Source organism: Rhodococcus sp. NPDC060090 (genome assembly GCF_042729855.1).
In the GTDB taxonomy this organism is placed as follows: domain Bacteria; phylum Actinomycetota; class Actinomycetes; order Mycobacteriales; family Mycobacteriaceae; genus Rhodococcus.
This window is the reverse complement of record NZ_JBHWXB010000008.1, coordinates 1-57,671: the sequence shown is the minus strand read 5'-3', so window position 1 is coordinate 57,671 and position 57,671 is coordinate 1. Positions and strand designations below refer to the sequence as shown.

The 57,671-nt window shown below is 62.7% G+C and carries 44 protein-coding genes and 3 pseudogenes; 23 read left to right on the top strand and 24 right to left on the bottom strand.

The window, feature by feature from the left end; all coding sequences use genetic code 11:
• Nucleotides 1-97 precede the first annotated feature (97 nt).
• The 3 genes from ACFWCF_RS12710 to ACFWCF_RS12700 all read right to left on the bottom strand — a co-directional run bounded on the left by ACFWCF_RS12710 (nt 98) and on the right by ACFWCF_RS12700 (nt 3,484).
• Nucleotides 98-1,504, bottom strand: a complete 1,407-nt coding sequence (locus ACFWCF_RS12710; protein WP_378561629.1) for a carotenoid oxygenase family protein — start codon at nt 1,502-1,504, stop codon at nt 98-100.
• A gap of 204 nt (nt 1,505-1,708) precedes the next feature.
• Complete coding sequence (locus ACFWCF_RS12705; protein ID WP_378561626.1) at nt 1,709-2,839, bottom strand: hypothetical protein; 1,131 nt, start codon at nt 2,837-2,839, stop codon at nt 1,709-1,711.
• A 12-nt stretch (nt 2,840-2,851) separates the two neighbouring features.
• Complete coding sequence (locus ACFWCF_RS12700; RefSeq protein ID WP_378561623.1) at nt 2,852-3,484, bottom strand: HAD family hydrolase; 633 nt, start codon at nt 3,482-3,484, stop codon at nt 2,852-2,854.
• Between the two features lie 204 nt (nt 3,485-3,688).
• On the opposite strand from ACFWCF_RS12700, the gene ACFWCF_RS12695 reads away from it, so the two are divergent.
• From ACFWCF_RS12695 to ACFWCF_RS12635, 13 genes and pseudogenes are all read left to right on the top strand, one after another.
• Entirely contained in the window at nt 3,689-4,555 is an 867-nt protein-coding gene (locus ACFWCF_RS12695) for a MurR/RpiR family transcriptional regulator (protein ID WP_378561620.1), read from the top strand.
• A gap of 34 nt (nt 4,556-4,589) precedes the next feature.
• A complete protein-coding gene (locus ACFWCF_RS12690) occupies nt 4,590-6,725 on the top strand; it encodes a PQQ-binding-like beta-propeller repeat protein (protein ID WP_378561617.1) in 2,136 nt (711 codons plus the stop codon).
• Complete coding sequence (locus ACFWCF_RS12685; protein ID WP_378561614.1) at nt 6,722-7,675, top strand: carbohydrate ABC transporter permease; 954 nt, start codon at nt 6,722-6,724, stop codon at nt 7,673-7,675. Before ACFWCF_RS12690 ends, ACFWCF_RS12685 begins: the two co-directional genes overlap by 4 nt.
• A complete protein-coding gene (locus tag ACFWCF_RS12680) occupies nt 7,672-8,493 on the top strand; it encodes a carbohydrate ABC transporter permease (RefSeq protein ID WP_378561611.1) in 822 nt (273 codons plus the stop codon). The genes ACFWCF_RS12685 and ACFWCF_RS12680 overlap by 4 nt, the downstream gene beginning before the upstream one ends.
• Nucleotides 8,494-8,522: 29 nt before the next feature.
• Nucleotides 8,523-9,854: an ABC transporter substrate-binding protein gene (locus ACFWCF_RS12675; protein WP_378561608.1), complete on the top strand. Its 1,332-nt coding sequence runs from the start codon at nt 8,523-8,525 to the stop codon at nt 9,852-9,854.
• Nucleotides 9,851-10,960, top strand: coding sequence for an ABC transporter ATP-binding protein (locus ACFWCF_RS12670; protein ID WP_378561605.1), 1,110 nt, complete (start codon nt 9,851-9,853; stop codon nt 10,958-10,960). Before ACFWCF_RS12675 ends, ACFWCF_RS12670 begins: the two co-directional genes overlap by 4 nt.
• A 131-nt stretch (nt 10,961-11,091) precedes the next feature.
• A complete protein-coding gene (locus tag ACFWCF_RS12665) occupies nt 11,092-11,499 on the top strand; it encodes a YybH family protein (protein WP_378561602.1) in 408 nt (135 codons plus the stop codon).
• A 228-nt stretch (nt 11,500-11,727) separates the two neighbouring features.
• Nucleotides 11,728-12,498, top strand: coding sequence for a helix-turn-helix domain-containing protein (locus tag ACFWCF_RS12660; RefSeq protein WP_378561599.1), 771 nt, complete (start codon nt 11,728-11,730; stop codon nt 12,496-12,498).
• A gap of 365 nt (nt 12,499-12,863) precedes the next feature.
• Nucleotides 12,864-13,221 (top strand): annotated as a pseudogene (locus tag ACFWCF_RS12655) (type II toxin-antitoxin system RelE/ParE family toxin).
• Nucleotides 13,218-13,532, top strand: coding sequence for a helix-turn-helix domain-containing protein (locus ACFWCF_RS12650; RefSeq protein ID WP_378561596.1), 315 nt, complete (start codon nt 13,218-13,220; stop codon nt 13,530-13,532). The pseudogene ACFWCF_RS12655 and the gene ACFWCF_RS12650 overlap by 4 nt, the downstream one beginning before the upstream one ends.
• 170 nt (nt 13,533-13,702) lie before the next feature.
• Entirely contained in the window at nt 13,703-14,800 is a 1,098-nt protein-coding gene (locus ACFWCF_RS12645) for an ABC-three component system protein (protein WP_378561593.1), read from the top strand.
• Nucleotides 14,797-15,273: an ABC-three component system middle component 2 gene (locus ACFWCF_RS12640; protein WP_378561590.1), complete on the top strand. Its 477-nt coding sequence runs from the start codon at nt 14,797-14,799 to the stop codon at nt 15,271-15,273. The genes ACFWCF_RS12645 and ACFWCF_RS12640 overlap by 4 nt, the downstream gene beginning before the upstream one ends.
• A gap of 25 nt (nt 15,274-15,298) precedes the next feature.
• The gene (locus ACFWCF_RS12635; protein ID WP_378561587.1) at nt 15,299-17,131 is read left to right on the top strand and encodes a hypothetical protein; all 1,833 of its coding nucleotides are present in this window, start codon (nt 15,299-15,301) and stop codon (nt 17,129-17,131) included.
• A 39-nt stretch (nt 17,132-17,170) separates the two neighbouring features.
• On the opposite strand, the gene ACFWCF_RS12630 is transcribed toward ACFWCF_RS12635, so the two are convergent.
• Nucleotides 17,171-17,410: a hypothetical protein gene (locus ACFWCF_RS12630; RefSeq protein WP_378561584.1), complete on the bottom strand. Its 240-nt coding sequence runs from the start codon at nt 17,408-17,410 to the stop codon at nt 17,171-17,173.
• 47 nt (nt 17,411-17,457) lie between these two features.
• A complete protein-coding gene (locus ACFWCF_RS12625; protein ID WP_378561581.1) occupies nt 17,458-19,086 on the bottom strand; it encodes an IS1634 family transposase in 1,629 nt (542 codons plus the stop codon).
• A 317-nt stretch (nt 19,087-19,403) separates the two neighbouring features.
• On the opposite strand from ACFWCF_RS12625, the gene ACFWCF_RS12620 reads away from it, so the two are divergent.
• Nucleotides 19,404-19,955: a recombinase family protein gene (locus ACFWCF_RS12620; RefSeq protein ID WP_378561578.1), complete on the top strand. Its 552-nt coding sequence runs from the start codon at nt 19,404-19,406 to the stop codon at nt 19,953-19,955.
• Nucleotides 19,956-20,018: 63 nt separating this feature from the next.
• On the opposite strand, the gene ACFWCF_RS12615 is transcribed toward ACFWCF_RS12620, so the two are convergent.
• A complete protein-coding gene (locus ACFWCF_RS12615) occupies nt 20,019-22,766 on the bottom strand; it encodes a class I SAM-dependent DNA methyltransferase (protein WP_378561575.1) in 2,748 nt (915 codons plus the stop codon).
• A complete protein-coding gene (locus ACFWCF_RS12610; protein WP_378561572.1) occupies nt 22,763-26,038 on the bottom strand; it encodes a helicase-related protein in 3,276 nt (1,091 codons plus the stop codon). The genes ACFWCF_RS12615 and ACFWCF_RS12610 overlap by 4 nt, the downstream gene beginning before the upstream one ends.
• 174 nt (nt 26,039-26,212) lie before the next feature.
• Between ACFWCF_RS12610 and ACFWCF_RS12605 the strand changes: the two genes are divergently transcribed.
• A complete protein-coding gene (locus ACFWCF_RS12605; RefSeq protein WP_378561569.1) occupies nt 26,213-27,517 on the top strand; it encodes a hypothetical protein in 1,305 nt (434 codons plus the stop codon).
• On the opposite strand, the gene ACFWCF_RS12600 is transcribed toward ACFWCF_RS12605, so the two are convergent.
• From ACFWCF_RS12600 to ACFWCF_RS12590, 3 genes are all read right to left on the bottom strand, one after another.
• Entirely contained in the window at nt 27,518-28,525 is a 1,008-nt protein-coding gene (locus tag ACFWCF_RS12600; protein ID WP_378561566.1) for a DUF3039 domain-containing protein, read from the bottom strand. It lies immediately after the preceding gene.
• Between the two features lie 59 nt (nt 28,526-28,584).
• Nucleotides 28,585-28,995: an excisionase family DNA-binding protein gene (locus ACFWCF_RS12595; protein ID WP_378561563.1), complete on the bottom strand. Its 411-nt coding sequence runs from the start codon at nt 28,993-28,995 to the stop codon at nt 28,585-28,587.
• Between the two features lie 185 nt (nt 28,996-29,180).
• Nucleotides 29,181-29,579 (bottom strand): hypothetical protein, encoded by a 399-nt coding sequence (locus tag ACFWCF_RS12590; RefSeq protein WP_378561560.1) that lies wholly within the window; start codon nt 29,577-29,579, stop codon nt 29,181-29,183.
• Between the two features lie 680 nt (nt 29,580-30,259).
• On the opposite strand from ACFWCF_RS12590, the gene ACFWCF_RS12585 reads away from it, so the two are divergent.
• Nucleotides 30,260-32,101, top strand: coding sequence for a DUF262 domain-containing protein (locus tag ACFWCF_RS12585; RefSeq protein ID WP_378561557.1), 1,842 nt, complete (start codon nt 30,260-30,262; stop codon nt 32,099-32,101).
• Nucleotides 32,102-32,297: 196 nt separating this feature from the next.
• Here the strand turns inward: ACFWCF_RS12585 and ACFWCF_RS12580 are convergent.
• Nucleotides 32,298-32,480: pseudogene (locus ACFWCF_RS12580) on the bottom strand (type ISP restriction/modification enzyme); the annotation flags it as partial.
• 148 nt (nt 32,481-32,628) lie between these two features.
• Complete coding sequence (locus tag ACFWCF_RS12575; RefSeq protein ID WP_378561554.1) at nt 32,629-32,811, bottom strand: hypothetical protein; 183 nt, start codon at nt 32,809-32,811, stop codon at nt 32,629-32,631.
• A gap of 172 nt (nt 32,812-32,983) precedes the next feature.
• On the opposite strand from ACFWCF_RS12575, the gene ACFWCF_RS12570 reads away from it, so the two are divergent.
• From ACFWCF_RS12570 to ACFWCF_RS12555, 4 genes are read left to right on the top strand one after another with little or no spacing between them, the layout of a single operon-like run.
• Nucleotides 32,984-33,325, top strand: coding sequence for a PadR family transcriptional regulator (locus ACFWCF_RS12570; protein ID WP_378561551.1), 342 nt, complete (start codon nt 32,984-32,986; stop codon nt 33,323-33,325).
• Nucleotides 33,325-33,666, top strand: coding sequence for a hypothetical protein (locus ACFWCF_RS12565; protein ID WP_378561548.1), 342 nt, complete (start codon nt 33,325-33,327; stop codon nt 33,664-33,666). Before ACFWCF_RS12570 ends, ACFWCF_RS12565 begins: the two co-directional genes overlap by 1 nt.
• Nucleotides 33,615-33,980: a hypothetical protein gene (locus ACFWCF_RS12560; protein ID WP_378561545.1), complete on the top strand. Its 366-nt coding sequence runs from the start codon at nt 33,615-33,617 to the stop codon at nt 33,978-33,980. Before ACFWCF_RS12565 ends, ACFWCF_RS12560 begins: the two co-directional genes overlap by 52 nt.
• Before the next feature lie 53 nt (nt 33,981-34,033).
• Nucleotides 34,034-34,285 carry a hypothetical protein gene (locus tag ACFWCF_RS12555; RefSeq protein ID WP_378561542.1) on the top strand — a complete coding sequence of 84 codons (252 nt, stop codon included), beginning with the start codon at nt 34,034-34,036 and terminating at the stop codon, nt 34,283-34,285.
• 495 nt (nt 34,286-34,780) lie between these two features.
• On the opposite strand, the gene ACFWCF_RS12550 is transcribed toward ACFWCF_RS12555, so the two are convergent.
• The 4 genes from ACFWCF_RS12550 to ACFWCF_RS12535 all read right to left on the bottom strand — a co-directional run bounded on the left by ACFWCF_RS12550 (nt 34,781) and on the right by ACFWCF_RS12535 (nt 37,672).
• Nucleotides 34,781-35,728 carry an HNH endonuclease gene (locus tag ACFWCF_RS12550; protein ID WP_378561539.1) on the bottom strand — a complete coding sequence of 316 codons (948 nt, stop codon included), beginning with the start codon at nt 35,726-35,728 and terminating at the stop codon, nt 34,781-34,783.
• Nucleotides 35,729-36,108: 380 nt separating this feature from the next.
• Nucleotides 36,109-36,729, bottom strand: coding sequence for a TOPRIM nucleotidyl transferase/hydrolase domain-containing protein (locus tag ACFWCF_RS12545; RefSeq protein WP_378562046.1), 621 nt, complete (start codon nt 36,727-36,729; stop codon nt 36,109-36,111).
• Between the two features lie 55 nt (nt 36,730-36,784).
• Entirely contained in the window at nt 36,785-37,318 is a 534-nt protein-coding gene (locus ACFWCF_RS12540) for an IS630 family transposase (RefSeq protein ID WP_378562044.1), read from the bottom strand.
• 27 nt (nt 37,319-37,345) lie between these two features.
• Complete coding sequence (locus tag ACFWCF_RS12535) at nt 37,346-37,672, bottom strand: winged helix-turn-helix domain-containing protein (protein WP_378561537.1); 327 nt, start codon at nt 37,670-37,672, stop codon at nt 37,346-37,348.
• Nucleotides 37,673-37,715: 43 nt separating this feature from the next.
• On the opposite strand from ACFWCF_RS12535, the gene ACFWCF_RS12530 reads away from it, so the two are divergent.
• Nucleotides 37,716-38,983 (top strand): IS3 family transposase gene (locus ACFWCF_RS12530; protein ID WP_378561534.1). Its coding sequence is split into 2 segments (ribosomal slippage): nt 37,716-37,989 and nt 37,989-38,983, totalling 1,269 coding nucleotides; the frame shifts between segments, so codons are not numbered across the junction.
• A gap of 25 nt (nt 38,984-39,008) precedes the next feature.
• A pseudogene (locus tag ACFWCF_RS12525) lies at nt 39,009-39,344 on the top strand (transposase); the annotation flags it as partial.
• Nucleotides 39,345-39,693: 349 nt separating this feature from the next.
• Here the strand turns inward: ACFWCF_RS12525 and ACFWCF_RS12520 are convergent.
• The 8 genes from ACFWCF_RS12520 to ACFWCF_RS12485 are packed head-to-tail and all read right to left on the bottom strand — an operon-like array spanning nt 39,694 to nt 56,198.
• A complete protein-coding gene (locus tag ACFWCF_RS12520) occupies nt 39,694-40,857 on the bottom strand; it encodes a hypothetical protein (protein WP_378561531.1) in 1,164 nt (387 codons plus the stop codon).
• The gene (locus ACFWCF_RS12515; protein WP_378561528.1) at nt 40,854-41,807 is read right to left on the bottom strand and encodes a hypothetical protein; all 954 of its coding nucleotides are present in this window, start codon (nt 41,805-41,807) and stop codon (nt 40,854-40,856) included. Before ACFWCF_RS12515 ends, ACFWCF_RS12520 begins: the two co-directional genes overlap by 4 nt.
• Nucleotides 41,807-44,539 (bottom strand): hypothetical protein, encoded by a 2,733-nt coding sequence (locus tag ACFWCF_RS12510; protein WP_378561525.1) that lies wholly within the window; start codon nt 44,537-44,539, stop codon nt 41,807-41,809. Before ACFWCF_RS12510 ends, ACFWCF_RS12515 begins: the two co-directional genes overlap by 1 nt.
• 1 nt (nt 44,540) lies before the next feature.
• Nucleotides 44,541-46,565 carry a hypothetical protein gene (locus ACFWCF_RS12505; protein WP_378561522.1) on the bottom strand — a complete coding sequence of 675 codons (2,025 nt, stop codon included), beginning with the start codon at nt 46,563-46,565 and terminating at the stop codon, nt 44,541-44,543.
• Between the two features lie 14 nt (nt 46,566-46,579).
• Nucleotides 46,580-49,309: a magnesium transporter gene (locus tag ACFWCF_RS12500; RefSeq protein ID WP_378561519.1), complete on the bottom strand. Its 2,730-nt coding sequence runs from the start codon at nt 49,307-49,309 to the stop codon at nt 46,580-46,582.
• Nucleotides 49,309-52,884, bottom strand: a complete 3,576-nt coding sequence (locus tag ACFWCF_RS12495; RefSeq protein WP_378561516.1) for a tubulin-like doman-containing protein — start codon at nt 52,882-52,884, stop codon at nt 49,309-49,311. The genes ACFWCF_RS12500 and ACFWCF_RS12495 overlap by 1 nt, the downstream gene beginning before the upstream one ends.
• 42 nt (nt 52,885-52,926) lie before the next feature.
• Nucleotides 52,927-55,650, bottom strand: a complete 2,724-nt coding sequence (locus ACFWCF_RS12490) for a hypothetical protein (protein ID WP_378561513.1) — start codon at nt 55,648-55,650, stop codon at nt 52,927-52,929.
• On the bottom strand, nt 55,647-56,198 hold the full coding sequence (locus tag ACFWCF_RS12485) for a hypothetical protein (RefSeq protein ID WP_378561510.1): 552 nt from the start codon (nt 56,196-56,198) through the stop codon (nt 55,647-55,649). Before ACFWCF_RS12485 ends, ACFWCF_RS12490 begins: the two co-directional genes overlap by 4 nt.
• A gap of 256 nt (nt 56,199-56,454) precedes the next feature.
• On the opposite strand from ACFWCF_RS12485, the gene ACFWCF_RS12480 reads away from it, so the two are divergent.
• Complete coding sequence (locus ACFWCF_RS12480; protein WP_378561507.1) at nt 56,455-57,579, top strand: restriction endonuclease; 1,125 nt, start codon at nt 56,455-56,457, stop codon at nt 57,577-57,579.
• Nucleotides 57,580-57,671: the final 92 nt, after the last annotated feature.

Here is a 57,671-nt window from a genome sequence, read left to right as displayed (position 1 = left end):
AGCAATGATGCGATGCGGAACAAGATCACCGATGCTCATTGGCGGAAGCAGCCGCACACCGAGCATGATCGCGTCGCAAGCCGATGCGTGACGGTGATCAGCGTGCCGTCGGATCCCAGAAGCCGTGGAGCCCGGCCGGTACGCGAATAGGCAGCTCGATCGTGGCCAGGGGCCCGTCTGCCGGGGTGTCCGCGTCGAGCAGATAGAAGCGTGAGTGCATGTCGTCGGGATCGGTGCCGATTGCGCCCCAATAGTCGTGGTGCGGGCCGGGAATGTAGATCGGTTCACCGATCGCGACAGACGGAGTCCAGCACACCTCGGTTCCGGATTCGAGATCGTGAAACCAGAGACTGTCGAGGTCGGCCTGGTCGGTGTCGGATTTGCCCACGGTCGCGACCCGGCGGTGGTCGAGGGTGAGCAGCCGATCGTCGACCCGGGGGAATTCGAGGTTTGCACGAGCGCTGACAGATGTGCGGCCGAAGGTGCCGGTGGCGGGATTACATTGCGCTCGTATCAGTCCAGAGGTGCTGGGGGACGCAATGTCGGCGAATCCGCTCGGGTAGGTCCATTCGACGTAGTCGACCGTGACGGTGCCGTCGGGATTGTCGAATGCGTTGGCGAAATGCCACACCCAGAACGCGTCGGTGTCGATCCATCGCACCGTCCCGCCGTCGCGGGGGATGAACGCGATACGGGTGCCGTTATCGGGACGCCAGGACAGCAGCGACCCACCGGTCATCGCTGCGGCGAGATCGAAAATCAATGGGCATACGAACAGGACGACGTAGCGTTCGGTGAGCGCCATGTCGTGGATCATCACCGGGTCGTCGAGTCCGTCCACCGCCGTTGGTTCGCGTACGGCTTGCCCTTCTGCGCCCACCACCGACCAGGTGAGGTACGGCGCTTCGAGGGTGTAGTTGAACAACACCATCTCGCCGGTACGCGGGTCGATCTTCGGGTGGGCCGTGCTGCCCACACGCATGGCGCCGGAGCAGTCCTCTTCGCCCAATGTTCGCAGGTCGGCCGGGTCGAGACGGTACGGCTTGTCCGCTTCGGCCATGGCCATGAGCCGGCCCGCGTGGTGTACGACATTGATGTCGGGTAATTGCCGAACGGTTCCGGCGAGCTTGTCTCCGACGACCTCGGCGGGAGGCGTGTAGCCGTCGGTGATCCCCGACCACAGGGCGCGCCCGGCTGCCTCCTCCGTCACGACCATGGGCGTACGGACGAACCGGTTGCTGTAGGACGCATGCCCGTGGTCGAAGCTGATGCGGTGGACCATGCCGTCGCCGTCGAGTGGATAGACGAACGAGCCGATCGGGTCGAATCGAGGGTTCGGGCCATTGCGCAGATAGCTGCCGCTGAGATCCGACGGAAGATCACCGGTGACGTGGAGATCGTCGACGTCGACTTCGGAGCGTTGAGGTGCGTAGACACCGGTCAGAAACGGGTGGTCGGCAAGTGATACCGGAGCGGGGCTGTGGGGGTCGCTGATTGCGGTCATAGCTTCGTCCTTGCGGAAGAGGGCTGATTCTCGAAATGCTGTCTTCGGTCGAGTGTCGTGGCAATAAGACGAGTGTGCGCCTTGCCGGCGGTGCATTACCTCTGGTCGGTGGCAGAGATTTCACTGCCATCGACCCAACCGGACGTCGAAATCGCTCCGAGTGGCTGCATACGGATTCCATATCGTTGGGACGGTTCGACGAAATCAGGATGTAGGCGCGATCTTCCGAAGCCAGTTTTCGCGGTTGCCGTCGAGCATCCACTCGACGACGTCTCCGTCGGGGCGAACGGCGTCGGTGAGCCAGTGGGTCTCGTCCGGCGCCCAACCGGCGATCACACTCGCGGCATCGTCGTCGACGTCGATCGCTGTTCCCGCCGCGGCGAGATACCCCCTCACTGTCAGGTGCACTCCCGCGTACGCGTCGGCGACGCGACTCCAGTCAGGCATCACCCAGCGTCCGTCGCGGCCGGTGGTCCGGTACCAGTCGTGACGTTTCTGCGCCGTCACCTCCAATGGGTATCGACGGCACAGATCTGCCCACGCGTCGGCGCCGTCGATCTCGAACACATCGATTCCCACCGGCACTGGCAGGCGCCGAGCGAAGGCCCGCTTCCAGCCCATACTGTCCTCGACGAACAGGACGCCCGCCGGCAACCCGTCATCGAGGGACCGCGCCGAACAGCGCGCCTCCCACGGAAAAGACCACCACTCACCCGAGTAGTTCGCCTTCGGGTCTCGCGGGCGATCACGTTCCGCTTTGATTTCCTGCTCGACGACGCGGTCACGCCACTTCGCCAGGCGCTCGGTGAGTCGAGTTTGCTCGCGGGGCTCCTGCGGCGTGGTTTCGGCACCGTCGGCCCAGCCCACCGACCATTGGTCGCCGCGAGCCACCTCGGTCGACCACCAGTCGACGTGAGGTGACCGCGCGATGTGGTCGGCGATGCGCCGCAATTCTCGTCGCATGGGGATGGTGGCGGCGAGGACATCCTCACCGTCGGGTTCCTGCCAGTAGCGGGCCATGTCCACCGCCATCCCGAGCGCCGACCGCAGAGCAGCTGCCGTCACCTCCGGAAGCGGCACAGTCGCGAGCCGGCGAGCAACCTCCTCCGGCGGAATGTCCGGCAGCGGCTCGTCGGCGCCGGGACCGAAGAGGACACCCGGGTTGGGGTCGAGGGCGTGTGCGGCGTAGAACACGGCGGAGTGGAACGAACTCTGGTCGTAGTTCTGCTGGACGGCGCGTTCGGCTTCCTCTACGAACGCCAACAACATCCTGCGGCCGCGGGGGCCTGCCAACAATGCGTCTGCCGTGCTCGCCGAGGAATTCCACACCGCCATGGACTCAGTAGATCACCTGCTTCCGGCGACAGGCAGGCCGAGAAGACTCAGCAGGTCCACGAGATCCTCGAGGTGGTGGTCGCTCCCTGCCGCCGCGAGAATGCTCGGATGCTGGTATCCCCCACCGATCGAGATCGGGGTGTAGCCGGCTCGCCGGGCACACGTCATGTCATAGGCGGTATCGCCGATGTAGAACGCGTCGTCCCCAAGGGCCCGGAGCGAAGCCAGACATTCCGCCTTGTCGGCTACCGACGCACGCACGTGGTCGAACACCCCGGCCAGGCCGTTGCGCTCGAGGTCGTTGTGGACAACTGCAGCGTCCGCAGCGGTCACCACGCCCGTGACGACGCCGTGTCGCCGAAGCTCTGCGAGCAATTCGGCCGCACCATCGCGGACCGGTGCGGGCGACTCCATCACCGTATTCCACCGCGCCTCGACGCCATCGACCTCCGAGTCTGCGATGCCCATCCCGCGCAGCCAGTTCTTCATCGGCAGTGTGAACGAGTTCTGGAAGGTGGCGCGGTCCATCGTCTGGACCCCCCGGCCCGCGACGGCGTCGTTCGTCGCGGTGACAGCTCGGTCGAGGTCGTCCATGACCGTCCCGTTCCAGTCGAACAGGACGAGTAGGCGAGCACGCACGGTCATGGAGTTTCTCCTGGAAGTCGAGGGATACGCCGGCGAACCACGCCGGATATGAGAGGTCTCTGCACGGAGGTATCTCTCCGCCGACCGTCACATTGCCATGCCTTCCTGAAAATTTTGTTCAGAATCATCACGCTTGTGAAAACTTCATTCGTCGTTCACCTGTGGTGGCACTCCGGTTCACAGGGAGCCCATACGTTCACTGCCATGACCGAAAAGGCCGTGAGGTCGGCTCCGGTATCGCACAGCGATATTCGGCAGCTGATCAGGTCCCACCTCCTCACCTTCTCACCCGCCGAGCGGCGCGTGGCCGACGTGGTCCTGTCGGACTCATTGGAACTGCTCGATATCTCCGTCACCGAACTTGCGGAGCGCGCCAACACATCTGCGGCAAGCGTGGTACGGATGTGCACGAGCATCGGTCTCCGCGGCTATCAGGAACTGAAGACGCGCCTCGCCCTCGAACATGTCCCCGTCACACACCTCAACTCCGATGCCGACGGCGATGGCGACAATCTGACGACAACGATTCTGCGCGATTTCGCCGCTGCACTGAGAGATACCGCGAGCACTCTCGATATGGCATCGGTGAATGAGGTTGTGACAGAGTTGCTTTCCGCACAGCGCATTCAGCTCGCCGCTGTGGGCACGTCGGCGATGCTGGCCTCCGACTGCGCCTACCGGCTCAGCACACTCGGCCTCAACGTCACCTACGTCGCCGACGTCCACGCACAACACATCCAGGCACGGATGCTCCGCGAGACCGATCTCCTGTTCGCCATCAGCCACACGGGTTCGACGTTCGAAACATTGGCCGCAGCACGTGCAGCGAAGGCTTCTGGAGCAAAAGTCGTGGCGCTCACCAGCTTCACCCGATCACCACTGACCGAACTGTGTGACAGGACCATCATCGCCGGCAGCGCAGAAACGAGAATTCGCGTCGAAGCCGTCACCAGCAGGCTCGTTCACCTCGCTGTCCTGGACGCGCTCCACATCATGCTCAAACAACAGGTACCGGACGTCGAGAGGTATCTGCAGGCAACTGCAGACGTCCTGGCCGAACACCGCTTCTGACCAATCCGCTCCCTCAATGCAAGGTGCAACAAACATGCATGGAACAGTCCGTGGCGCCGACGGAATCGGCCTTCCCGGAGTGATCGTCTCCAATGGACAGGACACCACCCGCACCGACGACGACGGCACATACACGCTCCCGGAACGAGGACGATTCGTCTTCGTCTCCCGCCCTGAAGGGTTCACCGCTACCCGCTGGTGGTTTCCCGCCACGCCCGGACCCGTCGATTTCGACCTCGTCGAACAGCAGCAGAGCTTGCCGTTCGAAATTGTGCATCTGACCGACACTCACCTGAGTGTTCCCGGTGGCGTGGCGGAAGGTACGGAACGTAAGCAGCGCTCGATGTACCCGGAAGGTGGTCTGTCGGACCAGTTCACGGCACTCCTGCGCTCGCTCCCGTCGACGTTGCCCGACGCGCAGGCGATCTTCCTCACCGGCGACCTCGTGGACACCGGAGTCTCCGATGAGTACGAAGCTCTGGTCGAGGTGCTCGCAGCGAGCCCCCTTCCTGTTCATGCGATTCCCGGAAACCACGATCACATGAACGGCCGCAGCGAGACGGCGATCTCCCCGAACAACTACCTCACGAACGCGGCCGACCCCTCCGCCTACGAAAATCATCTCGGTCCTCGGTGGTACAGCTTCGACATTCCGGGGCTGCACGTCGTCGCCATGGACTGGCACACCCACGAGTTGGGACTGGACGACGTTGTTCAGGAAGAGTGGCTCCGCAATGACCTGGCACTGGTGTCTCCGGACACTCCGTGGGCATTGCTGTTCCACGACCAGCCGAACGACACCCTGCTCACGAATGTTCCTCGCCCGCCCGTGGCCACGTTCTCAGGACACTGGCACACCTCGCGGGTGGTACGGGTGGGCGGCACGCTGCACGTCAACACTGCGCCCACGTTCTTCGCAGGACTGGACTACAGTCCGCCATCGCTGCGCCGTGCAGTCTGGGACGGCACGGAGTTCACCCTCGACACCGTGGCACTCCACTTGTGGGACGATGCCCGGCTCGCACCCGTTCTGAGCAAGTCCACCATCGCCTCTGCACCGAATGCATCGACAGTGGAGGCTGTCCGCTGGCGTACCTTCCTCACCGGCGCCGGTCATCGGCAAGGTGTGTCGATCAGCGAGGGCCAGGTCTTCATCGGCTCCCAGATCGAGGACTCGCCGGGAGGAGCCGTCGAGGCACTCGAACTCGACACGGGCCGCGTCCTGTGGACCGCGCACACAGCGTCGTCCGTCAAGGTTGCCCCGACGGTCGTCGGGGATGTCGTGGTCGGCGTCGAGGTCACCGGCGACGTGTCGGGCTACGACCGGACCGACGGCACGCTGCTCTGGACCTGTCCGTCACCCGACCCTCTGCGGCGTTTCGCGTGGGGAGCAGCGTCGGAGGCCGACGGCAGTGTGGTGGTCGGAGATCAGGCCGACCTGCGGCGTATCGACGTCAACGACGGGCGTGTCCTCTGGCGGCGGACCGATCTGGCGCCCCATCACAATCTCGTGAGTCATACGGCTCCCCTGATCGTCGACGACCTGGTAGTGGCAGGTTTCTGGCCCAGCCCCGAACATCCCATCGGGTTGAGTCTGGCCACCGGCGACAACCTGTGGACGCAGGCTGCCGCAGAATCGTCGGCGGACTTCCGGAAGACCAAGCGACTGCTGGTGATGGGCACCGCCACGTACGACGCCTCGACCGAGACTGTTCTTCTGCCCGGATACTCCGCGACCGTGGCGGTGGACGCCGCATCCGGAACTTTGACGTGGGTGGCGGAGCACGCGGGCAACTACAGTGCCACATCACCGGTGGTCACCGATCGAGGAATCCTCGTGACCGTCGTGGGACGCGGGCTCACGATGCTCGATCGAACCGACGGGCACATCCTCTGGGACCTCGAAATCGACTCGGCCGCCCCGTTCCCCATGCAGCCCTACTCCAAGCAGGCAGGCTCCGTCCTCGCACCGCCGCTGGTGCTCGACGACACGATCATCCTTCCCTGCCTGGACGGAACGATCCGGACGTACTCCCTCGACGGCGTACCGCTCACCACCGTTTCTGTCGGTGTGCCCACTGCGGCGCCGCTGGTCGATGCAGGGCACCTCCTCATCGGGGTCGGTTTGGACGGCGGCGTCTACGCCATGGACCGAGAGGCGCTGCTGTGACCGCCACGCTCAACTCCCGGGCCGATGAGAAGAAGCCGCCGGGCTCCTCGTCCACCGACGCAAAGCAATCCGACTACCGTCCCTCGCCATGGCGTCGGTGGGCCCCGGTGATCATGGTGTCGCCCATGGCGATACTCGCGTCCATCTTCATCTTCCTCCCCGCGGTCCTCACGTTCATCGGAAGTTGGTTCACGATTCCGCTGGCCGGCGGCGAATGGGGATTCGTCGGGTTCGCCAACTACCAGCGGATCTTCAGCGATGCCCGTGTCATCCAGGCGATCATCAATACGATCGTGTATTCGGTGGGAACGATTGTGCCGAGTCTGGTCATCGGACTTCTGTTGGCGTTGGCCGCCGATTCCCTCACTCGCGGCAGAGCACTGGTTCGCACCCTGTTGTTCCTGCCGATGACCGCGAATCTGGTCGCGATGGCCGTGGTCTTCACGTTCATGTTCGATTTCCGTAGTGGGGTCGCGAACAGCCTGTTGGGGATGGTTGGTGTCGCACCGATCAATTGGCTCGGCAGCACCGACTATTCCCTGCTCACCGTCGCACTCGTCGGTATCTGGCGAACCGCCTCCTTCACGATGATGATCTTCTTCGCCGGGCTGGCAACCGTGCCGGACACCATGCACGAGGCTGCGCGCATGGAGGGCATCAACGGGTGGACACGGCTGGTGAAGATCACACTGCCCGTGATGAAACCGTCCGTGGTGTTCGCCGTGGTCATGGCGGTACTCCAATCCGTCCAGGCATTCGACACAGTTCGGGTGATGACCGACGGCGGCCCGCAGCATTCGTCCGAGCTGATCCTGACCATGGCGTGGCGGATGGGCTTCCAGTACTTCGATCTGGGTGCTGCGTCGGCGTTGTCGTTCCTCATGGTCCTGGCGTTGCTCGCCGTCGGCCTCTGGCAGCGGAAAGTGCTCTCTGGAAAGGACGAACGATGAACGCCGCTCTACGGGTCGGCAGGTGGATCTTCCTCGCCGGTGCACTGCTCGTCTCCCTCTTTCCCTTCTACTGGATGCTCCGCACCTCGGTTGCAGACCACGACCAGGTGTTCGGCGACGGGTTCTCCCTGCTGCCCGACACCCTCACGTTCGACGGGTACGCGCGTGCCTGGAACGACGCGTCCTTGGGCAATGCCATGCTGGTCGGCCTGGCCGTCACCTTCGGCATTCTCGCTCTGCAACTGCTCACCTGTATCCCCGCCGCATATGTGCTGACGGTGCACCGAAAGCGGTGGACAGGCCGAGTGTTCGGTTTCGTCATGCTCTGCCTGCTCATTCCGGCACAGGTGACGATGATTCCGTTGTTCATCGGCCTCAATCAGGTCGGACTCGGTGACACCCTTGCCGCACTGATACTGCCGTTCGCGACGTCGGTGCTCGGCACGTTCATGATCCGCAATCAGATGATGTCCATTCCGGTTGCGCTGTTCGAGGCCTGCGAGATGGACGGCCTCGGACCGATCCGCACTATGCTCAGCGTTGTCACACCGATCGCGTTGCCCGGCATCGCAGCCTTCAGCGTGTACTCGATTTTCGTTCACTGGAACGACTACATGTGGCCCCTTCTCGTGGCACGGAGCCCCGAGATCCAAACTCCCCCACTGGCGCTGGCAATCTTCCAGGATGCCAGTACCGGATTCGACTATCCGGCGCTCGCGGCAGGCGCTGCGATCGTCACCGTACCCATCGTCGCCGTATTCCTCTTCGCCCAGAAGCATTTCGTCCGGGGCATGAGCGGCACCGAAATCACCGGCTGAATTCCCCTCACTACAGGAGCAACAGAAGAATGCGTCCTCACACACGTGTCCTCGTCGGCACCACCGCCACCGTACTCACCTTCGGTCTCGCCGCATGCGGCAGCGCCGGCACCACCACCACGAATCAGCCTGCAGACGGAGCGTCGGTCGCCGCCGCCGTCGATGTCGCCCAGTGCACCACTGAAGGAACCGTCATCGATGTCGCATTCAACTCGGTGGCGACCGAATCCATGGCAGCCGCAGTCGAAGCGATGGAAAAGCGATACCCCGGACTGGAATTCGACGCCCAGGCTGCGCCGTCGACGTCCTACGACGATCTCACCCAACAGATCGTCGCCGACATCGCCGTAGGCAACCGCCCCGACCTCATCATGACCGGACTCGGACAGATGCAGTTCTGGGTCGACGCCTACGACCCCGTCCCCTTCGACTCCTCGGTTCTGGCCGACACCTACCAGAAGCAGTTCCTCGGCGCCGGCACCGCACGCGACGGTGTCACATACGTGGCGCCCGCGCAGATCTCCGCACCTGTCATGGTCGTCAACCAGGACCTGCTCGACGAAGCCGACGCCGGCAGCGCCGAAGACATCAAGACCTACGACGATCTTCTGCGCGTCGCGGAGAAGGTTACCGCTCACACCGGGACACCCTCCGTCTCCATCGCTCCTACGGGCCTACCCGAATGGTTTGCGCAAGGACTCATCCAGGCTTCCGGCGGCACACTGGTCGATTCCGACGGCGCAGCAGCATTCGGTGACGCTGCCGGTGTCGACGCACTGCGCATCTCGTCCGACCTCGGCAGCAACGGGTTAGAGGCCGGCATCCCCGACGCCACCCAGGCCATGGACATCTTCACCTCGGGCACCTTGCCCATCTCGATGATCACCACCTCCAACATCGCGGCGATCAGCCAGGGTATCGGCGACAAGTTCGACTGGATGCCCATCAAACTGCCGACCGTCGACGGCAACCAGGATCGCGCGTTGCCCGCAGGCGGCAACGGCTACATGGTCCTCTCGGAAGATCCCTGCCGCGCAGCGTTCGCCAATGAACTCATCGGGCAGATCCTGACCCCGGAGAGCGTGCTGCAGGCGTCGGGTACCCAGCGCAGCTACATCCCCGTGGACACCACCGCTCGCGACGAACTGCTGGCATCCGACCAGGCGACCCCGCAGATGACCTTCGCGTGGACCTTCGACAACGAACTCACCCAGTGGGGTGGGTTCCCGGGCGCACACACTGCCGAGATCTACGACTTCATCGAAGTGATGAACCAGCAGCTCCAGACCGGCGCCGACGCCGAAACCACCGTTCTGGACACAGTCGAGTCCATCAATGCAATCGTAGGAGCCGTATCGTGACCGCCGTCCAGATCTCGGGTGTCACCAAGACTTTCGGCGACGTCACGGCACTCGCAGACATCGACCTCGACGTCGAGACCGGTGAGAACATCGCCATCCTCGGACCGTCCGGTTCCGGCAAATCCACCCTCTTGCGGATCATCGCGGGCCTCGAACCCGTCGACACAGGTGAGATCCGGTTCGGAGGTGAGCCGCAGAACGGGATCCCGCCCGAGAAGCGTGATGTGGCCATTGTTTTCCAGAGCTACGCCCTCTATCCACATCTGAGCAGTCGCGAGAACATCACGTTGGGCCTGCGGCACGGAAAGAAACTCAGCCGCGCGGAAGCAGACGCCCGCGCCACCGACATCGCCACCCGGATGCAGGTCGAGCACCTCCTCGATCGCAAACCACGACAGATGTCCGGTGGTCAACGTCAACGCATCGCCCTGGCCAGAGCACTCGCCCGACGCAGCAACATCGTGTTGCTCGACGAACCGCTCTCCGGCCTCGACGCCCAGCTTCACGCCACCCTCCGCGTGGAGATCGCGGGACTGCTGCAGTCGGTGGGCGCCACCGGCATCAACGTCACCCACGATCAAGCCGACGCGATGGCAATGGCGTCTCGTATCGCCGTCATCAACAAGGGGCGCATCGAACAACTCGGCACTCCCGACGAGCTGTACCGACAGCCGAAGACCCTCTTCGTGGCAGGTTTCGTCGGGACACCTCCGATGAACCTGTTTCCGGTCGACACCGATACTCACGCGTCGCGGTTCGGTACCCACACAGGCGGCGACGAGAGCATCACACTCGGTGTGCGGCCCGAACGGTTCTACTTGGGCGAGGGAGCGCTCCACTCGTCCGAGATCTGGAGGGTCGAGGGCAGGGTCGTGCTCATCGAACCCACCGGGCGCGAACGGATCGTGCACGTGCAGTGCGGGGACTCGGTCGAGTCCTTCGCCATCCTGGTGAGTAGTGAGAACGTGCCCGCGATCGGTGAGCACGTGACCGCATGGTGCGAACGCAGCCACGTCCACGTGTACTCGAACCTCACTGAACAGAGGCTCGGCAACGCACAAGAGTGCGGAATCGGACTTCGCGATCTGGCACTCGTTGCGGGTTGAGTCCCGACTGTCGATTACTGGCTGTTGTTGACGGTGCCGTGGGTGTGTGTGGGTTCGTCGTCCGCACACACCCACGGCTTCCTGCCCCAACCCTTGACCTCGAGCTCGCTCGAGGTTCTACTGTCGCCCACATGACAACTACTCCGGACCCCCACGACCTCGAACAGATCCACACGATCGTCCGCGACGTACAGGAGGGCTTCAACACCAACGATGCATCACTGATGAACGCCCATCTCGCCGAGGACGCGATCGTCGTGAATGCACGAGGTGCTGTCCTCTCCGGACGCGCAGCCATCCAGAAGGCTTCGGAGGACGCACTCGCCGCCGGTTACCTGAAGGAATCGACGGCGTACTACGAACTGAGCGACGTCGCCGCCCCCTCCCCCGACGTCATCGTCGCCCGGAAGAACGCGTGGTCGACGAAGCAGGACGCCGACGACGGTAATCCGCCGGAGATGAACGCGCTGTACATCTTCGTGAAGCGGGACGGCCGCTGGCTTATCTGGAGGCGGCAGAACACCATCGTCTCGAGTTAGGCCTGATGCCGCGTTCAGCGAGAGCTACCACTATCGACAATGAACACACGAGTGGCTCCCGTAATCTCCTGCACCCACGCGATTTTCGCCCAAACTCTTGCATTCGCTGTACGAACGGTGCCAAGATTCCAAGATCGCCGCCACTCCGAGCGGCGTCACAAGTGAAGAAGGCCCGCCAGGAGTTGCAGCTCCCGACGGGCCGGTTGTCCGACTAAACAGGAGTCGAACATGCGCCAGAATACCCTGGCTGGTGGTGTGCGTCGTGGGCCGCGCCTGGCCAGCAACTTCACCATCCTCAGTAACGCCGTCCTCAACGACGACCGACTCTCCTTCCGCGCACGCGGTGTCCTGATCTGGCTACTGTCGAAGCCTGACGACTGGCGCACCCGATCGGATTCGATCGCCGCGCAGTCCCCGAAGGAAGGCCGCGATGCCATCCGCTCCGCGCTACGTGAGCTCGCCGAACTCGGCTACCTCGTGCGAGAGAGATTTCAGAACGAGCTCGGCCAGTGGTGCACCGTCCAGACCATCTACGAAGAGCCTGTCATCAACCCGGGGCCTGAGAATCCGACCCGCGGCGATGCGGACGACGGAGAACCAGGCGCTCTTATCAGTACTGAAATACCAAGGACTGAAACCAACCGCCCGTCACGGGCTTTGAACGTCCCGCTCAGTCTCGACATCGCCGGCCTCGCTGCAGCGTGCAGGCATGCAGGATTGACGGCGACGTTCGCATATCTCAAACCCGAGGCGGCTGCAGCGATCGACGAGTTGATCGAGGCGCATGGGGTGTCGAAGTTGGTTGCGGCGGCGAAATCGGTGCATCGTCCGGCAGATCCCATGAGGTTCGCGCAGGCTTGGGTGCCGTTGTGGCAGGGGTTGGCTGCACCTCGGGTCGTGCCGGACAAGTGCGGGAGGTGCGATGAGTATGGGTGGTTGCCGGATGACGATCATGGACGAGCGGTGCGGTGTGGGTGTCGCACGGCGGTCGCGGCATAACCGCTCGACCGCCCCCAAGCGGGCTGTGGTCTCGGCCGCACCACGAGCTCGACCTGGCCCGATCTGACTCACGTGACGTCTTGAACCAAGACAGACGACATCGTCCCAAAACTCACCGACAAGGCCTACTTTTGAAACACCGGTTGTGGACACGAAATTTGAAACACCGTTGTCAATTTCAGAAGACGACTGCACGGTGTCCTGCGATTTCTGTCTTGCGTGCAGTTGTCTTCTGACATTCTGTGTTCAGAAGTGCAGTGCCCTCTGTATCTGCGCTCGATGCCATGCTGCGGAGGCGTGTGGTGGATGTGGAGAGAAATAGCATTCCCGCACCGCCTCTTCCGTAACCCCAGTTCAGCACAGGAGTGTCGATCTGGAGTGTCGACGTCGAGTTGGTCGAAGAATGGCTCGCACAGCTGGATCAGTCGTCCTACGAACAGATCGTCGCTGCACTCGAACTGCTCCAAGCACACGGACCACAGCTCGGTGGGCCCCTGGTCGACACGGTGACTGCGTCCCGCCATAAGAACATGAAGGAATTGCGGCCGGGATCGAGCGGGCGCTCGGAGTTGTGTGTCCTGTTCCCATTCGTCTCTCACCGAAAGGGCGATCCTGCTGATCGCTGGAGACAAATCAGGTCAATGGACCAAGTGGTACAAGACGAACATTCCGATTGCCGACGACCACTTCGACACCCACATCGAAAATCTGGAAGGGAAGTGAACGTGGTGGCGAAAAGTCTCGACGACATGCTCAACACACGGCCCGTCGACAGGGCCGCCGTGGGTGCGCACAAAGGCCGACTGCTCGAGGAGGTACGGGCCTACCGACTCAAGGAACTCCGCAAGAATGCCGCTTTGACTCAAGGCGAGGTCGCAGACCGTCTCGGCGTCGGCCAAAACCGCATCTCCAACATCGAGCGCGGTGACCTCGCGCGAGTCCAAATCGATACCCTGCGCCGATACGTCGAGGCCATCGGCGGCTCCCTACGCGTCGAAGTCGAACTTTGGGACGACCGCTTCCATATCGCCTGACCGAATCGGCGAATCCCCCCGACGCTTCATGCACGCAGGTCTGACCTGATCTGCCTTCGCACGGCCGCGACTACAAATGGCGGAGGCAGCTCGGCAGGTCCCCCCGCTGTGGATCGTGAATGCCCATATTAGGATTGCAACGTTGTGACACTCGATGACGAGGAGGCTGCGTGTCAACGACGCACATGATCGAGATGCGCGACTTGCAACCCTCGCACTCGACCGGCGCCCTCAGCGCCGAGCGCGTCAAGCACGGACCCCGCCTCGCCCCGCGAAAGGTGATCCAGACCTACGATCCGGACGAGTGGGAGATCTTTATTGAGGAGTGGGCTTTGGGCCTGTCACCTCAATACGTCCGCGTCCAACGTTTTGGGGGATCAGGCGATCGAGGTGTCGACGTCGCCGGGTTCAAGACGGACCGTGGCTTCGAAGACCAGTGGGACTGTTTCCAGGGCAAGCACTACGACAAGAGCCTGACGCCCTCGATCGCCTGGCCAGAGATGCTCAAGGTCTTTCTCCTCCCGGTACGAAACTCCCTCTACAAGTTGCCGACTAGCTACAGCTTCATCGCTCCACGCGGACTAGGCACGTCGCTGGCTCATCTCGTCTCCACGCCAACGGAATTGAAGGCAAAGTTCCTAGAGCAGATCGATTCAGGCGAATCGAAACCGTTCAAGGACCTCGACCAGACCCTCAGGGAAGCTGTACGGGTGCTGGCAAGCGCTACCGATTTCTCCATGTTCGGATCGATCGAAGTCCTAGCTCTCATCCAACAGCATGGGGCGACACCCCATCATGCCGCCCGCTTCGGCGGCGGGCTTCCGGACCGACCAGCATTTGAGCCTCCACCAGGAAAAGTTCTGCCAGACGAATTGGTTTACGTACACAAACTGATCGACGCCTACCAAGAGCGCTATGCCGTCGTGGACAGCATCTCCTCAATCGAAGTGCATAAGCAGGCTGGCACGCACCTACGGCGGCAGCGAGAGAGCTTCTACCGAGCGGAAGCGCTTCGCAACTTCGCTCGCGACAGCGTTCCGTCGGGGACCTTCGAAGGGCTACAGAACGAGTTGTACGACGCCGTCATCGAGACCACCGAGGCCGATCACTCTGATGGATTGGAGCGGCTCCGGCAGACTCTCGAACAAGCAATCAACGCCCAACTCAGCGCGAACGCACTTATCCATGTCACGGAGCCGGCTGATCGTCGCGGAATCTGCCACCAACTTGCCAACGAGAACCGCCTGACTTGGGTAAGTCAGATATGACGCAACTACTGAACAGCTCATTCGAAGTCGGTGTACGAGTGGTCGCGATGCTGACGGCCTTATATCCGACGCAAGCTGACCTCGCTCGAATCGTGCTACTCGATCACGTCGTGCTCCACAGTGAAGACTTCGAGGGCGGCACCAGTCTTCACCCCGCGACCCCTGGTCGCGTGGGTGAACTCGGCGTCAAACGCGAACTCGTCCGCGAAGGCATTCACCTCATGGGCGCACGCGGACTGCTCGTTCGCAACGCCACCCTCGACGGGATCTACTACGTGGCGAGCGACGACGCCCGCCCCTTCCTCGATTCCATGGACGCTCCATACCTTGCTCGCTTGAGGGAACGATGCTCATGGGCAGCCAGCGAATTTGGGTTGCTAAGCGACGACGCCATCCGCACGCGGCTTAGCGAAGTGTTCGGACGGTGGGCCGAGGAATTCGAGTATCTGGACAGGCAAGAACTCAATGACTAGTCGACTTCGTCTCGTTCACCTCACCGTGGTAGGCAACGACCGGACTCCGGCCACCGTCGAATTCGGTGAGCGCCTCACGGTCATTCATGGTGCTTCAGACACCGGAAAGTCCCATGTTTTCGACCTCATTCGCTACTCGTTCGGACTTGCCAAGAAGATTGAGGTCCCAGACGAAGGAAAGGGGTACCAATACGTCCACCTCGGGCTCCACGTCGCAGGTGTCGGCACGGTAACGCTCGTCCGTGACTTGACGGGCGGCTCTATCGGCCTCTTCGACGGGGACATTCGTGAACTATCTACAGAACCTGCGCCGGAATATCTGAAAGCGCAACACGTATCCAAAGATCCGCGGAGCGTTTCTCGGTATCTCCTTTCATGTATTGGACTCGACGAGCAATTGGTTCGAAGGAGCCAGTACAACGAAACACGCATGCTGGAGTGGCGAGACGTCATCCGGCTTGCCACCGTAGATGAAGAGACCATTCTCGCCAAGCAATCGCCCGTCGAGTTTGGTCAGTACGGGGACCGCCCCGTCGAGGCGGCCATCTTCAGGCTGTTCATCGAAGGCGATGACGATGCTGGTCTGACTCCCATTCCGAAGCCTGCAGATCTGAAGAAGATATCTGCAAACAAACTCGAGCTTGTAGATCAGGTCATCGCGAGACTCGAAGACGAACTCGCTGACTCCGCGCCGCCAGATCAGCTCCGCGACCAACTCGCTCGCCTCAACATCTCTCTGCGCGAAACAAGCACATCTATCAACGGCGTCAGTTCCAGGCGCAACGGACTAGTACTTCAACGCTCCGCCAACACAAGCACGTTGGCGGAACTACGCGAGCGACACAACGAACTAATGAGCCTTAGCTCACGGTTCGGCCTCCTACGCACGCAATACGACTCAGACCTCTCGCGACTAGAAATGCTTGCACAAGCTACCGACCTGTTTGCGGTGGACGACGAAGGAAGTTGTCCTTTCTGCGGAGCCGAGCCCGACCATCAGCACTGGCCAGACGCCCCAACCGATCCGACCGAGGCAACGACATTCGCTTCCGCCATCACATCGGAACAGTCCAAGATCTTCGCGCTGCGAACTGGCCTTGATCAGACCATCGGCGCGGTCCAGGCCGAACTGCAGGAGATCGGAACACGCTCCAGATCGCTCACTGACGAAGACATGCGGCTCACTTCGGAGATTCGACAGCTAGACGTCGAGATCAAGACTCCCGGAAGCGATCTTGCTCAGCTCCTGGAGACGCGGTCGCGTGTCGAACGAGAGATCGATGCGCATTCTCGTCTCGCGGACTTCTACATCCTGCGGGAGACTACCGCACAAGTTGAGAAGCCAAAGACGTCGACGGAGGTGCCGATCGTCGCCAGCGACCTTAACCAGTTCAATGAGGTCGCTCGGCAGGTTCTGCAACAGTGGTCGTTCCCCGGCAGCGCAGTGAGCTACTCGACCAACGAGCGCGATTTGATGGTCGACCAGCGTGTTCGCCGAGTGCGAGGGAAAGGCGTTCGCTCCATCCTCCACGCGCTCTTCAACGTGGCACTCGCCGAATACTGCCTGCGTCGCGACTACCCGCACCCCGGATTCGTCATCCTGGATTCGCCGATCGTCAGCTATCGACAGGCCGACGACCCCGAGCCGAGTGGGGAGGACGAGACGATCAGCACCAACGTGGTCGACGCGTTCTACGCTTACCTTCAGAACGACTTCCAAGGTCAGTCGCTGATTCTTGAAAACAAGTCACCCGTGTCCCCGCTCCCAGATGGGAGTCGCGAGTACTTCTTTGGTGGCGCAGCTGGGGACGCCGAGAGGTCTGGCTTCTACCCGGAACCGAAGAGGGAAGAGGGCTAAGGACCACTTCATCCCCTGGATAAATCGACAGTGCCGGATTCAGTCACTGTCAGTTTCAGAAAACGACTGCGCGGTGACCTGAGTGTCGGCGATGGCGGTCATGGAGACGCTGGCTCCTTTCGGCTTGCGTGCGATGGCTTTTTGTATGTCGTTGAGCGCTGCGGACGTCCACCGTTCCAGCCTTGGTGTCGCGCGGCTTCCAGACAAAGAACGACACGGCAATGATACTTCCGCCGAGCGCGCAGCGGTCTTCTGAAAAATGCAGTCGTCTTCCGTCAAGGGACATGAGACTTGAAACATCGTCGCTCCCGAGTTGGCTCATTTCGTTAGTGCGTGAACTCCGGGCCTGAAATCCGATCCAAAAGATCGCGGATTTCAGGATCGATTTCGGGCGGGAACGTGTGTCGGACGCCGTTGATCGCGATGGTCGCAGAGCGCAGCGGCCGAAGCTTCTTGACGACGTTGCCGATCGCCAACCCGGTACGGTCCTGGACCAGACGCGAGATCGCCAACGCCGCGAACACAATGGTCAGGTGCGCCTCGATCGAGTCCTTGGTGCGATGAAAGATCGGCCGTGCCCGTAAATCGGTCTTGGACATCCGGAACGACTGCTCCACACGCCACAAATCGTGATACTTGGCGATCACATCACTCGAATCCATCAGTGATACAGGAATATTCGTGACATAGCCTTTGAGGCCCGACAATGATCGAGCTCGCTCGAGTGAAGCAGTGTCCAAGCTGCGGCCTTTCGCAGTGGTCTTGACGAACCGTGTCGACTTCGGGGCGGCGTCACCATCGACGATGGCGCGGGCGCGGGCTTCCTTCGCGTTCAACGTCTTCTGATCACGCGCTGCCCGTGTGGTCGAGTACTGCCACACCGCCCGCCACGCATTCGGATGTTCTGTTGGACTCCACACGGGTTCGGCGCGTGTTCGGACGTTGTTGACCACCGAACGTCCGTGCCGTGGCGTGATGGTGTCGATGATCTGCCCGCCGGTGAAGGCGTTTCCGTTCCAATGGAAGTGGGAGGCAAGATCTCCGGGAGCTTTCGTGACGCGGGATCCGACGACGAATTTCAGGCCGGCGGTATCGAGGTCCGTCAGATTCGAGGCGGACAGCATCCCGGCATCGGCAGCAACGACCATCTCCACACCCTCGATCTCGTGCCGGGCCTGGAACTGGCGCACGATCGGGACGATGGTGCGGGTTTCGGCGTGGTTGCCTTCGAAACAACCGATCTCCAAAGGGAATCCGGTGCGATCCACGAGCAGCCCTACGACGATCTGAGGGTCGACCCGACGCTCTTTCGAGTAGCCTACTTTCCGCAGGTCATCCTCCTTTTCGGCTTCGAAGTACAAGGTGGCGACGTCGTAGAGCAGAAGGCTCAGGCCGCCGGTTTCGGCGGCATAGGCAAAGCACTGTTCGGCGATCGCGGCGCGGTAGTTGCGGTCAATGATCCATCGCAGGTGTCGTTTGATGGTGGCGTAGCTCGGTGGGTCGGCGCCGAGATCGCGCAGTACCCGGCCGACGTCGAGCTTCGAGCCGGGTTCGACGATGCGGGCGATCACCAGGTCCCGGAACACCGCGTCGTCGATCCGATCGAATCCGAGCTGCTCGTAGGCGGCGTGTAGGACCTGCCGCAGCAGCACCGACGCGGTGGTTTCGGTCCTGCCCGGCCTGTCGACGACCGGTTGCTCTTGCGGGGCCGGCAACAGCGCGCCCTGGCCGGTGGGCAGGACGTCGTCGACCGGCAGTTGCGGGACAACGCCCAGGTCGAGGGCCTGTTGTTCGGGTTCGAGCCAGTCTCGTGCCTGTTCGAGCAGCACCCCGAGTTCGACTTCGGTGTGGGCGGATCCGATGTGTTTGACGATTTCCTGTCGGCCGCCGGTGTAGCGGGCGACCTGCACGGCGGTGGCCCCGAATTTAGTGCGTACTCGCCTGATAAACGCCACACAGCGAGCGTAAACCGGCCCTCGTTAGTGCGTGAAATCGGCCTTTCTGAACCCAGAAGACACTGGTCAGGGGGCTGCGACCTGATTTTTCACTTCGGAGTGAGCCAAGTCGGGTGAGACTTGAAACATCGTCGCTCCAGGTGGTGTGGTGAGGTCGGTCCTCTTTCGTCGATGATCAAAAACGAACGTATTTGAAACATCCAACGAGAGGCGCAGCCTGAATCGGCCGACCTGCGGCGACCATGTTGCAAAACTCGTGTCCAAAACTGATGTTGCAAAAATCGGGTTGTCGGTGAGTTCTGGAACACTGTCGTCCTGTGAGCGAACTTTTGGGCTATGCGAGGGTCTCGACCACCGATCAGCACCTCGACGCGCAGAGCGACGCCCTGCGCGTCGCCGGATGCTCGAGGATCTGGACAGAGACTGCGAGCGGGGCGACGACCGCCCGACCGGAACTGACCGACCTGTTCACCCACCTGCGCGCCGGCGACACCCTGGTGGTGTGGCGGCTCGACCGGCTGGGCAGATCTCTTCCTCATCTTCTGCAGGTCGTCGAAGATCTCGAAGCCCGCGGGGTGGGCCTGCGGTCGTTGACCGAAGCCATCGACACCACCACCTCCGGTGGGCGACTGATCTTTTCGATCTTCGGCGCGATCGCCGAATTCGAGCGCAACCTCATCCGTGAACGCACCCAGGTCGGACTGTCCGCAGCCCGAGTCCGCGGCCGCACCGGGGGCCGGCCACCGAAAATGACCCCCAACAAGATTCGGCAGGCGAAGAAGATGCGTGAGGGAGGCATGGCGCAGTCCGAAATCGCCGAGATCCTCGGTGTCGGGCGCACCACGCTGTACCGGCATCTCTGCGACTGACAGATCAACGGCTGTGCGCCTACTCCTGTCAGCTGCCTCCCAGATTCATTATGGAAGGAACTATTAAGTAGAGGGTTCTAAACCTGTCATTTTTGCGTAGAAGCGGAAAAGTGCCTTCTGGCGTTCTTCTAGGGAGTTAGTTTTTTTTATTCCGAACAAACTATCGACGATCTCGTCAAGGAAACGGTGTGCGTCCAAAAGATCGGCGGGCATAGCGGCAGGATCATACAAGCGAGCTAGGGACCATTCCGGGTAGGATTCACGAACCTGCATTATCGATGCTGCGGCGGAAGCGATCTCCCGCCTTTCCTTCTTGCTGACTTCGGGTAGCGGGAAATTGTTGTACGTGAAGGTATTGGAAAAGCTCAAGTCTGACTTGAGTCGACCGCCGACTGTCTTCATCCAGGTCATGAACATTGAGGAGGATAGTATCCCGAGGGTGAATCCATCCGGGTCCGTTACCCTGTAGACCTTGTTACTTGCCACCTCGTCTTCACTTAGAAGCCTAGTGGGAAGATAGCGCCTTCTTTCGCTGGATACCTCCGGTATCCCAAGAGATCTGATGTTATTGTGACGTCTTTCATCAAAAAGGTGCGGCGTCGATGCTTTCCGCCTGGTGGCTACCTTCTTACTGGATTCCCGAAACGATTTCACTGCCGTGACACGTTCGCTCAACACTGGGCTGTCGGCGACATCCCCGTCCGTGGCATCCACCAGCCATAGGCACCACCTCGCCGTGTCGTGAAGGAGCTCCCTGGCTCCTATGAACCTCTTGAGGTACCTAGCGGCAATTGGGTCGGAGGAGACGGTGTCGAATTCCTCGGGCGTCACTACTAAGTTCCCGCCGTCCGTTGGCTTGCTGCCATATCCAGCAGAGGTCAAGGACAGACTTAATGGCGTAGAACGGTTACTGACAAGAACGTTGGGACCGTCCACTAGGTACGGATTTATTCGTACCACTTCCGTCGATGTTCCTTTGCTTTTCCCGCCTTCTCCGTAATGCCAGAGGATAGGCCTCGGTGTTTTTCTTCTGTCAAAACCCAAAATAGACACATGGACTGCGGCGCCATCTTTCGACTCTGTGGACCAGAGAAGGGTTCTGTGGGCAAATCTACAACGCCATCCGGATTCGAGGATCGGGCGCCATAAGAATTCTACGGGTTCTCCTTGACAGATCGAGTTAGTGGATACGAAAGCCCATCGGGCGTCTAACTGCTGGTAGTAGTCGATCGTTTTCGCGTACCAGCAAGTCACATAGTCCAAGTAGCCACTGTATCTATTTCCCCATACCGCTTTGGCGTCTGCGGTTTGTTCTGGAGTCTTTCGATGCTGCCCACTGAATGGCGGGTTCCCGAATATAATTACATCATTGCTTGGCGGTAGAAGTCTTTCCCAGATTATTTGTAAAGCGTTCCCGTGTTTAATGTTCGGCGCAATCCGAATTGGAAGACGATCAGGAGAGACTCCAAATTCTTGTGCCATGTTCTGGTTCGCGAGGTGGTCCACGAGCAGCATGGCTGTCTCTGCGATCCGCGCCGGCCATTCTTCGAGCTCTATGCCGTAGAAGTGGTCGAGGGTGACTTTGATGTCGCCCGTGACGTCAAGGCTGAGCTGTGCTCTTTGGACCTTCCTCGAAGCTGCTTCAGACATGTCCAAGTCGCGGCGGTGTTGAAGAATCTCGAGTTCGAGCGCACGCAGTTCGCGGTAGGCGACGATGAGGAAGTTGCCGCACCCACATGCAGGATCGAGGAACCGGAGCCGTCCGAGTTCGTTATGCAGCTTGGTCAGATGAGCTTTGTCGTCCTTGGCTCGTTCAAAGCGGTCCCGATACTCGTCGAGGAACAACGGACGGATTGTCTTGAGGATGTTTTCCTCGGTGGTGTAATGCTCACCGCCAGTGCGCCGAGCTTCCTTGCTCTTGACCGTTTGAAACATCGAGCCGAAGACCGCTGGTGAGATAATCGACCAATCAAACTCGCATGCCTTGAGTAGAGCGTCTCGAAATGCCGAGTTCAGGTGAGGGAGTCGCACCGCGTCCTTAAAGAGCCCACCGTTGATGTACCGGAACGGTGCGTATGGGCTGTCCGCGGGAAGATCACGCTTCTGCTCCTCGGTGTCGAGGACGTCGAATAGTGCTTGCAGATCGGTGCGGAGGCTGTCAGCCGTGGTTTGCTCGCGCACATACTTCTCGAACAGTCCTTCGGGTTTCCACATGTCCGCGTCGTCGCCGAACAGCAGGAACAGCAAGCGGGCGAGCAGCAGTGTGGCGTCGTGTTCCCCTACCCCGCAGGCTTCGAGCTCGGTGTAGAGGGCGCCCATGAGACGAGCGGCAGCGACGGATGCGGTTTCGGCTTCGTGGTCGAACGCATCTCGCATCTTGTCGAGCAGTGCGACGAGTGAGATGTCTTCGTCGAAGTCGAGCTCGATCGCTTGCAGGCGCTGCGTGAGGTGAGTGCTGCGGTCGCCGACGATGTGTTCGTGGACAAGGAGTTTGGCGTTGGCGCTGCCGAGCTGAGCGCGCCGGGGCCAGCGCCATTCCTGCTTGTGCTCGTTGGTGAAGATAACCAGGCGTTCCTGGTTGTCCCGTCCGACCAACACGTCGATCTGCCGCTGGGTCTTCCGCGGCGGTAGGACCGGGCAGTGCCAGATCCGCAAGCCCTTATAGCCAGCGACCTCGTGCAACGTGAAGGTCTCGTCATCGACCTCGACCGACAGGTCGGGCCGGTCGGGGTTGTTCCAGCCAAGTTCGTCGATGAACAGGGTGCGGAAGTCGCGGTGGTCGACGAGGTCGAGTAGACGATTCTCGGTCATGAACGAACTCCCATGCTGGACACGATGCGGATCGGGTCTTTCCCGGTCCTCGATGCGATGACGAGGTCCCCGTCGCGGTGCAGGGCGGTGATGCGGGTGGCCAGGTCCTCGTCGCTTGCCCCGGAACGCACTGCTTTACGCAGGCGTTGTTCGGCGTACTTGGTCAACGGGTGCTGATACAGCTCGTCGAGGGCGGCCTGGGTGTCGGCGCTGTAGTTGTTCAATGTCTCGCCGAGCCGTCGCCATAGGGTGCGGCGGACTCCACGCAGCCTGCCGGCTGCGATCTGTGGGGTGGCCAACGGGCCGCGCACGAGGTGTTCGAGCAGCTCATCGTGCTGCTCGTGGTGTTCGAGGCCGAGTTCTTCCGGGGTGGCTTCGAAGGCGCGCAGGACCTCGTGGCCGGTGAGCAGCCGCGTCTGTTCGTCGAGGGTGGCTTCGCCGAAGCCGTCGATGCCGGAGTCGGTGCGTACGTAGCAGAGCACTCCGTCGGCGCGGTCGCTGAGGCGACGGGCTCGGGTTGCGGAGATCATGTCCGGCAAGGCGGCGATCTTCTTGGCAAGGTCGGGGTCGTTCTTCTCGGCTTCGTGCCAGCGTTGATAGGCCAGGCTCGAGGCATCGACGTCGTCGGTGTTGTCCTGGTCGTCGAGGGTGCCGTTGTACAGGTCGGTGATGGCGCGGACTTCGGTGTCGGTGCCGAAGAACTGCTCGTCGGAGCCGAACGCTTCGGCGTTGGCGTGCAGCCGGTCGCTGATGCGTTGGCGCAGGGAGATGACGGTGTCGACCGATTCGTGGAAGAACGAGTACAGCAGGACCGTGTCGGCATCCTGGCCCACGCGGTCGACGCGGCCGGCGCGCTGGATCAGGCGGATGATCGCCCATGGCAGGTCGTAGTTGACCACGATGTGCGCGTCCTGCAGGTTCTGGCCTTCGCTGAGCACATCGGTGGCAATCAGGATGCGCAGTTCGTTGTCGATCTCGTGGTGTTCCTGACCGGGCAGGGCGTTGGATCGCGGGGAGAAGCGATGTGCCAGCGCGGTCGGGTCTTCGCTTTCGCCGGTGGCCACCCCGACCTCGTCGATACCGGCGGCCTGCAAGGCTGTGCCGATGTAGTCGGCGGTGTCCTTGTACTCGGTGAATACCAGCACCTTCTCGTCCGGATGAACCTTGGTGAGCAGCGCTACCAGGGCGGCGAGTTTGGAGTCACGGGCGGTGTCCCAGCCGCCGTACGAGTCGAGCAGACCCCGCAGAGCGGTGGTGTCGCGGTCGAGGTCCTGACGCAGGGCCGGGGTGAAGATCTCCGGCCTCACCCAGGTCACCGAGTTCGGATCGGCGGCGACGAGGGCTTCGTAACGGCGGGACGCATCGTCCCCGAGACGTTCGCCGGCGGCGAGGTCGTCGTTGGTGGGATCCTCGTCGTCGCCTGAAGCGAAGTTGGTGTCGACGATGGTGCCGGTCGGGATCGCCAGACCTTGGTCGATGGCGTAGGCGAACAGCTCGTTGCGGGCGATGTGGCGTTGCAGCGACAAGGTGAACGAGTGCCCGCATGAGGACAGGCGCTTGTAGAAGGTGGTGCGCACGAACCCCGCCACCTGGCCGCGGCCGCGGGTGAGGTTGTCGACGAACTCCCGCTCGGCCTCGCTGAGGAGGGCGGTCGGGGAGATGTAGTTGCCGAGTTCGTAGCGCGGCAGGACCAGTGCGGTGAGCGCGTCCAGCGTGGCGTCGCTGGCCATGATCGCTGCTGGATCGTCCGGTCCGAAGGAATGATCGACCGGCTTCGGGATGCGTTGAGGGAACGTGAACCGGTACCCGTTGGAGAACTCGAGGTACGGGTTGCCGTCCTCGTCGATGAGCGAAAAGTTGTTTTTGACGAACGTGCGGGTGCGCCGCACCAGATGCTCGCTCATCAGCCGCTTCCAGTCGTCCGGGTCCTCAGAACGGCGGAATGCTGCCATCGTGGTGGTCTTGCCGTCGACCTTGTCGACGAACCGAGGATCGGCGGCGATCGCATTGCTCGGAGCGATACCGAGATCGTCGTCGTCATCGAGATACAAGCCGAGTTGGTTGGCGACGTCGCGGAAACGGATGTTGTACGGCGTGGCCGTGAGCAGCAGGACCTTGCTGTCGTTGTCCTGGATATAGCGCTGGATCTCCTGGTAGTCGCGCCGGTTCTCGTTGCGCAGGGTGTGTGATTCGTCGACGATGACGAACGCGTAGCGCCGCAACTCCGGCAGGATCCGGTGCGCCATGCTGTACGGCACGACCCGGCCGTGCAGGTCGTAGGCCTCGAAGTGCTCTTCCCACATCGACACCAGGTTCTTCGGGCACACCACCAGCGGCATGAATCCGTGCTCGTCGCGCAGCATCAACGCCACCGCGATCGCCGTGAGCGTCTTGCCGAGACCGACCACGTCGCCGAGCATGGTGCCGCCGCGGGTCATGATCCGCCGCGCCAGGGTCTGCACCGCTGTGGCTTGGTATTCGAGCAGTTGTTTGCGGATCTCGGTGGGTACCGAGTATTCGGCCAAGCCTTCGCGCACATCGCGGGACAGGTCGTAGCAGACCTTCAGGAACACCTCGTACGGTCGGCGGGGCTCTTTGCGTACCCACGACTCATCGAGCAGGTCGAGCAGATCGGTGGTCACGGGCCGGCTGAACTTGTCGCTCCAGCGATCCTCGAACCACTGGGCCAGCGTCTTCGCTGCACCGATCTCGAGCACATCGACGTTGAGCTCGTAGTTCGACGTCAACCCCGGACCCGTCAGGTTCGACGAGCCGACGAACCCGGTGATCGGATTGTTCAAGTCCTGACGGTGGCAGATGTAGGTTTTGCCGTGCAGCGGCCGGCGGGTGAACACCTTGATCTCCACCGCGCCGGACGCGAGCAGGTCCCGCAGCGACTGCAACGTCGCCCGGTCGGCGTTGGTGGGCATCCCGCGCATCAGCTGCGTGCGTAGCTGCTCGAGCAACTGAGCTTTGCGGTCGCGGGCCGCATTGGCATCGGCATCGGTGCGAGGGGTGCCATCCACTGTGGCCTGCAAGTCTTCGAGGGTTTCCTGCTGCGGGCCGGTCATCACCATGCCGATCAGGATCCGCACCACTGGCCCGGTTACGTCGGCAGCGATCTTCTGCTTGACCAGGTCATCGAAGGAGGACCATCCGCGCAGGTTGAAATAGCCCACGGCGACGTCCATCGTCTCGGAGACCGCGAACGTCTGCTGCAGGTGCGTGCCCAGAGCGGTCTCCAGACCGATGTTGTCGAAAATCCGCGTCACCTGGTGTGGCCTCCTCGTCTGCAGTCCGTGGTGATGCCACGGGTGGTTACATCTTCCACTGAAGTATCTCGATGAGTGTGCCCGACCTGTCGGAATTTCTCCGGACATCGCACGGGACGACCGGAGTCGCGGCGGTAGCGATCCTGTGTCGCTCTCCCGTGGTTCACTCATCGGGTGACGTTCGATGCGACAGGTGTGCGCGTGATGCTCTCCGGGCCAACCGACACCCTCGACGAAATCGAGGCGATGCGACATGCGATTGCAGCGTGGAATCGCGCGCACACCGTGTCACAGAGGTTCTTCTTCACCGCCGAGCACTTCCAGAACGCCGTTCCCGTCTACACACGGTCTATGGACGGCCAGGCGGTCATCAACCAGCAGATCACCAACCATGCCGACATCGTGATCGCCGTGTTCAAACATCGACTCGGTAGCTCTACTGCTCGCAACGAATACTCCGGCACCGTCGAAGAAGCCGACCTACGCGAGGCGGAAGCGAGCGTGCACCTGTTCTTCTGGGAGGGCGATGCACTGCCCACTTCAGTGGTGGACAAGCCTGAGCAGTGGCAGAGACTGAAGCAGTTCCGTGCGACGGTCGAGAGCGAAGAACGCGGGCTGTACACCACCTACCGAACGTCGGAGGAACTCGCAGGCAAGGTCGACGACATCCTGTGGAAGTTCGTCAACGAACGGCCACAACCACCCCGGCCTGCTCATACGGAGTCTGCGCGATCCATCTCACTCGACGTCCGTCCGATCGGCACAATCTGGAAGTTGTCGCTACTCGACCGGTGGATCCAAGCGTGTGTCACGGAAGCGATCGAGGACGAAGAACAATTCGAGGAGAAGCGCAACGCCACCAACAGTCAGTCGACCGTTCCCGGCCTGTCCGCCATCCTGGCCAGCACCGATATCTACCTACGTAAGCCACTGTCCCCGAGCGACATCGACGACTGGGTCGCGTCCGTGCGCAAACAGTACAGCGACTTCGATCGAGAGATTGCCGCAGCAGCAGCACCATCGATTTCCTTCGAGGTCGAATCCGGCGCTCGCCTGGAAGGACTTCAGATAGAACTCGTCATCTCGGGCGCTCTCGCAGTGGAGCGGTCCTCCAAGAAGTGGGGGGATATATGGACGCCGTTGCACGAACCCATATCCGTCACCCGAATCGACTTGTCCCCCTACATAACCCGCACTCAAGCGCAGGTCAGGGGCGCGGACACGTGGGCCGAGAATCATGATGGCGATGTTGTGGTGACGATCGAGGCAGGGGAAGTGCGCCGGCCGACCGCCCGAACCCCCTCCTTCGAACTGGACGACGCCCTCATGGTCCCGTGGGATTCCTCTGCAGAGTCGCTCGAGTACCGGTGGACCGCCAGTGCTGCCAATACTGATCAGGAGTGGTCCGGTGAAGGCCACATCCAACTCACCGCAGACCTGGAGGTCTTCAAGAGATGGGCTCACGGTTCCGAAGACTGATCATCGCTCGGGAAGTGCACGGTAGACCGCTTCGCATTGGGGACAACGCTGCATGTCATCCGGGAGGCGTGTGGGAACGAACACTGTGCCGCAAAGAGCTTTGATGGGTCGCCCCTCGATGTAGTTCTGAGTGAGTCGCCCTTCGTGAGCCCATGCCCAGTGCGCCTGATCGTTCAATACGGGTTCCCGTGGGTGGTCATGGTCGACGCACAGCGCTTCCGCCGTAGTGGAAGCGATTTCGGCCGCAGTACCTGACAGCGAATACATCCGACTGGTGGTGTGGGCTGCTTTCCAACTGGTCACATGGGGATCGATCGCGCACAGGACGATGGTTTCGGCATGCTCGATGAGCGAGTTGTGTTCCCACGAGATGATCTCGACCTCGACGGTGATCTCGCCATAGCCCTCTGGCTCCTCGTCGTCAGGTGCCAGGGTCTCATGGTGCACAGTGACCTTGGCGATGGTTGCACTGTCATCCACAGTCGCAAGGTTCCAGGATGCCGTCCGGCAGGCACTGGCTCGCTCCAATGCCTTCCGGGTGTCGTTATGTATCGCTGTCTCCCAGGTGAGCAGCTTCGCCTCAGCGGTCTCGCGATGAAGCCGGCGGAAATCCGCGGGAGTAGGTAGGTACTGTTCCGGCCCCCTGGCACGGACGTTGCTGCAAAACTCCCTGTAGAAGTCGCTGTAATCGCCTTCTCGACGCAACCCTGACGCGACGAGCCACGCCTGGCCGCCGCTGTCGAAATAGACTGCGCCTCGCCACCGCCCGGACTTCGCTTTGTAGAACTTCGGGTCCGACAGACCGCTGATGGTTTCCCTGCGTATGTCCTCGCTGAGCTCTGCGAACTTGCCCGCCACATGCTGAATGAAGGGATGATCAAGCAACGGGAGCGCCGGCGGGCCGGTCATGCCTTTTTGGGCCAACCGCTGATGACCCACGGTCGCCCACCCCTCCTCAGTGAGATCAGTTTCGAGACAACGCAGGGTTGGACGAGGAAGGGAGGCCATCCGCTAATTATGCCGTGGGTCACGGACAGGTACGGGGCGTGGCTGTAGAGCCACGGAGGTCACACGGTCTGGGGTTGTTCCACGAGCTGGTCGAGGAGAGCATCCCGACGGCTGGCGTGATGTGCAAAGCGAGAGGCCAGATCGGCCTGGTCTGCTTCCATGCGGGCCTGGTACTGCTGCAGAGCGGTGATGCCGATACGCCGGTCACGGCCCACCATCACATATGGGATTTCACCAGCATCGAGAAGCTTGTAGAGGTGCGTTCGACTCATGCCGAGAAACTTGGCGGCCCGATTGGGTGTCAAGCGTTCTTCGTTGTCGACAACGGTCACGTCTGCGCCGGCACGAACAGCATCCGCCAGGTAGTCGAGCGTCTCAGCGAGCTCGGAATCAGCAGGCAGAGCCGCACGGGCTTTATCGAGCTCAGCGAGCTGTTCGGCATCAACACTGCGTGCAGGCAGGGTTCTCATGATCGCGCCTTAAGTGTCATAAAAGCATCAGGTGTCATAGATGTAATGGATGCTTTCACCTTACAGCGCCATGCTGTAAAGGCAATAAGATTCTCGGCGATTCCGGTCACAAGAACCCTCGCCGTGACCTCAAGGCCGGGAAGCATAAACTCTCGCTGCCCACGGACGATGCCGCCTGCTCCTGGTCAGCCAGTACCCAGTGAACCGACACCACGACGGGTGGTCGTCGATGCGATACTGGCGCGGTGCCGACAGTCTAGATCGTCCTCAGCGTCTTGACAGTGATTGCGGCCGGAACCAGCGCCTTTCTGGTGTGGCGGGCCAACACCCGCGCCACCGAACACCGAGAGCAGCAAGCCCGACGAATGGAATAGTGGCGCCGGTTCCAATACGCCACCGAACTCGCCCTCGATATCGACAACCCGCACCGGTCCAACGTCGGTGTCCAGCTCGTCAGGGCGATGATCACCAGCTCTCTTGCCGGCCGAGATGAACTCCTCGCCGCCGATACCGTGCTTGATGAGGTCCTCGCCCTGGGCAATCCTGGCAGTAACGAAGCGGAGGATCACGATGGCGACCACCACGGCACCCAGGGCGACTGACGCGCAGATCAACGCTGCCCGGGGCAAACTCGCCCTCGACAAGAAACCCGGCCGTACATCGTCTGCTCGCGTCGTAGCGATCGCGGCAAAGAAGAGACGCAGCGAAAAAACGGCGTCGGTCCCGAGACTCTCGTTAGCTGAGCATGCAATCTTCGTAGCTCAGGGCATCGGACGAGTTCTGCACGGGGGCGGTGGCAAGCCCGACAACACGTGAGTCGATCACAGTTTAACGTTGATCTTGTCGCCTCTGCTGATCGCTTCAGCGATGTTCGACAGCGAAGGTTCCACAAGTGCGCTGCCGAGTTTTCGCTTCAGTGCGCTCTTCACGGTCGACTCGGACTGACCCCTGTACTGGCGGTACACAGCATCGATCTCCGCTGCATAGCGCCCTGCGCCTGCTTTGCGAGTTCCTTTTCGAAGTTCGGGTTCCTCTTGAAGTCGGACATCGGACCACCCCTACCGCTCGCATTGCGATCATGTCGGCCGTAACCGTAGTCGACCCCACCGACAGGGCTGTCGCAGTAGCGGCGCCTACCTCCTGGGTGGCAGGCCGAAATCGTCGAGGCGCACGGAGGTGCGAGTGGCGTGGTTGTAATGTCGTATTCGATTCGCCCCGGATCGGTCGCGGGTGCGGTGGGACGTTTCTTCGAAGAGGAGCAGCCGTGGGCTTCCTGACCCCGATGTACGAGCTGGGGGAATACCTCGAATGGACTCGATCGGGTGAGATCCAGCTTCCCGACTTCCAGCGCGGGTACAAGTGGGAGGACGAGCGAATCCGGCAGCTCCTGGTGACGGTGCTGCGCGGTCATCCTCTCGGGGCGGTAATGTTGCTCAAGACCAGCAACAGCCAGGTCCGATTCAAGCCGCGGCCCATCGAAGGCGTTGATCTTGCACCGGGGACAGACGCAAAGTTCCTTCTGCTGGACGGGCAACAGCGGCTGACGTCCCTGACGCAGGCGTTGAGTGGTGACGGTGTCGTCGCAACCAAGGACAGTCGCGGGAAGTTACTCGATCGCCAGTATCTGGTCCACATGGAGACCGCCCTCAGCGATCAGAATCGTGTGGACGAAGCGGTGGTCTCGATCCCCGGCGATGGGGTGATCCGCACGAACTTCAACAAGGAAGTTGTGCTCGACCTGTCCGATCACGACCAGCAGCGCCGGCAAGGGTACTTCCCGCTGAACCTTCTGTACGGCGACTACATGAGCTGGATCCTGGATCTCGACGACCCCACCCTGGGCAAGGAGTTCCACAAACAGTTCATCAAGCCGGCCGCTACCTATGACATCCCCGCGATCGTGCTGGACGAGAACACCGACAAGGCCGCGGTGGCAACCGTCTTCGAGAAGGTCAACATCGGTGGGCTCCCCCTCAACGTGTTCGAACTGCTCACAGCAGTTTTTGCAGGGGACGCAGACTATTACGACCGGACAGGTGAGGACTTCCGGCTCAACGACGACTGGAAGGAAACCCAGCTCAAGTGGTCGTCCTATCCGGCACTCGCTGCGGTGGAGAACACAGACTTCCTCCAAGCGGTCACGATGCTGACCACACGCAAGCGTCATCTGGCCGACAGCTCGGACCGGCCGCCGGCGATCTCGGCCAAACGAGAAGACGTTCTGAAGCTGACCTTGGAGGACTACCTGGAGTGGCGTGACCCGCTACGCGAGGCGTTCATCTGGTCGGCCACCTTCCTCGCCGATCGGCACATCTTTGCCCGCCGGGACATTCCCTATCCCAAGCAGCTCGTCCCCTTGGCGGCGATCAAGGTCGTTCTCGGTAAGGACGCCGACTTGATCGGAGTCCGTGAACGGCTCGCACGGTGGTACTGGTGTGGTGTTTTGGGTGAGCTCTACGGGTCGGCGATCGAAACCCGGTTCGCCCGTGATATCGAGGCGGTTCCGGCGTGGGCGGCAGGGGCCAGCGACGTTGCGCCGCGAACGGTCCAGGACGCGTCTTTCACCGAGTCCCGGCTCCATTCGCTGCGAACCCGCAATGCGGCGGCCTACAAGGGCCTCGCTGCGTTGATTCTCGGCGGCGGCGCCCGTGATTGGATGGAAGACAAGGCACTCGACAAAGTGCAGTACGTCGACCTTGCTGTCGACATCCACCACGTGTTTCCGCAGAAGTGGTGCAACGACAACGAGATCGATGACGAGCATCGGGAAAGCATCGTCAACAAAACCACGATCAGTGCACGCACCAACCGAACCATCGGCGGATCAGCCCCCTCGACGTATCTGGCAGTGATCGAGAAGCGAGCACAGATCGGCACCGAGAAGCTGGATCAGGTCCTCGCCACACACCTCGTTCCGGCCGACAGACTCCGCGAGGACGACTTCGACGGATACTTCCGTGAGCGCCGCGAATCACTTTGCCGGTTGGTTGAATCCGCGATCGGCAAACCGGTCCAGCGCGATATCGACGAAGGTCATGCCGAGGAGGACTCGGCATCGTTCGAGGCCGAGGACTTGATTGAGGACACCACTCCCCCGATCGAGTGAACCGGCACATCGTTCGACAAACCTGCATGTCCACTTCCCCCAAACGCTGTGCCGTGGGCACCACTTCGGTATCCACGGCAAATGTAGACAGATCAACTGCCGCTTTTCCGTCGAGGCGCGCGAACACGCCAGGCAACTCAAGTAGGTCCCGGTCACCGCCCGCCTTACAAGGACATCGACACCTCAACCTCGCACCTTAAACCACGATGCACCGAGGCTTATCCTGCTCCTCACACCAGTCGTTCGGATCGTCGATGATCCCGGACGCCTTGTCAGTTTTGACCTGGTACCGGTCGATGATCCACGCCAGCGCAGAACGAGGCCCGAGCATGTACCGGTCTGCACCCTCGGGGATGCCTGCGATGGTGACCTTCGGGTTCTAGACGCAACGCAATTGATCGGCCCGTCCTGAACAGGCGGGCCGATCGTCGTGATGGATTCTCCGGTTGTGCGGTACCTACCGCGAGCAGTCAGATGCCCGTACGGGTGAGCGCAGCACCAAAGCGGGCTGCACGGTGCAGCGTCGATTATTGCTTGTCGAAGAACTCCAGGAAGCTCGGACGCCTACCGGCTTCCCGCCACAGCTCCTCGAACCGATCGAACTGCCGCTGGTCATACGCACGACCCCGCCGATCCCGGACCTCTGTGCGGTACTCGTTCTCTCCCAGTCGGTTGTAGCGGTCCTTGCGGAACATCTCTGCCGATTCCATGTGCCTGTCCCTCCCCTTAAATCGTCGCCGATGATCCCGACGGATGTCTGCGCGGGCGTCGGCGACATCGTCGCGCAAGCCTCGTCCTTGACGATCCGGCGCGTAACTTCTGCGTCAGCCGGGCAATGGCGGCTGTGCGCATGAAGTCACAACGTCAGCTACCATGCTGAACATGGTAGCTGAACGGCGCAGCCTGATTCTTCGTGGAGTGCTCGACATCTGCCTGCTCGCACTCCTCGACGACGAGCAGCCGTTCTACGGGTACGAACTCACCGAACGTCTCGGCGCCCGTGACCTTCTCGTCTCCGGGGGATCGTCCTATCCACTGCTGGCGCGTCTAGAGAAGGCCAGCCTGGTGCGCTCCGAGCAACGCCCCTCGCCCTCCGGCCCGCCTCGCAAGTACTACTCACTCACTGAGCAAGGACGCGAGGCTCTCGACAGCGGCAGGGCTGAATGGAACGCCGTCGCAGCATCGGTCACCGCGCTACTGAACATGCCTGGGGAGGGCACCTGATGAACACCTCGAAGGCCGCATCGGGCTTCACTATCGACCCGTCGATCCTGCGCCAAGCGGAGATCACCTGGCGGCGAGCGGCGGTGCGCCGCACCGATCGCCGCGAACTAGCGGAGGAGTTGTCCAACGAACTCACCGCAGCCGCCGAAGCGGGCTTGCCTCCCTCTGCTGTGACCGGCGACGACGTCACCCCCACGATGCACGCGTGGGCCGACGAACGGGGCAGACGGGGCGCGCCGGACGGTACGCGGCGATTGTGCCGGCCACATTGGTCGGCATTGCTGCAGGCATGGGTCTCCTGTTCACGGTTCTCTACGTCGGTGTCGACAACGGCATCGTGATCGAGCCGTACCCACTGATCTTCGGTATCTATCTCGTCAGTGGTGTCCTGGCGTATCTGATGGCTCTCGCCGGGGCGTGGAGTGCGCTGACGGTTCTCGGGGATCCCCGACGATCGGAAACGGTGACGTCGCTGGCATTCCTGATTCCGGTCGCGGCCCTGGCCGCGATTGTCATCGGCGTGGCGATTGCATGGTCGATGGGATTCACCATCTCGCTGCTTACCTATTGCGCAGTGATCGCCGGTGTGTGCGCCGTGCTGGCAGCCGCAATTGTGTTCGGCCGGTTCCGGATTCTCGGCTGCCGCAGTGAGTGAACATATCCGCACATGCTGGCCCACCCCATCCATCCATCCGAAGGAGAAAGTCCATGGCAATCAAGAACGCGACGGTCACCGCGACGAAGTGCGGCGAAGTTGTACTTCAGCGGCAGATACCCACCAGCTACGGCGACGAGCCCCTGTTCACCGCGTACCAGGCGGTCGGCGACCAAGAGATCATCGATGAGTTGGCGCGCCAGATCCGGCTCGTCTACGAGACTCCGGTGGGATATCTGACCTTGCGCGAGGGCGATCGCTGGAAAGCCTCGGCGGGCGACTACAGGGTCGTCATCGTCAAGTAGTGATGCGACATGATCCTGGGACCGGAGATCAGGGTTCTTGCGCGGTGAATGCAATCCCGACCGACGAGCAGCGGCGCCGCCACCGGATCCAGGCTGGGTCGGCACCGATCGCTGCCCTCTACGATCCGAACCAAGCAGGAAAGGCACCATGAAGGTTTCTCCAGTCCCATGGACTCTGCGGCCACGGGCGAGCCGCCATGCGATTCGTGTCTACGTCGCAGCGACGGTCGCCCAGGTCCGCACTGAACTTCTCGCAGTGCACGCCGCCGTCAAAGACTTCGAGGACCCCGCATGGGAATCCGCACGTGAAACAGCCCGGGCCACCACCGTGCAGCTGTTCACCGCCACAATCGCGATGGCGCCACTGCATCAGGCGAGTGATCTGAGGTGGTCGTGCGGTGGCTCACCCCATCGCACGACCACCGGTTGGACGCCGCCACACAGTGAGGCGAATGGCCGATCCATGACGACGGACCATATGAAGCCTTGTGACGGCTAGCCAACGGTGAGAAACCGTTCGTAGCTCAGCGACAAGAGCTCCCGGTCGGGTCGATCGCCACGAGCAGGTGGGACCACCATCAGCTTCTGGCCATGCCGTTCTTTCAGGCCGTGTTCGAGCATCGGACCATCGATCTCGTCGAGAAGGTCCTTTCGAATTTCTACGACTAGGTCGGGTGTGATCCCCAAAATATGCACGTCGTATGCAGCATGGTGGATCTTGCACATAGCAAGCCCGTTCGTCACTGCAGCGATACCGCCGTCGTCTGAATCAGGCACGATGTGCGCTGCATCCAGAAGTTCGCCGTGGCCGAGAGCGCAGACAGTGCAGCGTGTTTCGTACGCACGCATAACGGTCGCGCGAAACACCGGCTGGTGGAGCCGGCGTTTCGTCTCTGCCATTACGTAGCGTCGAAGCTGCTCCTCCGCTTGCGAGGCTGGACGATACAGATCGCGGGCCACTTCGGTGGCGATGACAAACTGGTGCTGCTCGGGTTCTTCCGCCACGATGAACACCGGGTAGATCGGCTGGAACAGACTCGGACCGACACCGTAGAACCAGATGAGCGGAACGCCCTCGTTCATCGCCGCGCGGAGACCGCGGTTGTCCATGTTGTTCGGATCGGTCGTCGACCACTTATAGCGCAGGAGTCCATCAGAACCGACTCGATCCTCGTAACGAGGTTTCGCACCGGGAGGATGATAGGTGGTGCTAATGGATAGGGCAGATGAAAGCTCTTTGGGCTTGCGGATGCCTCGCGTCGGGTCCATCAACCTGAACATCGACCCGTCAATAGTGAAGTCAAGCAGGTCATGCCGGCTGATCGGTTCGAGCCCGTCATTTGTGCGCACCGTCAACCATGCCATTGCCTCACGACGGAGGCGCGGATCAAAGTCATCGATCCCAACGGCGATGACGCTTACGTCGTTCAACTGCTCGTCCACCCTTCCAATCGCGACGAACGATACATCAACTTGTCCAGCTCTCTACCGCGAGGTGATAGTCGACTGAAGCGCGAAGTGTCCCGGCACCGAGGCCATTGCGCCTGAGAAGTGGAGTCAGTTGTCCTGGCACACGCCAACGCTTCTACCCACTGCGAGAGCTGGGGTTTCGACCCCGCGGCACCGAGCGCACACGTCCACAAGTCGCCCAGAATTCTGGAGCACGAATTCCTTGAGAAGTCAGCAATTCGGTCATGGACCCAGCTCGTTGTCCGGGTCTATGCGGCCAGTCCACCACCGGTGCTACGCACGATGAGAGGCATATCCGCCGGCACGCGGCCAGCCCAGAGCCACTGACTGATGCTTCAGCCCGTCGCTGGACTTTAGGTGATGAGTGCTTGCGCCATCTTAATCGCGTCGAGCAACGATCCGCTCGGTTTGTCCGGGCATTCTTGAGCCGCGAGGGCGTATGTGGCCGGGTTCTTTCCACCGCGCACCTCGATGCCACGTCCCGATTCGACCAAGCTACGTCGGGTCGTTTCCCAGGCTTCCCAATCCCTGTGCAGGACAGCTTCGAGCGTGTCATCCCATACGAAGACTCGTTCGCTGACTGTTCCGACAGGAAAATCTTGTTCAGTTTCACCGAGATAGCGCAGCAACAAGCGGTTTTCTTGTGCTGCGTTGCGCTCGTCTGCTTCGGGGTTGCCCGATCCTCCTTTTGCAATCTTTGCGCGAACCCGGTCACCGCGACCGCTATCGTTGTCGAAGATGACAAGGGTCGGGATTTTCAGTTCCGCCAGAATTGCATGCGGTGTGTACAAGTGCTGTCTGCTCTGCGCTTGCGCGACGGTGATCCCATCAACTTCGAATTGTTCTTGGCCCGGGCGACTCGCGATGCCGTCCATGATGCTCTTGTCACTTTCACCCTCTACCAATACGACGGCTTCGGCAAAGAAAGCTTCAGCAAGGTTGCGGGTACAGACCTGATCCCAGCGTTGGCGGATAGCGGTGTCCGAGCAGTAGCCCTTAAAGACGTTTCGCTAATTGAGTGAGCATTGATCACAAGGAAAGCCCGGTGTGGTCGAGGAAGCTGTGGCACAGGTCGTAGTTCGACCCGAACCGGACCAGCCCGGCCTCGGTTGCGACGCGAACTTCGTCGAGGATATCGGGGCAGAGATTGGCCAGCTCGGTGGATTTCATGTTCCCCCAGACCTGTTCGATGGGATTGAGCTCAGGCGCATACGCGGGCAGGCGTTCGACGTGAAGCCAATCGCGTTGGGTGGCCAGCCACGCGGTCATCGCCCGGGACCGGTGGGCCATCAGTCCGTCCCAGATCACGATGACCTTCTCGCCCGCGAAATGAGCGCGCAGTTCGGTGAGGAACTCGATGAGCTTGTCGGTGTTGTACGAGCCGTCGGTCATGGAAAACACGAACGCACTGCGGCTGCGATCGGGTCGATAGGCCAGGACACCGGCCATGGACATGCGTTTCCAAGAGAACCGGTGATGCAGAACCGGTGTCACACCTTTCGGCGCCCAGGTTGCGCGGACCACCGGGAGCAGCGACACACCGCTTTCGTCCTGGAAGCAGATCCATGCACCTCGGCGCCGCGCTATTTTTTATCCGCGGCACTCGTTCTCGCGCCACGCGACGATGGCGTCCTCGTCGCGTTCGACTGCCCGCCGTGCGGGTCGCTGTCGGCTCCAGCCCAGTCGGGTCCGCAGGATCGTCCACGTCTGAGTGGGTCCGTAGGTCACGCCGGTCAGCCGCTCGATCACGATTGCGACCCTGCCCAGGGTCCACACTCCGGTCGCGAAGCCATTCGCTTGGGGTCCTTTGAGCAGTTCGTCTCTGATTGCGGCGATCTGAGTGTCGTCGAGACGGGGCCAGCGTCCCGCACGTCCGGCGCCTTCCGATGCCTCGCTGCCCCCGTCGGTCTGATCCATCCCGGCATTTCCGGAGAGCTCCTCTCAGGGAAAGATGTATCCCATGGCAGCAGGATCGAAGCGTTACTCGGCGGAGTTGAAGAAGGACGCCGTTGACATGGTCGCGCAGTTGGTGGCCCAAGGTGACACGGAGTGGGCGGCGATGCGCAAGACCGCGGATCTGCTCGGCGTGGGCGCCGCGGAGACCGTGCGCCAGTGGGTGCGCAAGGTGCCTACCTACGGCGCTGGCGGGGAGCCCGAGGGTGAGGTCATCCGCAAGTTACGGCAGGAGAACGCCGAGCTCAAGCGGGCGAACGGGATCCTGAAGGCTGCGTCGGCTTTCTTCGCGGCCGAGATCGACCGGCCACACCGATAGTTGTGGACTTCATCCGCACTCACCAGGGAATCCGGGTGGGTGCGGATGGTCTTGTCTGGGGTGTCGATTCAATGTGTGCAGTGCTTTCTGAGCACGGCATTCACATTGCCCCGTCCACGTTCTACGACCATGCCGGCCGGGGTCCCTGTGCCCGGATGCGATCGGATGCTCAGGTCATCGACGCGATCTACATGCTCCGCGAGAGGCAGCCGCTCGCCCGCGTGTTGGGTTCACGTAAGACGTGGATTGTGTTGCGCAGCAGCGGGCATGAGGTTGCCCGGTGCACCGTTGAACGACTTATGCGGGAAATGGGATGGCACGGTACGCTCAAACGCAAGCGGGTCCGCACCACGACCCCGGACCCCGCGAACCCGCGGGCGAAGGATCTGGTCAACCGCCACTTCGCCGCGGTGGCACCGGACCGGCTGTGGGTAGCCGACTTTACCTATTGCCGCACGATGTCGGGGTGGGCCTTCACTGCGTTCGTCATCGACGTCTTTGCCCGCAAGATCGTCGGTTGGAAGGTGGCGTCGGAGATGTCCACCCATCTCGTCGACGCGGCCATCACCAACGCTATCGATTACCGAAAGCGTTCTGGTGTAGTTGATTTGAGTGCACTCGTCCATCACAGCGACGCCGGTTCGCAATATGCTGCCATCGCGTTCGGGCAGCGTTTGGCCGACAAGAGGATCGCTGCGTCGATAGGTTCGGTCGGTGATAGCTACGACAATGCGCTGGCCGAATCGGTGAACGCCGACTACAAAAATGAACTCGTCGACAACGGGCCCCGATACCCCGGTGCCGCCGAGCTGTCGTTGGCCACCGCGCAGTGGGTCGCGTTCTACAACAGGGAGCGGCCGCACAGCTACTGCCACGACCTCACCCCAGACCACGCCGAGCAACTCCACTACGATCGGATGCGCACCCTCAATCCGGAGGATGCACTCACAATCTGAGCCCTCCGGAAATGCCGGGATGGATCATCGCCGCCGTGCACGCTGCGAAGACCGCATCCGTGTCGCGAAAGATACCGGACTGTCGAACCTGCCGCTGCACGGTTTCGATCAGAACAGGATCTGGTTGGCGATCGTGCAACTCGCCCTCGACCTGACAGCCTGGATGCAGATGCTCGGATTCACCGACCATGATGCCCGCAGGTGGGAACCGAAACGGCTACGACTACGGGTTTTTTCGATCGCAGGTCGCATTGCTACCCACGCCCGCCGAACCCATCTTCGACTGTCGAAAGACGCGACGTGGAGGAAGGTGATCACCTATGCCCTGAACCGATTGGCGGCCCTGCCTGCGCCGATCTGATCGACAACCATCCGTCCGTCGACACGAAGAACTCCCGGCGCGTAGACCCGGGCGACCAGCCGAACGACATCGGCAACCCGACCGCGCTCAATAGCGACGGACGGGTCGGAAAAGCCCAATCTCGAACAGATCAGGCAAGCATGTCAGCAGGAAGAAAGATCGAGGTTAAACAGGCGCAGGCAACGGTGAGACGAGCCCACAGTCGACCTGTGGAAGTAATCTGGGGCGACCGGCCTGCAATGTTCCTGGAAGCAGGGCGAATCGAGCGAAGCGGCTTCGGTTTCAAGTGCGTCTACACAACCATGCCGGGTGCGTTTAGGCGTTACATCCAATATATCGTTCGATCGGACTACACCCACACCCCCCGCTGCGCCAATACCCACCGCACGGGATCAAGGCATCGGAACGGCGAAATACCGTTGTGGTGGAGCCGATCCCCCACCGGCGACTCCCCGAGCGCGGAGACGGCAAAGAACCTGTTGTTCAACGCAGCCCCGGTGTGCGGCTGATCGACAGCCATCACCATCGCCTTGGCCTCGAGCTTGTCGAGCAAGCTCCGCACCTCCTCGTGCAACAACCGCCCATCCATCTCGTTGTACGGTGCGTACTGAAGGCTCGGGTCGCGGGAGAAAGCCGCACCCTTCTGCGCCATGATCTCACTCCAGTCGCTGCCCTCGACATGGTTCAGTGCCTGTAGCGCGTCGAACTTCGACAGCACCACCGCGAGGTTGGGTGTTGCATCCCCGACGATCGACAGCACAGTGCGTAGCACAGAGCGTGGATCGCCACCCACTCGTTCCTGCACCGGCACGAGATCATGCAGTTGCTGCCGCACCGATTCGACCTTGAGCGGATCGAACATGAACACCACACCGTCGGCCTGAGCGAAGAACCGCATGTGCTGCACGTGTACGTTATTGGGATTCTCCAGGTCCTCCCCCGCCACATCCCGCAACACCAGGTACTGGCGGCGCCCCTTCCACGTGCCGAGCGAGAAGATCAGAGGCTCCCGCTGATACTGGTTGCTCGTGTGTGCCGCGGGCGTGGATTCGAGGATGCCGCGCTCTTCGTACAGCGGCTTCTCGTACAGCTCCCGGTAGACCATTTCGGTCTCGGCCGTCGCCGGCTCCACCACGCAGTTGAGGCGTTCCCCCAACAGCTGCAAGGTCTTGACGAGAACTGCGATGTAGACGGTCTTTCCCGTCGCGCGAGCACCCGCCATTGCGATGCACGTGGTCTGCGCACCCCTCAGCCCTCCGGGCAGTCGGTAGTGGCACGTCGGGCACACCTCGACTGCGGGTCCGTCGGCTTTCCCTTCCACCAACTCGGCATCGGGTGACCAGTCGTCGCCGGCACCGGCCGGACGGTCGAGGTGCACGACCTTCCCGGAACGCACTGGCGCGCCCTGATATGCGGTGGCGATCTGGTCGGGTTCCACCTCGGCAGGCGCGGTAGGCACCCATGCCGTGCGGTCGGCGGGCAACACCGTGAAGCACCGTGGGCATTTGGTCATGCGAACGCACCTTCCGACTCCGCTGTGGTCAGACCCGACACAAGCGACTTCACGGTCTGGAACAGTTCCTGTGGATTGCCGAGCAAGCTGCCGTTTGCCTCACCGCTCTGAAGAACGATCGGGCGTCGGCGAACTCCAGCGACAGTGGCCGTGTGGTCGGCCGGCACACCGTCGGTGACGATGAAGACAAGCGTCGGCTCGGTGTAGTGCGATCGGTCCACTGCGGCCGATCGGAATCCGATCCCCAGCCCCGCAGAGTCGAGTGACGTCTGCACCTGCGTAGCTGCAGTTCGCAATTCGACGATCGGCAATGTGGTCGCACCACGACCGATGAGGTTGACGTGCAGTTCTTCTCGGCGTCCGATGACTGCAGCGACACCGGTGAGCAGGTCGACGACGTCACGGATGCTGCCGTCCTCGATGAGCGGAAGCATCGACATCGTGGTGTCGACATCCACCTCCACCCGCACCTGCCGGTTCTCTGGCAATCGGTCGACGCCGAGCGCCCCACGCGCCGCGGACCGCGCGCGGGCACCGAGGTCGGTGAGCGGTACGTCGACGGCGGTTTTCCGCGCGGCAACAGCGAGTCGCTGCCCGGCGGGCGCGATCGTCGCAAGTTCGACGTGGTGAAGCCCCGACACATCGAGCGGTGTCAGCTCAGCGCGATCGGGATCGAGGCTGTGGCTGCTGTCGACAGCAACGGTGGCTTGGAGCACGGTGCCCTGAGGGAAGCCCAGATCGTTGCCCGGTGTCGCCACAACGACGACCTCGGAATCGACTCGTGGAAGTACCACGAAGCCGGGCTTCGGGTACAGCACCGAGGGGGCGTCCACGCCGTCGGTGGTGATCGCGCGGACCGTCACCGGCACGTCGAGCGCGGTCACGGTGACGGCGAGCGGCTGCCGCGGCAACTCCACTCTGCCGGCACCATCGAGTACGTAACCGGGCATCAGATCTGTCCTCTCGGCCTGGGTAGTGCACGTTCTGCATCGGAGAGTCGCTGGTCGTACCACCACTCGACGAACCCTGCGTAGGCTTCACGGGCTCTGTCAACATCGCGGTCGCGAAACTCCATGAGTTCGGCACGAACCGCGGCATGGACGCTGCGAAGGTCCCGGGGCCCTAGGTTCCACGGCTTCGGCAGGATCTCCGTTGCTACTTCGTCGAGAAGTCCGCGCCGAGCGGACTCAGGCCCGACAACGAAATGCGCCAGCACACCGAGGGCGTCGGCCACCCGAGCCACATCAGGAGCATTGGGTGAGCTCAGCACGGCGTACGCGATCAACCAATGTTCGTCTATTGCACCGGATTGCGCGAGGTCGACAAGCGAGTCGACGACGAACCCGGCGTTGAGTTCGACCGCATCGGCAAGTGCCTTGACATGCTTCGGTGGCAGCGCCGGAATCTTCATCGACCGGGCCTTCGCCGCCACGATGAACACGGCCAGCGCGGCGAGGACATCGTCGGGCAGATCTGCGTCGTAATGTCGGGCGTAGTCGGTGATTGTCGGCAGACCGCACCGACCGAGATCCCGATCCAGATCGCGTTCGCCGATCCTGTCCCAACTGTTCCGCAGCCGAATCAACGCCCATGCCCCGGCGAGTGCGTCGTGATGCGGGTCTTCCTGCCACGATGCCGCACGTTCGTTGTTCAGGAGGTGCAGGATGTGCCGGGCGAGCATGTCGATGTGCGAGCTCCACGGATCACCGACCACGAGGTCTTGAAGGAAGCGCGGAGCCACCACTCGCCGGTACGTCTCGACCACTCGGCACCATTGCGGAGCGGTCCACTGCTGGGCCCCAGCGACAGCGTCCAGCTCGCGGATCGGTCCTGCGCCCTCGTCGAGCTCGAAGAAGGCGCGCCACAGCGCGACGGTCGCCAGTTCGGGCCGCACTCGCTCCCCCTCCCCTTGCTCAGTGAGCGCGAAGACGCCTTCGGCGATGATCACGCTCTGGGGAGTGTTCACAAGGGACGGATCCGCATCGAAGTCATCGAAGGTGGGGATCCCGGCCAGGCTGCTCGCGAGCCACGCGAACACGGACCGTTCGAGTCGAGATCCGAGCGGACGGCCGATGAAATCAGGGTGCGTGATCACGGCCGGTTGCAGGTATTCGATGCACGTCGGTTCCCCGACCTGGCCGACCTCCGCGACGAGCTGCGGACCCTGAATCCGATCGCACAGCACCGGCACCACCACGAGCTCGAGGATCTCGAAGACCAGCTCTTCGCCTCGATCGCTCACGAGGTCGGCTCGGATCAACGCATCGAGGGTGCGGAGTACCTCTCGCGCAGCATCTTCGATACGGTGCGCAGAGCTGACGTGGATTCGCATTTCACCGAGAAGCCGGTCGGCTTCCCTCAGAAGTTCGGGTATCCGGTCGCAGTATTCGAGCAGTACACGCTGGGCAGGATCGGCGTTCGCGAACCACGCGTGATCGTCGAACACCCTGAACGCGAACACCCGGCCGGCGAGGCTACGTACCACCGGAGCCAAACTGTCGTCCGCATGCCACCGGCCCAGCGCTCGGGCTGCCTGATCAGCGGTCTCGCCGAGGTGGCGGTCGACGACGTCGACGATGTACGACGCGAACTCCGACTCCGCCACCGTGTCGGGGCTGTGTTCCAGGAGCACGGTCGTTGCCTCGTCCAGGGAATCGTGCAGGTCGCTCTCCGCTACCACCGCCATCGCCAGCGGCCACATCGGCGACAGCTCGCTGTCGCCCACCTTCCTCGCGATCTCGTCCTGATGAGCCAGGGTGCGGGCGGCCACCGACTCGTCGACGAGGACGGTCTGCGCGAGCAGCGACCACGGGGTCACCGGCACCATGTCGCCGTTGGCGACGCAATGGGGTTCGCCGTCCAGCTCACCGAGATCGGGAGATTCGTTCTCGCCGAACACAATGCATCCCGGTGTGTCTCCGGGAAGGTCTTCGAGCGGAACCGCGACCAGGCGGGCGCCGCTCGCAATGGCGTCGTCGGCTGTATGCAGCCTGTCGAATGTCGACCAACCGAAACGCCGGCTGGTTCCCGGCGACATGAAGTGTGAGACAGCGGCGATCCAGCGGGCTGCTCTTTCCGAGTCCGCACAGCCGAGCACCACGGGCGATCCACCGTCGAAGGCCCGAGCGACCGCGTCGAGCAGAACGCTGAATACGCCGATCCGCCACATGTTCGGGTCGAGGAGGAACTCCAGTGTGGACTCACGCGATGTGAGCCCACCCGGCTTCGGATCGAAAAACGAGAGTGTGGCGGCAGCAACGTCGTCCGCTCCATAGGGTGCGAGCCACTCACGCGCGCCCCATCGTTCGATCGGCCGCGTGCTGTCTACGGCATCGGTGCGCCGGTCGAGGATCGCGTGGGCGAATACGTTTCCGGGTCTTCCGGATGCGTCGGCGCCGGCCGGAACCGTGTGCCAGTAGAAGCCGGTGTTGTCCGTCCCTGGGGCATACATCAAGCGCCGAGGCCGGCTGCGTACCTCTTCGGTGTTCGGAAACCTCGGGATGGGGCGGACCGATTCGAACCTCGTCACGACGCCTTCGCGCAGTCGTTCCTCCTCGTCCGGAGTGAGAGCTCCGGTGCTCTCCTTGACCTGCCAACCGCCACCGCTGGCGGCACCGGGGCGGTCGAAGGAGGTATAGGTGAGCTGGCCGAACCTCGGGCGGTCGGCGTCGTGGGCGGTCACGTCACTCCACCGGCGCTTCGATCGGAGTCCGGTCGATGAGGTCGAGGTTGATCTGCTCGATCGGCGGATCGAGCAGCGCGATGGTGCGTGCCTGCTCGGGGCGGACGTCGGCGAACACCCGCACGAACCCGTGCTGGGTACCGACGTCGACCAGCCATGGCTGTCCCCACTCGCGACGGAGTCCCTTCGGATGGAAGTTGCGTGCGCCCGGGCGGGAGCCGACGCCTCCCCGGACTTCCAGTGGCTGACCGTCCCGCGCGCTCAGCGGCAACCGCACCGGATTGTGGATCACGACGAAAGGTGGTGCCGTGGACAGTTCGGTCTCGGACGCCAGCCGGATAGCGAGGACAACGCCACCGCTGGGAGTGAGCCGAGGTTCGACCGTGTACTGGATGCGCAGAAGGCCCGGGTAGGCGACGGTGGCGGGGATGCCCACGATGCGCTCACCAGCGGTGTAGGCGATGGCCACCACATGCACCGCGCAGCCCTGCCCCGACAGCGGATCCGACAGGTGCAGGCCGCCGTCCCGTTCGTACTGGGAGCGTGAGATCTCCGCGACCGGCCTCTGCTCCACAGCGTGCTCCGCAGGTACCTGAGGTGCACTGACATACACAGAGACGGACGCTGCCCCCTCCGGCCATGGGAAGGTCACCACCTGCTCGGTGCACCTTTCGACGATCCGGACGCCGGCCAATGCCGGCAGCGGTCGGGTGGCGATGACGGTGTGCCCCACTTGGACCTGTCCGTCGAGCACGGTCACGGGTGTGAAGTAGGCGCGCACCCACCCTCTCGGCCACGACACGGTGGTCATCGCGTGCCGGCCGCTCTGCTCGACCACCACGGGATGCACCAGCTTCGCCGATTCCGGCAGTCCACCGGAGACGGCCAGGGCACTTGCGTCCAGCAAGGCCCGATCGATACCTGCTCGGGGTGCGGTTTCGGTGCGGTACATGACCACCGTGCCGATGGCCGGTGGGGTCCAGCCGAGATCGAAATGGAGGCCGTCGCCCTCGCCATACGTGGTGATCTTCAGATCCGACACCGGCTCGAGCACCGCGGAGACGAGCACCTCCTCCTGCGCGGCCGGAGACAGTCTCGTCTGGCCGTCCACGTCGACCTCGCAGATTGCCCGGTACAGGTAGCGGTGTCCGCGCTGCGCATCGCGATCGACGAAGCCGCCGAAATTCGGTTGGTCGGCGAGAATTCGGTGTCGCGGATCGTTGGTGACGGGCGAACGCCCGTCGAGCGGGATCCGCAGGACCCGGACACGCGAGACTCCCGGCCATACCGACCATTGCCCGATGACCGTGCCGTCGTCCTCGATGACGACGAAACCGTCCACGGCACTCAGCAGGTGCCCCTCTGCCAGGAGGATCGGCTGACGCTCGGCCGCGTCCTTCTCATTGCTCCCGATGTGCGCCCACACCTGTAGGTAACGCACGGCGGCAGCCGACGGCGCGGTATCGACCATCAGCGTGCCGCGGGTGACGCCCACGAGCCTGCCCGCCTCCGGTTTGTAGGCACGGTGGGTTTCACCGGACACCACCCGATACAGCACGGCCGTGCCGGAACGTTCGGGAAGACCGGTCCATTCGAGACGGTGACCGCCACGCGGCTCCGGGGTGATGGTGATCGGGCCGACTTCGTACTCGGATTCTCCGTGGAGGAACTCGCAGAAGTCCTCGGTCTGCAGATCCACCAGAAATTCGCTGCCGGGCAGTGGTTCCACCGGTTCGAGAATCGGCTCCGGTTCCGCTGCCACGTGCTTCGACGTGGAGACACCGGCCTGCGCATCGTCTCCAGTGGCGGCGAGAGCGTCGACGAGTCCGCCGACGAGCGCCTTGGCATGCCGAGGCAACATCGGTTCGATCTCGTCGACAGTTCGCCGATTCGATCGGATGATCTGCTGCAGATGCGTGTCCTTGATCAGACCCGGCCGCAGCCGCGACTCGTCGATCTCGCGCTGCCGCCACTGCTGCAACGCTTCGAAAACCACGTCCGACGCCGCCGGTCCGCTGGATGACACAGAACCCCTCGCTCTCAGAAGTTGAGGCCGTCGACGGCCGGAGCAACATACGAACCGATGCCCGCGCGCCCGGCCCGAATGTCTTCGGGTTGTGCGGGTCGCAGCGCGATGTCCGGGACCTCCGTGACCTCGACTGTGGCGGCGTGCTTCGCGGACGGCTCGGCAAGATCTTCGGCCGAGATGCCCTCGGTGTATTGGGTGGTCACGGCCACGAGTCCGCATCCCACCCTCGTCGACGTGAGCACTTCGCCCGCCACGGCGGACGTGCCCCGCATGGTCGCGGTGTCGCTGAACGCGGCCCGGTCGAAGAATCCCGACTCGGTGGGAAGCCCCACTCCTGCCAGGAAGTCGTCGACACCGGCTCGCTGGATCTCGCCATCGACCCGGTACTCGACCACACCGACGAGTTCGCGCGCGAGCGCTGTTCGCGGTCCGGTGAGTTCGCCCATCGCCCGCTGCCACAGCACTGCCGCGCCGCGCGATGTCACCTCACCGCGGTGAAAGAGAATCGACCACTCGTCGAGCGGCGAACCCGAACCCGCGCCGGCCTTCATCGCGAGCAGACTCGGGTCGCGGTCGATGTCCTGCGCCGACCCACCGAGCGCGGCGCCCGCACTGCGCGAGACCGTATCCCACGGGTCGGTGAGCCATCCGACAGTGAACAGATCCTGACGGAGCTCGTCGGCAACACGCGCCACCTTGTCGTCGCCGGGGCTTCCCGAGCCGATCGCGCTGTGTCGCGGCAGGCCCCATTCGATCCGCCGGCGTGCGGTGAGAACGTGCTCGGCCACACCGAGCGGCTTCGCAAGGAAGGCACCGAGCGCTCTGCTCCACGACAGGTACTGGCGGTAGGCACCGGTCAGCACTTCGATTTCGCGGAGTGTCGCGCGCAGGTTCGTGCGATCGGCCTCGTTGGCGGCTGTAATGGCTTCGCGTTCCGCGAGGAGGTTCTCGAGGTACTGCTGTGACTTCCAGCAGATCAAGGTCAACGCCGTCGCCCACCCCAGCAGACACAGCGCAATGATGCTGCCTCCGGCCCACCACGTGATGATTTCCTGCCATGCCAGCAGGCCCGCGATCACGGCGATCACCACAGCGACCACGCCCGCGATGTGCACATTGCGGAACATCCGCTTGTGTACGTCGGCGCTCTCCTCGGCCGGATCTCGCAGTGCTTCAGCGCTCTTCACTCGTTCGAGCAACCTGCCTGCCTCGGACACGTCGGACGCGAGCCGGTCTGTGAGGATCGAGCCGAAGCCGACTGCAAAGCTGCTTCGCCCGCGTTCTCTCCATGCCTTGATCGCGGCACCGGTGCGGCGCGCATCCAGTCCGATCACGGGGTCTTGCTCGAGCTCCCGCAGCCGACCGTGGAATTCCTCCACGCCGAGGATGTCGGGAGCTTCGACGACATGCGTCAGAGTCGTTGCAGACACCACGCCCGGGATATCGGTGAAGTCGTCGACCGGGCCCGGCACGATGTCCGAGGCCGAACGCAGAACGGCGCGGTGAGCACCCACCTGGACGGGTGGAAGCCCCGCTGATCGTTCGCTGGCATCTGCCAGGGTCAGAGCAGCGCGGGAGTAGTCGCGCCACAGTGCCGACAGGTCGGGTGCCGCGGCATGCGGGGCGTTCTTGGCGCCGTCGAGGACGGCCCCGATTTCGCGTGACGCCGATTCGTATTCGGCCCAGCCCGCGCGATGACCGTCGGCATCCACCCCGCCGACAACCACGCGGTAAGCGCCCTGCGAGGCTCCGAACAGCGCGCGTTGAGTGGTGGCGGCCAGCCGTGCAGATGCCCGATTCTCCGCGCGGTTCATCAGACGGGACGGCGCGTTGGTGAGGACGGCAGCGAGAAACCGGCCGAACATCCGTATCGCGTCGCGAAACCGGATGTGGCGCGCTTCCCGTCGCTGGGGCGCAGGTACTCGGCCGTTCGTCAGCAGATGGCCGTGCTTGGTCCACAATGCCTGTGCCATCTGGCGTGTGGCAGTCGGCACGTCATCGACGTACAGCACGGCGGTTCCCGCATCGCGTGGAAGAGGGAGTTGCCCGTCGAAATCCAGCAGTTCCGAATGCAATCGATGTTCGGCCGCGGATGTGTCGAGACGACGGTAGAACGAACGCACCACCCGCAGCGAATTGCCGGGTAGCACGGGTAGATCGTCGAACGGGGTGTGGTCGATGTCGGTCCACAGACCGGTGATGCCGACGATGACCGGCGCCGCCTGTCGTCCTACGTCGACCGGATCGGTGGTCAGTTTCAGAGACTCGTGGCCCATGCCCGGCCCCCGTGAATCCTCCGGTGCGACGAGCAAGTTGTGCCATCCGGCGAGCGCCGGGATGGTCGACACCGCATGCGTGTCAGCGGGTCGGCGCAACAGCACGCGCACCCGAACACACCGCGCTCCACCGGAATTCGACGACAGCAGGTCGGCGAACATGGTCTCCGATTCAAGACGCACCGGCACGATACTCGCGCCGCTCGGGACCAGAACACACAGTCGTACCAGGTCGTAGTGACGCGAGGCGAGGAGATCCTGCAGGGCAACGACGTGTTCGAGACCCCGCACCGTCTCCACGGCCGGAATACGGGCGCTGGGTGCGTCGACCCGAGTGTCGTCGATCCACACGTACTGGCCGACGAGATCCGCAGCAGACAGATCGCGCAGCACATCGCGTACCCCGTCGGCGGGGCCCGGCGTCGCCACGAACACCGTGAGGATCTGCGTATCGGGCCTTGTCATCAGAACTGCCCCATGTTCGGAATCTGGAACGTCTGTGCCGTCGGTGTCGGCGCACTCGAGCTCTGCTTGTCGAATTCGTGACGGTCGGGTTGTTGCGCACGCACCGCGCACTCCTCGATCAGGTCGATGAGTTCACCGGTGGCCCAGAACACGTCGGCGGCGATGTCGCGATAGACGGGTGTTTGGGACGCCTGCTCGCGCACCGTGATCGTCGAGAACACGCCACCGCCCGGGGCGCCGCCCTGCCCCGGTGCCAGATAGTGCTGACCGGTCAGATCGCGCACCGTGGACAGCCACGTGATCGCGTTCTTCGCTCGCATCTCGATCGGAATTTCCGCACCGGTTTCAGCGACCTGCGACTGCCAGCCTGTCCCGGTGTCGCCGGTGCGCAACCAGTCGGTGAGCACGGATTTGGCCGAGACCTCGAGAATGCCACTGGCCGGCTTCTCCGCAGATGCGTCGTAGATCGCACGCAACGCGCGGTAGGGCAGCATCGAGCTCATCACCGGCGACTCGTGCGACCGCGCCATCGCGAGCAACACCGATTCGAGGACCGCGGGCAGCCAATCATTGTTGGCGAGGAAGCGGCCCGGCGGGGTGAGCAGCGGATTCGGGAAGTCCGCCCAGGTCGAGGTGGCGGCATCCCACACGCGTACCGGCTCGTCGTACGGTTCGGCGGGCAGACGCAGACGACCGGTTACCAGGCCGAGGAACCAGCCCGCGGTCATGGCCCGCCGCTCACTCTCGTGCATCGGTAGTGACGCCGCGAGCGGACGAGAACGTCGCCACTGCCAGAACGCTTCCTGTTGCGCGGGAGTGGAATCCGCCCACTGCTTCGCAGCCGGCGTGAGCACCGAATCGTATGCGAGCGGAGAGTAATTCGGATACGAGCCGAAAATGTCGATGCGGGTGAGCTTGTCCTCCTCGTTCAACAACCGCATGAACTCGGCACGGGTCTCGAGGTCGATCATCGTGTTCTTCTGCAGCACCTGCGACAGCGCATCCGCCACCGGAAGGTTCAGGAACGGGATCGACGTGAACTTGTAGCGGTACTCGATCTGTTGGCCCGGATGCAGGGCTTCGAGTGCCTGCTGGTTGACGCTGGCCAGCGGACGGGCGAGCGACAATGCCTCGACGAACTTCGACCGGAGACGCTCGCGCCGCTCGTCGAGCGCATACTCGGGGACGGTGATGTCCTCGATGTACTCGCGCAACGACACCCGGCAGAACCGGTCGAACGACTCCCCCGTCCTGGCCACGAACTGACGTGCCCGTTCGAGCAACTCGTGGGGACGCACGTGCACGTCGTAGCGCGCAGCCGACGGAACGAGCGCCTCGCGGGTTCCCGGATCGAATGGGAAGGCCCGGGTGCGCCACGCGGAGGTTCGCTCGAGCAGAGGATGCTCGTCGCCCGGGGGCCTGCTTCCGTCGATGGTCGGCCAGATCCCGGTCACCACATCGGCGACCGCACTGTGGACAGCGTCCTCGAACGGCGGCGTGCCCAAGCCATCCGACGACACGGCCAGCGGAAGGTCGGTCTTGTACTGGTCCATGAAGTCGGCCGACGGCGTGAGCATCACTTCGTTGTTGGCCTCGGCGAACCGCTTGGGCACGCGATCGCTCTTGTCGGCGGGCCATGCGCCGTACTGGTCGGTCGCCAACCGGGCCAGGCCGACGTCGCTCGCCGGCTTGCTTCGCGCCTTGCGCAGCGCAGTCTGGGATTCGTTGAGCGCATCGAGCAGCGGCTTGAGGATCTCGGGCACCAGCGCAGCCGCGACCTCGGAGACCTTGCCCGACAACGACGCATACAGCTGGCGGTACACATTCTGGCTGCAGCTCGAGATGACGCGCTCGAGGATGTCGGCGTCACTTTCGATGTTGCCCTTCAGCGCTCCCAGCATCTGGGCCGTTTCGGCCGACTGTGCCGTGATGTCGGCAGGACCCTGCTTCGAGAGTTCGTCGGCGCCGGCCCTGATCTGGTCCTTGACCAGGATGGACAACCGATTCACCACAGCTGTTGCGTACGGCAGCCCCAGATCGGAGATGGCCTTCGACACCGTCTGCTCGATTCGGTCACCGAGTTGCCGGTGCCACTGGAAAGCATGACCGAGCGCGTGCTGCTCGGCCGACGTCGCCAGCGCCTGGCGACGCGCGGTGAGAGCGCGGTTGATCTCGGGAACCCACTGCGACGCACTGAGGCCGCCACCGGACGGAAGATAGCCGCGCAGTTCGTTTTCGACGATCTGTCGCGCCATGCGCATGCCGTCGTCCGACGGCAGCACCGTCTGTGTGAGCCACGGACCGACACCCACCTGTGCGCCGCGCGGATCCGCGTGCACCACCGGCAGTCCCATGGTCTGGAGCAACGTCTGCCATTGACTGTCGAGAATCGCGTTGACCTGATCGTCGTCCGACGCCACGTTCGCGGGGTTGCGGTGGCCGTCGAGCAAGCGGTCGACGGTGCTCCGGGCAAGGCGCTGCGCGGAGTACTCGGCGTACCGGTCGCGTCCCATGCTCAGACTCGAGAAACCGTAGGTTCCCCACGGCAGGTTGTCCCACTGCCCGCCCCAGCCGATGTTGTCGCGCTGGCCGGACAGCCCGGCACCGTTGGTGAGGTCGTACTGCACGAACTGACGGGTCGCGGCGCCGCTCATCATCATGCCGGCGAGGCCGCGGGACAAGCCGCGGTAGATCGCCTTCTGGGAGCCGTCGCCGAACGGTGCCCCTTCGACGCCGACACGGCGGCCGACGGGGAATACCCGCGCGAACGGCACCTTCTCCCCCGTGCCACTCTGCTGGCCGAGCGCACGCAGTGTCTCGACGTCGTGCTCGCGGGCGGACCCGAGCTGGCTCGCGACGATCTCCCCGAGCATCGCGAGTGCGTTTGCGCGTACGCCGGTGGTCGCGCTGCGGCCGAGCCCGTCGAAAATGTCGGGGGCCACCATGAATACACCCATGAGCCGCGGGTCGAGCTTCGGGATGAGGGTGAGAATCCGGCACACATCCAGAGCCATCGACGCACCGGCACCGCCTGCCATCGACGACACCACGAGGACGACGGGCGACTCGTCCTGCTCGAAACTCCCGCTACCGGGGATCTCGAGCGCCGACATCTCGGTGGCGGTCTGCACCGTGAACAGTTGGTCCCACGCATGCTGCAACGTGTCGCGGATGCCGCCGGCCTTGCTCAAGGTGATCATCCGGCCGAGCGCCCGGTACTGACCGGCGCCCGACCCGATCGGGACCGTGACGGCAGACGGATCTCGCGGCGCCCAGGTGGCGATCTCGTCGAGACTGTTGCGTGCGCCGAGCTGGTTGCTCAACGCGTTGTCGAGCACTGCGTACGAATCGCCCTGTGGTCCGCTGCCGAAGTAGTAGCCGCCCTGATCCCGGACATTGCCGAGCCCGTCCGGCCCGGCTTCGGGAGCGGTCGGCACATCGACGCTGACGAACTGCCAGCCGCCGGGGATCTTGTCGACGCCCGCCGCAGCCAGGTCGGACCGGAGCTGATCCATCATGTACGCGAGGGTGACAGCGCCGGATCCGCCGCAACCCACTACGAGAAATCGCCTCATTACGGTCCTTCCGAATCGAAAAAATCTGTTGTTGCGTGACCGTCAGGCACCGGGTGGGCGGAACGGGTCGAAGGGTTGCCCCGGCGGAGTTGCTCCGGGATTGGTCGCGGGCGGTGGACTCGCGTTACCGGTGAAGGGCGGTGGCGCGCCGAAGGTCGGTTGGCTCGACGGTGCAGCGAAGGGGTCTGCGTGTGTCGCTACTGCTGCAACGGGCTGAGCAGGGCCTTGGGAATCGCCGTTGTTGCCCCGTGCGCGCAGGTCGTCGATCAGGCGAGGCGCCCTGCGTCCGACTTCGTCGACAAGCGCCTGCACACGTTCGTGCGATGCGCCCGCACCGACGAGCAGCAGCAGGGTCGCGTGGTCGGCGGGACCGTCCGGGTCGTGCAGGAGCACCCAATTGTTGTGGACGGCCAGCGGGAGTCGCGCATCGCCGCTGCGGCGATCGGTCGCGGGTGCGGCTCCGGAAGCCCCGAGCATTCCTGCGGCCTTCACGATCACATGTCCGGCTCCGACGGGTGACGCGCCCATCCGGGTTTCGAGCCGCGCGCCGTCGACGTCGAGCGTGCGTGCCGGCTTGTCTAGGCCTCGGACCGCTTCTATGAGGTCGTTGTCGTGCAGCGCGAATGGCTGCCCGTTTCGCAGGAGACCGCCGTCGGAGATCGTCACCGGGAAGCTCTGCGCCTTGAGGGTCTGCGCGGGAATACGGGAGGCGAACCATTTGAGTCCATACAGAATGGCAAAGGGGATAGCGATTCCGGCGAGGAACACCAACGCGAAGATCAGCCAGAAGCGACCGCTGTTGAGCGGCTTGAGCAGTTCCGCGGTGAACGGTACATCGACGGGCATCGCGCGATCGAGCTCGCCGTCCGGAGCAATCATCAGTCGGAGAGAACCGTTGTACGCGCCGTTACCGGCCTCGGGCACGACGAGTTCGAGCGGCAGGGTGCCGGTGGCACCTTCTTCGACCGTCAAGCAACTCTCGGGTGAGGTAGCAGCGCCGACTGTGAGTGTGGCGTCGCCGACGCCGTCGGGGACGGCATCGATCCGTACGGGCGACGCCGGATCGGCCCAGACGCAACCCGGGCCGCCGATCTGCATCTCGCTGGGGAAGGTGCCAGCGCCTTCCACGGCACCGAGGTCGAGTCGGCTGGGCACCGTCGGATATCCGATGGGCGGCGCCAGCGTCAGCGGGACGTCGACGTACTGCGGGGTGAGGTCGGTGCCCGGAGCGATGACCGCGCCGGACGCGTTCGTCGCGTCCGCGGTGGTCACCTCGAGGACGAGGCGCAACGTCGCTTCGCCGGGTGCGACGTCGGTCAGGTCGAGTTCGATCGGCTGCGCCATCTCGTCCTTGGACACCTGCGACGCCAGCGTGTGATCCGTCCCGGCTGCGTCGGTGAGCGACACGGACAGGGACGCGGATCCGAGTAGCTCGGACGGGTCTACCTCCTCGCGATCGGAATCGACGATGCCGAGTTGCACCGCCGACGTGACCTCTCCTGCGTGGATGGCCGTGACGTCCTGCCCCAGCAGTGCAGGGAAGAGATTGCCCGAGATGTGGATGTTCGACTTGGAGCGGGCTCCGGGGTCGGACCCGTCGGGGTCGACGAACACCAGTGCCCACATGCCTTGCCACTGCCCGGGCTCCGATTCCGGCTGCTGCATCGTGAACGACACCGATCGGTCCGACAGCCAGCGGTAATCGACCGCGACGCCGTCGACGGCCGCCGTGGAGGCGGTCGATGTGTACGCCATCGGTAGTTCGCTACCGTCCGGGCCGACCAGGGTGGGCACAAGGCCTTCCGCGTCGGCGAATCCGAGCACTGTCACCTGGCTGATGGAGTTGTCGAGGACGAAGCGGTGCTGCGCTTCCTCACACACCTCTACGGCGCACACGCCGGTCTCGTTCTCGAGCGGTGCCTGACCGGGGCTGCTGAACGCGTCGAACGCGAACAGCAGATCGTCGATGTTCTGCGCGAGGTAGAAGTCGCCGGGTGTGGGTTCGGTCCGCGCGCCGCACGCCTGTCCGGCAGCCGGTTCACCGGTGGCGATGGATTTCATCAGATCGAAGTCCGCGGCCTGGGCGGTGCCGTTCGCGAGGCCGACCGCAAACGTGACGATCCCCGAGGATCGCAGCTGGTCGGCGACGCCGGCAGGCCGGCAGATCGATTCACGGGCCGCGTCGACGACTTGCGCGACGCCTTCGTCGGTGGACATCGAGAGACCTGGTGCGTACGGCTTCTCGGCGTCGCGTGCGGTGAAATCGAGTTTTCCATCGGAGAACCACGCGATCGCCTGACAGGTCGCAGGTCCACCCGCCGCATGTTCGGCGAGAGCACCGCGTGCCCCGTCGAGTGCAAGCCAATAGTCGGTGTCGAGGCCGGACGTACGCGAACGGAATGCGTCGACCTCGTTTCGTAGTTCCGGAAGCGTGCCGGAATCGAGGCGCGTCCAGGGCGCGTGCATGGTGAAGTCCGACGAGAAGCCCGCCACCGCGACGTCGAGGGCGACCCCGGCCGAGCTACCGAAAGCGGCGAGCTGGCCGAGGAGATAGTTCGCAGCTTCGACGCGCGCTGCATCGGGATCTGCCTGTTGCAGGCTTCCTGATTCGTCGATCATGAGCAGCAGGTCACCTTCGCGCTGCGACGCCAGGCAACCACCGAAGTCCGCGACAGCAGAGTCTCGGCCTTGGTCTTGAGCAGAGGCTGTCGGGGCCATCACCAGACAGCCGAGCAGGACGGCGATGACTGCAGCGAGTCTTTTCACCGCCGACCCATCCATTCAGCGATTTCCCATGCACTCAGGACGATCGCCGCTGCCGCGAGGACGAGGGCTACCCAGTAGACGGTGTGCGACAGTTTCGACGGTTGGTACACCGGACGCGCCCGTTCCTTGGTGTCAGCAGACATGTGCGCGGCAAGGAGCGGTGCGGCGAGGAAGACAGCGAGACCCCACCCCACCCACGCGAGGACGACCGAGCCGCCGAGAAGTGCGACGAGTGCCAGCACCAATCCGACGAGTGCTGCCATGAACGCTCCGGCTACCCAACCCGCAGGCGTTTTGCCCTGGGTAAAGGCGCCCTGCTGGGACACGAAGGTGTCGGGCGCTGCGGTCGCGGACATCGTGCTCGGCCCGAACGGATCGGATGAGGTATCGAATCCCCCACCGAACGTCGGAGAACTGCCCCATACCGGTCCGTTCGGATCCGGTGGTGGCGGGTCTGTACCGTCCTGCGAGCTCGAGTACTCGCTGAAATCGAACGGGTCGGGCTGTGACTGCACAGGCTTCTCTCGGGTGAGGCGTGGGCCGCGCATGCGTTGGGGACACCCACACAAGTCGGCACTGTTGATCAGTCAATCGACCAATTACTTACGGTTGTTACACGTCATTCGGATGTGTTCGAATATCGGCAGCACCTCCGGGTCAATCCTAAGAAAGATCCGGACCGGCGGTGAGGCAAACATCAAATCAATTCTGCTACTTCGGGTTACATATATCGATCCGGCAGTGCTATGGTCCCGAGACCCAGGCGCCTCCACCTGTCTGCACGTTCGTTACGCAGAAGCGGTCATGACCGCCTTCACCCCAGCCGCCGGCCACGACTCACGCCTGGACGCATACTGTTCACATCATGCATGGGATCGCGCTGAGACTGGAACAGGCCGAATGACGGTCTGGGGAATCCACAACGACACGCTGACCGAAAAGCTTGTGGACGAGGGCTTCGTCAGCATCGGCTGGGACGAGATCGGGGACCTTCATCAGATCCCGGGTGGACGTGACGAACTCAAACAACGGCTCGTCACCGATCGGCCCGACAGTAAGCCGGGTGCGGTAGCCAACTGGGCGGGCATCCTGTACAAGTTTGGTCACGAGATCAAGTCAGGCGATGTCATTGTGGCGCCGTACAAGCCGGACAGTACGATAAATATCGGCGTAGTGACCAGTGGCTACTACCATGAAAGTTCGGCGCCTACTCACCGTCACCGTGTGCGAGTCGAGTGGAAGAAGACCGGCTTGTCACGAACCGTCTTCACTCAGCCTGCGTTGTACGAAATAGGATCGGCATTGACTCTGTTTCGAATCAAGACACATACAGCAGAGTTTCTCGCCGCGCTCGAAACCGATGCTGCAGTCGACGATGTCGACACCGTTGCCCGTGTCGTCGATGATGCCGCCCAGCAGCGTTCACAAGACGAACCCTCCGAAGAGCCTCGCGCTTCCAGGATCGCAAGGCACACCCGCGATTTCATACTGGAGTCGTTGAGCACCAAACTGACTCACCGCCAATTCGAGGAATTTACCGCAGACTTGCTCAGAGCAATGGGATACCAAGCTCGAGTCACGGCCTACTCCCAGGACGGCGGCGTCGATGTGATCGCCCACAAAGACCCTCTCGGAGTCGAACCGCCTCAGATCAAGGTCCAATGCAAACATCGCACCAACACCACCGGTGCGCCTGAAGTTCAGCAACTGATCGGTAGCCAAGGAGACGGGGAACTTGCCTTGTTCGTTGCGCTGGGGGCATATAGCCGCGATGCTTTGATGATCGAACGGCAGCGCTCCGGCCTGCGTCTACTCTCAGGCGAAGACGTAGTCACCCTTGTCCTCGACCATTACGAGACCCTTCCCGATCAGTGGCGGTCGGTAATTCCTCTGACTTCACTGCTGGTCGTTGCGGATGCCGCCGATTAAAGATGTTTCGGTAATTGAGTGAGAACTGGTCATAAGGAAAGCCCGGTGTGATCGAGGAAGCCGTGACACAGATCGTAGTTCGACCCGATCCG

Coding starts and splice junctions, on each gene's coding strand:
- ACFWCF_RS12700 (WP_378561623.1), bottom strand. CDS start 3,484: ATGACCGTGCGTGCTCGCCTACTCGTCCTGTTCGACTGGAACGGGACG.
- ACFWCF_RS12480 (WP_378561507.1), top strand. CDS start 56,455: ATGACCGCCTTCACCCCAGCCGCCGGCCACGACTCACGCCTGGACGCA.
- ACFWCF_RS12695 (WP_378561620.1), top strand. CDS start 3,689: ATGACCGAAAAGGCCGTGAGGTCGGCTCCGGTATCGCACAGCGATATT.
- ACFWCF_RS12660 (WP_378561599.1), top strand. CDS start 11,728: ATGCGCCAGAATACCCTGGCTGGTGGTGTGCGTCGTGGGCCGCGCCTG.
- ACFWCF_RS12520 (WP_378561531.1), bottom strand. CDS start 40,857: ATGACCAAATGCCCACGGTGCTTCACGGTGTTGCCCGCCGACCGCACG.
- ACFWCF_RS12640 (WP_378561590.1), top strand. CDS start 14,797: ATGACGCAACTACTGAACAGCTCATTCGAAGTCGGTGTACGAGTGGTC.
- ACFWCF_RS12665 (WP_378561602.1), top strand. CDS start 11,092: ATGACAACTACTCCGGACCCCCACGACCTCGAACAGATCCACACGATC.
- ACFWCF_RS12565 (WP_378561548.1), top strand. CDS start 33,325: ATGAACACCTCGAAGGCCGCATCGGGCTTCACTATCGACCCGTCGATC.
- ACFWCF_RS12570 (WP_378561551.1), top strand. CDS start 32,984: ATGGTAGCTGAACGGCGCAGCCTGATTCTTCGTGGAGTGCTCGACATC.
- ACFWCF_RS12600 (WP_378561566.1), bottom strand. CDS start 28,525: ATGGCCTCCCTTCCTCGTCCAACCCTGCGTTGTCTCGAAACTGATCTC.
- ACFWCF_RS12485 (WP_378561510.1), bottom strand. CDS start 56,198: ATGCGCGGCCCACGCCTCACCCGAGAGAAGCCTGTGCAGTCACAGCCC.
- ACFWCF_RS12555 (WP_378561542.1), top strand. CDS start 34,034: ATGGCAATCAAGAACGCGACGGTCACCGCGACGAAGTGCGGCGAAGTT.
- ACFWCF_RS12705 (WP_378561626.1), bottom strand. CDS start 2,839: ATGGCGGTGTGGAATTCCTCGGCGAGCACGGCAGACGCATTGTTGGCA.
- ACFWCF_RS12535 (WP_378561537.1), bottom strand. CDS start 37,672: ATGGATCAGACCGACGGGGGCAGCGAGGCATCGGAAGGCGCCGGACGT.
- ACFWCF_RS12495 (WP_378561516.1), bottom strand. CDS start 52,884: ATGAGGCGATTTCTCGTAGTGGGTTGCGGCGGATCCGGCGCTGTCACC.
- ACFWCF_RS12560 (WP_378561545.1), top strand. CDS start 33,615: ATGGGTCTCCTGTTCACGGTTCTCTACGTCGGTGTCGACAACGGCATC.
- ACFWCF_RS12500 (WP_378561519.1), bottom strand. CDS start 49,309: ATGACAAGGCCCGATACGCAGATCCTCACGGTGTTCGTGGCGACGCCG.
- ACFWCF_RS12690 (WP_378561617.1), top strand. CDS start 4,590: ATGCATGGAACAGTCCGTGGCGCCGACGGAATCGGCCTTCCCGGAGTG.
- ACFWCF_RS12615 (WP_378561575.1), bottom strand. CDS start 22,766: ATGACCGAGAATCGTCTACTCGACCTCGTCGACCACCGCGACTTCCGC.
- ACFWCF_RS12680 (WP_378561611.1), top strand. CDS start 7,672: ATGAACGCCGCTCTACGGGTCGGCAGGTGGATCTTCCTCGCCGGTGCA.
- ACFWCF_RS12675 (WP_378561608.1), top strand. CDS start 8,523: ATGCGTCCTCACACACGTGTCCTCGTCGGCACCACCGCCACCGTACTC.
- ACFWCF_RS12515 (WP_378561528.1), bottom strand. CDS start 41,807: ATGCCCGGTTACGTACTCGATGGTGCCGGCAGAGTGGAGTTGCCGCGG.
- ACFWCF_RS12595 (WP_378561563.1), bottom strand. CDS start 28,995: ATGAGAACCCTGCCTGCACGCAGTGTTGATGCCGAACAGCTCGCTGAG.
- ACFWCF_RS12710 (WP_378561629.1), bottom strand. CDS start 1,504: ATGACCGCAATCAGCGACCCCCACAGCCCCGCTCCGGTATCACTTGCC.
- ACFWCF_RS12575 (WP_378561554.1), bottom strand. CDS start 32,811: ATGGAATCGGCAGAGATGTTCCGCAAGGACCGCTACAACCGACTGGGA.